51 protein-coding genes are annotated in these 57,671 nt (G+C 40.1%); 34 read left to right on the forward strand and 17 right to left on the reverse strand.

Annotated features, from left to right (window positions below):
* Nucleotides 1–54: 54 nt before the first annotated feature.
* The 4 genes from CSC79_RS02330 (at nucleotide 55) to CSC79_RS02350 (ending at nucleotide 4,109) form a co-directional block, all read left to right on the forward strand.
* Nucleotides 55–1,077 (forward strand): hypothetical protein, encoded by a 1,023-nt coding sequence (locus tag CSC79_RS02330; protein WP_201796675.1) that lies wholly within the window; start codon nucleotides 55–57, stop codon nucleotides 1,075–1,077.
* Nucleotides 1,078–1,177: 100 nt separating this feature from the next.
* On the forward strand, nucleotides 1,178–1,462 hold the full coding sequence (locus CSC79_RS20045) for a hypothetical protein (RefSeq protein WP_180270375.1): 285 nt from the start codon (nucleotides 1,178–1,180) through the stop codon (nucleotides 1,460–1,462).
* Nucleotides 1,463–1,582: 120 nt separating this feature from the next.
* Complete coding sequence (gene gdhA / locus CSC79_RS02340; protein WP_099293590.1) at nucleotides 1,583–2,932, forward strand: NADP-specific glutamate dehydrogenase; 1,350 nt, start codon at nucleotides 1,583–1,585, stop codon at nucleotides 2,930–2,932.
* A gap of 643 nt (nucleotides 2,933–3,575) precedes the next feature.
* Entirely contained in the window at nucleotides 3,576–4,109 is a 534-nt protein-coding gene (locus CSC79_RS02350) for a dihydrofolate reductase family protein (RefSeq protein WP_099293594.1), read from the forward strand.
* Nucleotides 4,110–4,208: 99 nt separating this feature from the next.
* Here CSC79_RS02350 and CSC79_RS02355 read toward each other — a convergent pair whose 3' ends face one another.
* The 3 genes from CSC79_RS02355 to CSC79_RS02365 form a co-directional block, all read right to left on the reverse strand.
* A complete protein-coding gene (locus tag CSC79_RS02355; RefSeq protein ID WP_099293606.1) occupies nucleotides 4,209–5,945 on the reverse strand; it encodes an AMP-binding protein in 1,737 nt (578 codons plus the stop codon).
* Nucleotides 5,946–6,140: 195 nt separating this feature from the next.
* Nucleotides 6,141–6,587, reverse strand: coding sequence for a DUF3010 family protein (locus CSC79_RS02360; protein ID WP_099293608.1), 447 nt, complete (start codon nucleotides 6,585–6,587; stop codon nucleotides 6,141–6,143).
* A 66-nt stretch (nucleotides 6,588–6,653) separates the two neighbouring features.
* Nucleotides 6,654–7,667, reverse strand: a complete 1,014-nt coding sequence (locus CSC79_RS02365; protein ID WP_099293610.1) for an endonuclease/exonuclease/phosphatase family protein — start codon at nucleotides 7,665–7,667, stop codon at nucleotides 6,654–6,656.
* A gap of 256 nt (nucleotides 7,668–7,923) precedes the next feature.
* Here CSC79_RS02365 and thrS point away from each other — a divergent pair, with 256 nt between their 5' ends.
* The 6 genes from thrS (at nucleotide 7,924) to CSC79_RS02395 (ending at nucleotide 13,298) form a co-directional block, all read left to right on the forward strand.
* Nucleotides 7,924–9,834 (forward strand): threonine--tRNA ligase, encoded by a 1,911-nt coding sequence (gene thrS / locus CSC79_RS02370; protein ID WP_099293612.1) that lies wholly within the window; start codon nucleotides 7,924–7,926, stop codon nucleotides 9,832–9,834.
* A 59-nt stretch (nucleotides 9,835–9,893) separates the two neighbouring features.
* The gene (gene infC, locus CSC79_RS02375) at nucleotides 9,894–10,454 is read left to right on the forward strand and encodes a translation initiation factor IF-3 (RefSeq protein WP_082665370.1); all 561 of its coding nucleotides are present in this window, start codon (nucleotides 9,894–9,896) and stop codon (nucleotides 10,452–10,454) included.
* Between the two features lie 211 nt (nucleotides 10,455–10,665).
* A complete protein-coding gene (gene rpmI, locus CSC79_RS02380) occupies nucleotides 10,666–10,866 on the forward strand; it encodes a 50S ribosomal protein L35 (RefSeq protein ID WP_004587840.1) in 201 nt (66 codons plus the stop codon).
* A gap of 15 nt (nucleotides 10,867–10,881) precedes the next feature.
* The gene (gene rplT, locus CSC79_RS02385; RefSeq protein ID WP_004587841.1) at nucleotides 10,882–11,244 is read left to right on the forward strand and encodes a 50S ribosomal protein L20; all 363 of its coding nucleotides are present in this window, start codon (nucleotides 10,882–10,884) and stop codon (nucleotides 11,242–11,244) included.
* Nucleotides 11,245–11,403: 159 nt separating this feature from the next.
* Nucleotides 11,404–12,477, forward strand: coding sequence for a histidine kinase (locus tag CSC79_RS02390; protein ID WP_099293614.1), 1,074 nt, complete (start codon nucleotides 11,404–11,406; stop codon nucleotides 12,475–12,477).
* The gene (locus CSC79_RS02395; protein ID WP_099293615.1) at nucleotides 12,474–13,298 is read left to right on the forward strand and encodes a LytTR family DNA-binding domain-containing protein; all 825 of its coding nucleotides are present in this window, start codon (nucleotides 12,474–12,476) and stop codon (nucleotides 13,296–13,298) included. The genes CSC79_RS02390 and CSC79_RS02395 overlap by 4 nt, the downstream gene beginning before the upstream one ends.
* 78 nt (nucleotides 13,299–13,376) lie before the next feature.
* Here the strand turns inward: CSC79_RS02395 and pyk are convergent, their stop codons facing one another.
* The gene (gene pyk / locus CSC79_RS02400) at nucleotides 13,377–14,813 is read right to left on the reverse strand and encodes a pyruvate kinase (protein WP_099293616.1); all 1,437 of its coding nucleotides are present in this window, start codon (nucleotides 14,811–14,813) and stop codon (nucleotides 13,377–13,379) included.
* Nucleotides 14,814–15,179: 366 nt separating this feature from the next.
* Between pyk and gndA the strand changes: the two genes are divergently transcribed.
* Nucleotides 15,180–16,553: an NADP-dependent phosphogluconate dehydrogenase gene (gene gndA, locus CSC79_RS02405; RefSeq protein ID WP_099293617.1), complete on the forward strand. Its 1,374-nt coding sequence runs from the start codon at nucleotides 15,180–15,182 to the stop codon at nucleotides 16,551–16,553.
* 107 nt (nucleotides 16,554–16,660) lie between these two features.
* Here the strand turns inward: gndA and CSC79_RS02410 are convergent, their stop codons facing one another.
* A complete protein-coding gene (locus CSC79_RS02410; protein WP_099293618.1) occupies nucleotides 16,661–17,173 on the reverse strand; it encodes a DUF2062 domain-containing protein in 513 nt (170 codons plus the stop codon).
* Here CSC79_RS02410 and CSC79_RS02415 point away from each other — a divergent pair.
* The 7 genes from CSC79_RS02415 to tcdA are packed head-to-tail and all read left to right on the forward strand — an operon-like array spanning nucleotide 17,153 to nucleotide 24,614.
* On the forward strand, nucleotides 17,153–19,417 hold the full coding sequence (locus CSC79_RS02415) for a DNA internalization-related competence protein ComEC/Rec2 (protein WP_099293619.1): 2,265 nt from the start codon (nucleotides 17,153–17,155) through the stop codon (nucleotides 19,415–19,417). The genes CSC79_RS02410 and CSC79_RS02415 overlap by 21 nt on opposite strands.
* Before the next feature lie 58 nt (nucleotides 19,418–19,475).
* Nucleotides 19,476–21,221, forward strand: coding sequence for a lipid A export permease/ATP-binding protein MsbA (gene msbA, locus CSC79_RS02420; RefSeq protein WP_099294349.1), 1,746 nt, complete (start codon nucleotides 19,476–19,478; stop codon nucleotides 21,219–21,221).
* Nucleotides 21,218–22,198: a tetraacyldisaccharide 4'-kinase gene (gene lpxK, locus CSC79_RS02425; protein ID WP_099293620.1), complete on the forward strand. Its 981-nt coding sequence runs from the start codon at nucleotides 21,218–21,220 to the stop codon at nucleotides 22,196–22,198. Before msbA ends, lpxK begins: the two co-directional genes overlap by 4 nt.
* Nucleotides 22,188–22,385, forward strand: a complete 198-nt coding sequence (locus CSC79_RS02430; RefSeq protein ID WP_099293621.1) for a Trm112 family protein — start codon at nucleotides 22,188–22,190, stop codon at nucleotides 22,383–22,385. The genes lpxK and CSC79_RS02430 overlap by 11 nt, the downstream gene beginning before the upstream one ends.
* A complete protein-coding gene (kdsB, locus tag CSC79_RS02435; protein ID WP_099293622.1) occupies nucleotides 22,373–23,146 on the forward strand; it encodes a 3-deoxy-manno-octulosonate cytidylyltransferase in 774 nt (257 codons plus the stop codon). The genes CSC79_RS02430 and kdsB overlap by 13 nt, the downstream gene beginning before the upstream one ends.
* Nucleotides 23,139–23,813, forward strand: a complete 675-nt coding sequence (locus CSC79_RS02440; RefSeq protein WP_099293623.1) for a TIGR01621 family pseudouridine synthase — start codon at nucleotides 23,139–23,141, stop codon at nucleotides 23,811–23,813. Before kdsB ends, CSC79_RS02440 begins: the two co-directional genes overlap by 8 nt.
* Nucleotides 23,814–24,614, forward strand: coding sequence for a tRNA cyclic N6-threonylcarbamoyladenosine(37) synthase TcdA (gene tcdA / locus CSC79_RS02445; RefSeq protein WP_099293624.1), 801 nt, complete (start codon nucleotides 23,814–23,816; stop codon nucleotides 24,612–24,614).
* On the opposite strand, the gene CSC79_RS02450 is transcribed toward tcdA, so the two are convergent.
* The 3 genes from CSC79_RS02450 to CSC79_RS02460 all read right to left on the reverse strand — a co-directional run bounded on the left by CSC79_RS02450 (nucleotide 24,611) and on the right by CSC79_RS02460 (nucleotide 27,652).
* The gene (locus CSC79_RS02450) at nucleotides 24,611–25,027 is read right to left on the reverse strand and encodes a SufE family protein (protein ID WP_099293625.1); all 417 of its coding nucleotides are present in this window, start codon (nucleotides 25,025–25,027) and stop codon (nucleotides 24,611–24,613) included. The genes tcdA and CSC79_RS02450 overlap by 4 nt on opposite strands.
* 13 nt (nucleotides 25,028–25,040) lie before the next feature.
* Complete coding sequence (locus CSC79_RS02455; RefSeq protein WP_099293627.1) at nucleotides 25,041–26,255, reverse strand: SufS family cysteine desulfurase; 1,215 nt, start codon at nucleotides 26,253–26,255, stop codon at nucleotides 25,041–25,043.
* A gap of 110 nt (nucleotides 26,256–26,365) precedes the next feature.
* A complete protein-coding gene (locus CSC79_RS02460; RefSeq protein ID WP_099293629.1) occupies nucleotides 26,366–27,652 on the reverse strand; it encodes a citrate synthase in 1,287 nt (428 codons plus the stop codon).
* A 414-nt stretch (nucleotides 27,653–28,066) separates the two neighbouring features.
* Between CSC79_RS02460 and sdhC the strand changes: the two genes are divergently transcribed.
* The 9 genes from sdhC (at nucleotide 28,067) to CSC79_RS02505 (ending at nucleotide 39,908) form a co-directional block, all read left to right on the forward strand.
* A complete protein-coding gene (gene sdhC / locus CSC79_RS02465; protein WP_099293631.1) occupies nucleotides 28,067–28,444 on the forward strand; it encodes a succinate dehydrogenase, cytochrome b556 subunit in 378 nt (125 codons plus the stop codon).
* Nucleotides 28,435–28,782 carry a succinate dehydrogenase, hydrophobic membrane anchor protein gene (gene sdhD / locus CSC79_RS02470; protein ID WP_099293633.1) on the forward strand — a complete coding sequence of 116 codons (348 nt, stop codon included), beginning with the start codon at nucleotides 28,435–28,437 and terminating at the stop codon, nucleotides 28,780–28,782. Before sdhC ends, sdhD begins: the two co-directional genes overlap by 10 nt.
* Nucleotides 28,783–30,555 carry a succinate dehydrogenase flavoprotein subunit gene (gene sdhA / locus CSC79_RS02475; RefSeq protein ID WP_099293634.1) on the forward strand — a complete coding sequence of 591 codons (1,773 nt, stop codon included), beginning with the start codon at nucleotides 28,783–28,785 and terminating at the stop codon, nucleotides 30,553–30,555.
* 10 nt (nucleotides 30,556–30,565) lie between these two features.
* On the forward strand, nucleotides 30,566–31,282 hold the full coding sequence (locus tag CSC79_RS02480; RefSeq protein WP_058558735.1) for a succinate dehydrogenase iron-sulfur subunit: 717 nt from the start codon (nucleotides 30,566–30,568) through the stop codon (nucleotides 31,280–31,282).
* An 88-nt stretch (nucleotides 31,283–31,370) separates the two neighbouring features.
* Entirely contained in the window at nucleotides 31,371–34,190 is a 2,820-nt protein-coding gene (gene sucA / locus CSC79_RS02485) for a 2-oxoglutarate dehydrogenase E1 component (protein ID WP_099293636.1), read from the forward strand.
* Nucleotides 34,191–34,193: 3 nt separating this feature from the next.
* Nucleotides 34,194–35,708: a 2-oxoglutarate dehydrogenase complex dihydrolipoyllysine-residue succinyltransferase gene (odhB, locus tag CSC79_RS02490; RefSeq protein ID WP_099293638.1), complete on the forward strand. Its 1,515-nt coding sequence runs from the start codon at nucleotides 34,194–34,196 to the stop codon at nucleotides 35,706–35,708.
* A gap of 177 nt (nucleotides 35,709–35,885) precedes the next feature.
* On the forward strand, nucleotides 35,886–37,052 hold the full coding sequence (gene sucC / locus CSC79_RS02495) for an ADP-forming succinate--CoA ligase subunit beta (protein ID WP_099293640.1): 1,167 nt from the start codon (nucleotides 35,886–35,888) through the stop codon (nucleotides 37,050–37,052).
* Nucleotides 37,052–37,924, forward strand: coding sequence for a succinate--CoA ligase subunit alpha (gene sucD / locus CSC79_RS02500; protein ID WP_087534150.1), 873 nt, complete (start codon nucleotides 37,052–37,054; stop codon nucleotides 37,922–37,924). The genes sucC and sucD overlap by 1 nt, the downstream gene beginning before the upstream one ends.
* Before the next feature lie 184 nt (nucleotides 37,925–38,108).
* Complete coding sequence (locus CSC79_RS02505) at nucleotides 38,109–39,908, forward strand: GGDEF domain-containing protein (protein WP_180270376.1); 1,800 nt, start codon at nucleotides 38,109–38,111, stop codon at nucleotides 39,906–39,908.
* Nucleotides 39,909–39,973: 65 nt separating this feature from the next.
* On the opposite strand, the gene CSC79_RS02510 is transcribed toward CSC79_RS02505, so the two are convergent.
* The 5 genes from CSC79_RS02510 to CSC79_RS02530 all read right to left on the reverse strand — a co-directional run bounded on the left by CSC79_RS02510 (nucleotide 39,974) and on the right by CSC79_RS02530 (nucleotide 45,580).
* Nucleotides 39,974–41,698 (reverse strand): proline--tRNA ligase, encoded by a 1,725-nt coding sequence (locus CSC79_RS02510; RefSeq protein ID WP_099294351.1) that lies wholly within the window; start codon nucleotides 41,696–41,698, stop codon nucleotides 39,974–39,976.
* A gap of 81 nt (nucleotides 41,699–41,779) precedes the next feature.
* Complete coding sequence (gene tsaA / locus CSC79_RS02515; protein ID WP_099293645.1) at nucleotides 41,780–42,484, reverse strand: tRNA (N6-threonylcarbamoyladenosine(37)-N6)-methyltransferase TrmO; 705 nt, start codon at nucleotides 42,482–42,484, stop codon at nucleotides 41,780–41,782.
* A 96-nt stretch (nucleotides 42,485–42,580) separates the two neighbouring features.
* Nucleotides 42,581–43,153 carry an outer membrane beta-barrel protein gene (locus tag CSC79_RS02520; RefSeq protein ID WP_099293648.1) on the reverse strand — a complete coding sequence of 191 codons (573 nt, stop codon included), beginning with the start codon at nucleotides 43,151–43,153 and terminating at the stop codon, nucleotides 42,581–42,583.
* Between the two features lie 219 nt (nucleotides 43,154–43,372).
* Nucleotides 43,373–43,843: an acyl-CoA thioesterase gene (locus tag CSC79_RS02525; protein ID WP_099293651.1), complete on the reverse strand. Its 471-nt coding sequence runs from the start codon at nucleotides 43,841–43,843 to the stop codon at nucleotides 43,373–43,375.
* 90 nt (nucleotides 43,844–43,933) lie between these two features.
* Nucleotides 43,934–45,580, reverse strand: coding sequence for an electron transfer flavoprotein-ubiquinone oxidoreductase (locus CSC79_RS02530; protein WP_099293653.1), 1,647 nt, complete (start codon nucleotides 45,578–45,580; stop codon nucleotides 43,934–43,936).
* A 196-nt stretch (nucleotides 45,581–45,776) separates the two neighbouring features.
* Here CSC79_RS02530 and CSC79_RS02535 point away from each other — a divergent pair, with 196 nt between their 5' ends.
* A complete protein-coding gene (locus CSC79_RS02535; RefSeq protein ID WP_099293655.1) occupies nucleotides 45,777–46,526 on the forward strand; it encodes an electron transfer flavoprotein subunit beta/FixA family protein in 750 nt (249 codons plus the stop codon).
* Nucleotides 46,527–47,453 (forward strand): FAD-binding protein, encoded by a 927-nt coding sequence (locus CSC79_RS02540; protein ID WP_099293657.1) that lies wholly within the window; start codon nucleotides 46,527–46,529, stop codon nucleotides 47,451–47,453.
* A 64-nt stretch (nucleotides 47,454–47,517) separates the two neighbouring features.
* On the opposite strand, the gene CSC79_RS02545 is transcribed toward CSC79_RS02540, so the two are convergent.
* Nucleotides 47,518–48,432: a substrate-binding domain-containing protein gene (locus CSC79_RS02545; protein WP_099293659.1), complete on the reverse strand. Its 915-nt coding sequence runs from the start codon at nucleotides 48,430–48,432 to the stop codon at nucleotides 47,518–47,520.
* 126 nt (nucleotides 48,433–48,558) lie between these two features.
* Nucleotides 48,559–49,956 carry an asparagine--tRNA ligase gene (gene asnS, locus CSC79_RS02550; protein WP_099293662.1) on the reverse strand — a complete coding sequence of 466 codons (1,398 nt, stop codon included), beginning with the start codon at nucleotides 49,954–49,956 and terminating at the stop codon, nucleotides 48,559–48,561.
* Between the two features lie 283 nt (nucleotides 49,957–50,239).
* On the opposite strand from asnS, the gene CSC79_RS02555 reads away from it, so the two are divergent.
* Nucleotides 50,240–50,674 (forward strand): AAA family ATPase, encoded by a 435-nt coding sequence (locus tag CSC79_RS02555; RefSeq protein WP_099293666.1) that lies wholly within the window; start codon nucleotides 50,240–50,242, stop codon nucleotides 50,672–50,674.
* Between the two features lie 24 nt (nucleotides 50,675–50,698).
* On the opposite strand, the gene bioA is transcribed toward CSC79_RS02555, so the two are convergent.
* Nucleotides 50,699–51,988 (reverse strand): adenosylmethionine--8-amino-7-oxononanoate transaminase, encoded by a 1,290-nt coding sequence (gene bioA, locus CSC79_RS02560; RefSeq protein ID WP_099293670.1) that lies wholly within the window; start codon nucleotides 51,986–51,988, stop codon nucleotides 50,699–50,701.
* A 97-nt stretch (nucleotides 51,989–52,085) separates the two neighbouring features.
* Between bioA and bioB the strand changes: the two genes are divergently transcribed.
* From bioB to bioD, 4 genes are read left to right on the forward strand one after another with little or no spacing between them, the layout of a single operon-like run.
* A complete protein-coding gene (bioB, locus tag CSC79_RS02565; RefSeq protein WP_099293674.1) occupies nucleotides 52,086–53,126 on the forward strand; it encodes a biotin synthase BioB in 1,041 nt (346 codons plus the stop codon).
* Nucleotides 53,127–53,140: 14 nt separating this feature from the next.
* On the forward strand, nucleotides 53,141–54,295 hold the full coding sequence (locus tag CSC79_RS02570; protein ID WP_099293676.1) for an 8-amino-7-oxononanoate synthase: 1,155 nt from the start codon (nucleotides 53,141–53,143) through the stop codon (nucleotides 54,293–54,295).
* Complete coding sequence (locus tag CSC79_RS02575; RefSeq protein ID WP_099293678.1) at nucleotides 54,292–55,125, forward strand: methyltransferase domain-containing protein; 834 nt, start codon at nucleotides 54,292–54,294, stop codon at nucleotides 55,123–55,125. Before CSC79_RS02570 ends, CSC79_RS02575 begins: the two co-directional genes overlap by 4 nt.
* A 10-nt stretch (nucleotides 55,126–55,135) precedes the next feature.
* Nucleotides 55,136–55,819 carry a dethiobiotin synthase gene (bioD, locus tag CSC79_RS02580; RefSeq protein ID WP_099293680.1) on the forward strand — a complete coding sequence of 228 codons (684 nt, stop codon included), beginning with the start codon at nucleotides 55,136–55,138 and terminating at the stop codon, nucleotides 55,817–55,819.
* A 56-nt stretch (nucleotides 55,820–55,875) separates the two neighbouring features.
* Here bioD and CSC79_RS02585 read toward each other — a convergent pair whose 3' ends face one another.
* Nucleotides 55,876–57,399, reverse strand: coding sequence for a Calx-beta domain-containing protein (locus tag CSC79_RS02585; protein ID WP_099294353.1), 1,524 nt, complete (start codon nucleotides 57,397–57,399; stop codon nucleotides 55,876–55,878).
* Nucleotides 57,400–57,671 lie beyond the last annotated feature (272 nt).

The raw sequence follows: 57,671 nt of genomic DNA on the forward strand, positions 1-57,671 counted from the left end.
AAATTTTATTGACCACTACATACAGATGTAGACGAAGAGGAAGACGCTCCTGTAATGGGGCCCGAAACAAACGAAAATACTGATTATGAAAAGTCTGAAGGAAACAAGTCCGGTTATGATGGTGTACGGGTGGAAGGAGAATTTTGGCGGGATGAATGGATTGAACACCAAGGCATTAGCAAACGCGTTAGAGGGGACGCTGATACAAATCTACCTCAATTCATAGTCGAAACAGATAGTACTCGCATCGCATCATCTGAGCTAAACAATGAAGACGTTGGAAGGTGGCTATGGTTTCGTTCAAGTATTGTAAATGAGCTATTGGGGCTTCGAGGCTTCTCACTTGAATGGTATACAGCCGAAACAGGTTCTATTCACTCAACGTCCGGTTATCGAATTCACTTTGGAGTAAACTCAGCGGATTTCATTACAGTATATGCTTATGACATCGCCCGTCTCCCTTCATGGGAACAGCACTTATGGGCTGCACATAATGCAGTTCCAGAGGGCAAGGTTTCCAGTGAGTTGTTAGATTCTCAAGTTAAGGCTCAACCCGCATCCACACATGCAGTAGAGGAGTTACTTTTCGAAGTAATGAGCATGCTGGAGAATGGGTTTAAGCAAGAGTTTAATGTTTCTCTTTTCTCACATGATATAGACCGTAAAGAAGCCTTAAAGAAAATATCCAGATTCGAAAGTAAAGATCAGGCGTCATTGCTAAGGCTAGCAAAAGAAATTGTGCGCGTTTTCTCTGACCGGCTTAATGTCAAAGAGTTGCGGGCGTTATCGGTACATGCGAATAAGGATAAACTTGGCTCAAACAAACTACTGCAAGACATACTATCCCAGAAAGTTGGAGATGATACTGCTCGTAAAGTCTTCGGTCCAATTGTAGGTGCTTATGATATGCGAGTAGGTGATGCACACCCGACAAGTTCAAAAATCGGAGAAGCCTTAGAGCTTGCCGGAATTGACACTGAAAATTCGTATTTAAGGCAAGGGCAACAATTGATTTCCAATGTTGGGCAGTCAATTTGGTGGATTGGTAAGATGATGTTTGAAGATCCTAAAAAATGATGAGGCTCTCAAGATGGCATAACAAAGCGCTGCTGTCGGACAAATTTTCCGCTGCGCTCCAAATTTGCCGCAGAGCGCGGCGTTAGCCTTTAGGATTTCGATGAAACTTTTCGAGTTCTTAGCTCAAATGAGAAAAGAAAAATTTCCACTTCGCATAGATTATCCTGAACATATCGGGTGCGTTGATGTTGAAGTTGAAACATTTTCAGAGCGCTGGATTTTCTCCTTCGATGAAGATGGTTTCGTTGATTTTGTCATTTATAAAGATATAAATGCACCAGACAAAAGAAAATATGCGCCTGTCCCTTTTATTTCTTTCCTTTTATTTCTTTCCTTTTATTTCTTTTTTTATTTCTTTTTGTGTGTCCCATTTTTTACGATATGAAAACTGCGATTGAGTAATACTTTACAGTGGTATGAAAAACCAAAGACCCACTGTATAGGTGATCGATTATTGTTTTTTGCACTATAAATTATATAAGTATTTATTAAATTAGGATTTACGATGCAGTATCTGGATCGGATATTAACTAAATTAAAAGATAAAAACTCAGGCGAGGATGAGTTCATTCAAGCAGTAGAAGAAGTGCTTGTATCTTTAACATCGGTTTTCAATGAAGATAAGGCATATCAGCAGCACGCTGTGATGGAAAATTTACTCGAACCGCAGAGGCAAATCATGTTTCGGGTACCTTGGCAGGATGATAATGGTCAAGTTCATGTTAATCGTGGGTATCGTATTGAATTTAACTCAGCCTTAGGGCCTTTTAAAGGAGGTTTGAGATTTCACCCCACTGTAAACGCCAGCGTAGTTAAGTTTTTGGGATTTGAACAAACACTTAAAAATGCTTTAACAGGTTTGCCGTTAGGTGGTGCCAAAGGGGGCGCTGATTTTGATCCTAAAGGAAAAAGTGATAGTGAGATTATGCGCTTTTGCCAATCGTTTATGACTGAAATGAGTCGTCATTTAGGCCCAACTACTGATGTGCCTGCGGGTGATATTGGGGTTGGTGCAAAAGAAATAGGCTATCTTTTTGGCCAATATAAACGATTAACTAATCGCTTTGAAGGAGTTATTACTGGCAAAAGCTTAACAATGAACGGCTCTGAATTACGTAATGAGTCAACAGGCATGGGTATCGCTTATTTTATTGAAAACATGCTCCAAGCTAAAAATGACACTGTTAAAGATAAATGTGTGTTGGTGTCGGGGGCTGGCAATGTGGCAATTCATTTAATGAAAAAACTCGATACCATGGGCGCTAAAGTACTTAGTTGCAGTGATTCTAAAGGCTGTATTTATGCTCCCGAGGGTCTAGATGTTGGTTATATTGAATCTCTTAAAGCTCAAGGTAAGTCGCTTTATAGTTACCTTGATGCATTTTCAGGAGCGTCATTTACTTCGGTTGATGATTACCCAGCAGATGGACACGCTGTATGGCGCTACGAGTGCGATATTGCAGTACCATGTGCAACTCAAAATGAATTATCCCACGCTGATGCCCAAGCTTTAACCAACAATGGCTGTATGTTAGTTTGTGAAGGCGCCAACATGCCTTGCTCTGCCGATGCAATCAACCACTTTAAACAAAGCAACACGTATTTTGGCCCAGGCAAGGCTGCGAATGCAGGTGGGGTGGCGGTAAGTCAATTCGAAATGGCACAAAACGCGAGTATGCAAAGCTGGCCTAAATCTGACGTTGATGAAAAGCTGCAAAACGTAATGACGCATATATTTACCACAGTCAGTGATACTGCCAATGAATATGGCTGTGAAAATGATTTAGCCACAGGTGCTAATATCGCGGGGTTTAAACGTGTGGCAGCGGCAATGATTGCTCAAGGCGTTGTATAACACGTGTAAACCAAGTTTGCAGAAATACAACGCAAGTGTATTACCTAGTTGTTTTAAACTGTTACAACAAGAAGCAAATCATGTTTGGGATTTAGTTTACTATAACTGCTGTATTTATTTTGTGAGATAACCAGTTGCGCCTGTAACTTTTTAGGTTTTAAAGGGAGGTGGCTTATCCCCTAACACTTGAAATTAATTATAAAGGATTGTGATGCGCGCTTTTATTTGTACAGTGCATTTTTCTTGTGCTCAATGGATGAAAAAGGTAGATAAAAAGAACCAAGCTACAAGTTTTAAAGCGAGCACCTTATTGATAATGGTGTTGTTTATTCAAGTTTTGTTTATTATTTTAATATATGACTATACGTTACTTACTCCTATGGCTAAGGCATTCAAGGGTGCCCCTTTAGTATATGGGGGGATTTTTTACGCGCTTACATTAGGGGGAATGTTGTTAGTATTGGGTGACCGTCAAAGTTATATTCGCAGAGTGAGATCGCGTATGGCAAAAGGGAGTCTGAATAAGTACATTTTAGGAATTAAATTAAATTTATTGGGCTGCCTGTTGTTATTTATATTAAACATCATCGTTAATTTTAGGTAGTTTTATCTTTATGCAGCAAAGTCAGTTTCAGGGAAAAATATGACTAATAAAGTGTTTATAGCGACAAGTCTTGATGGTTACATTGCGGGAAAAAATAACGAACTAGATTGGTTAGAAGTCGACCCAGCACCTGAAAGTATGGATATGGGTTACCAAGCTCATGTTGATAGTATAGATGCATTAGTGATGGGGAAAAATACCATGGAACTTATAGCCGCAATGGATATAGATTGGCCATACGATAAACCTGTATTTGTTTTAAGTCGTACGCTTAAGGCGCTACCGAAAAAACTGAGCGGCAAAGTTTTTTTAGTTAATGACGACATCAAAAGTATTGAACAAGCGATAAATAAACAAGGGTATAAAAACCTTTATATCGATGGGGGGTTAACAATCCAAAGTTTTCTAAATGAAGATCTAATTGATGAAATGGTCATTACCACTATCCCCATTTTATTAGGTGGTGGGCTCTCTTTATTTGGCGCTTTAGCCAGTTCATTAGACTTTCGTTGTATTGAAGCAAAAACTTTTACCAATGGTGTTAGCCAAAATCACTACAAAAGGTGTAGATAATAAACTGGGACAATGCGATTTACTTTTAGTGCCAATCGATAGCAAGGTTGTAGCCTCAAATCTAACCTTTGGGAGATTAGATTTGATGCTTTGCGCTAACTAGGCAAATGCCGTTTCTTTAATTTCATCTTGCATTTGCTCACGCATTTTAAATTTTTGTAGTTTCCCAGTGACCGTCATTGGATACTCATCAACAAAACGAATATGTTTGGGGATTTTGAAGTAGGCGAGTTTGTCTTTTAAAAACAACCTAATTGCATCTTCATTAAGTACAGCACCTTCACTTGGCTGTATCCAAGCACACACTTCTTCTCCATACTTTTCATCTGTTATGCCAAAGATGGCAGCATCTTGAACACCAGGGTAGGTATACAACACTTCTTCGATTTCTCGTGGAGAAATATTTTCACCGCCACGGATGATCATGTCTTTAATACGGCCAACAATGGATACAAATCCCTCATTATCCATAACACCTAAGTCACCCGAATGAAGCCAACCGTCATTATCAATAGTGGCAGCTGTTTTTTCAGGATCATTCCAATAGCAGCGCATTATGCCTGCACCTCGGCTACATACTTCACCGGGAAGGCCGATTTTTTGTAGATTACCGACTTCATCAATAATTTTAACTTCAGTATGCGCTAAGGCACGGCCAACAGTACTGACTTGTTTTTCTATCGGGGAGTCCGTTTCTGTTACATTATTAATTGGGCTGCACTCTGTTTGACCGTAACCAATCACTACTTCTTTCATATGCATTAATGTGTGCACTTTACGCATGACTTGTTCAGGACATGTAGAGCCAGCCATAACGCCAGTACGTAAACTAGATAGGTCATATTTAGCAAAATCTTTATGTTCAAGCTCTGCGATAAACATGGTCGGCACACCATGTAGGGCGGTACAACGCTCTTTTTCAACTATATCCAGAGTTATTTTGGGGTCAAACGAGTCACTCGGAAAAACGGCCGTCGCGCCTTGACTAATACATACTAAATTACCTAGCACCATCCCAAAGCAATGATATAAGGGGACTGGGATACAAAGTTTGTCGTCTTTGGTTAGCTTCATTGCTTGAGCCATTAAAAAACCATTGTTAAGAATGTTTTTATGAGTAAGTGTTGCGCCTTTAGGGTTGCCTGTAGTGCCAGAGGTAAATTGTATATTGATATCTTGGTCTGCATTTAAGGTTGCGGCTATCTCAGCGAGTTTGCTTTGGTGTTTCTCTGTAGGCATCGCTATTACATCGCTAAAGCTGAACATGCCAGGGCTTGACTCGTTACCAATGCGTATTATGTTTTTTAAATGGGGTAGCTTCTCACTGCAAATGTTTCCAGACTCTGTGGTTGCAAGTTCTGGGATTAATTCGTTAAGCATTGCAAAGTAATTGCTTGCTTTAAAGTTGGACGCAGTAATAAGTGTTGAGCACTCGACTGTATTAAGTGCATATTGTAATTCGCTAGGTCTAAATGCAGGATTTATACATACCATAATGGCACCAATTTTTGCGGTTGCAAATTGAGTTAAAGACCACTCAAGGTTATTCGGCGACCAAATCCCAACTCTATCCCCAGGTTTTACACCTAACGCAAGTAATCCCATAGCCAATTGATTAATTTGTTGCTGATATTGTTTATACGTGAGGCGAATATTTTGATGACTAACGACAATAGCGGGGTGATCCGGGTTATTGTCGACAATAGCGTCAAAGTAACTACCAATTGTCTGGTTGATTAAAGAGCAAGATGTAGCGCCTTTAAAATAGCTTTTCTCAAGAGGAATTTTATTGCCATGTATTTTATCTGTTTGACTAGCGTAGTGAGTAGCTTGCATATATGTGCTCCGTGTCATTGTTGTGAGAGTATACAATGTTAGAAAAGCACAAATTGTCGACAAAAGAAAGTGAGGTAAGACCAATGTCTTAATTTAATTTAGCGGAAAATAAAAAACGCGAGGAACATGTAACACTTAAAGTGAGTTGCTCTCGCGTTTTTAACTAATTAATAAAATAGCAGTTGCTATCGTTAATTACGCCTCGTCGTGGCGGTAGGTTTTTCGCATTATGTATACATATGCGTTAATAAAAGCGGTTTCTTGATACTTTTTTAGACCTGTTTCTTCAAAATCGATAGGAACAGGGTTACGCTTTAATTGCTCTTTAATTAGTGTAGGGCTTAGTATTTGAACATCTAAATTTTCAATTAGCTGGATGGCTGTTTCCATTTTAAACCCTTTAGCACTACCAGCGAATTTTCCTTTTGGTTGGCGCTCACGGATAGCAACGGAATCAATTTGGTAATCTTGCATTAATTTTGCAAAATCAAATTGAAATTTACGCATTACTTCAGTGTCGTTACCATTACCCAGTGTGAACCGAGTTTGGCGTACATCACGTATATCAAATACATCATTATCTTTGCTTAAAATACACAGTAATACATCACTACCTGTAATTTCAACACCGCACGTTCTCATTGCTAACTCTCTTACTTGCTAATTTATTGACAGTATATCAATTAATAATATTAAAAGCAGTGGATTTTAAAAACCGATTTCGATTCCAATTCCACCATGATCGCTGCTACAGATGTCTTCATCATGTTGTTCAGAATTTAAGTGAGCGTTAAAGTTTAGGTAGTCTAAAGATTTAATTTTGCCAAGTTCACAGTCAGCATTGAAGTGACCTGACACTAAAATGTAATCTAATACATTCGCGCGCCCTTTATAGTAGTGACTAGCAGGTTTGCTTATTCCTTTTTGATATTGTGTGCTAAGTGAAAAAGCATCACTTAATCCCACAACTGGCTGCGAAAATTCTTTACACGGTTCACAGCGGGTAGGGTGAAACCCTTGCGTCATAAATGCCAGTGCTGGGCTTTGGAGATTATCATTAAAGTCGCCCATCACGACTGTTGCACAATTGTTTTCACGTTGTGTTTTTAAAGCATCGTAATAAACAATGGATGCTTCCAACGAGCGTGAAATTTGAGATTGCATCATGCCAACGGTCTGTTGTAGTAATACTAGTAATGGATCTTCTTGGTTATGAATATTAAGCATGTGCGACATTGAGTGAACGCGTTGAGATTTAAAATGAACTACGTAAAAATATACTGCCCCCAAACCATCCAGTTCCAAACGACATTTTATAGGTGTGCGATTAAACTTAAACTCATTTTGGTTATTTAGGTACTCTAATAATTCTGGGCATGGACTGAGTGCTTGCGCATCATGAATAGGTATTTTTGAGGCAATAGCAACGACTGGGTTAAATAATACTTGTGGGTAAAGATTGTCACTTTTTGGTGTTGTCACAGTTTCAAAGTAGTCATAGCCTTGTTCTTTACACAGAGTTTGCAATGATTTGATGCTAAACACTTCTTGAAAGGCAACAACGTCAGCACGGCTTTGGATTAAAAAGTCTTCAATGAATGTTTGTTTTTTCTGCCATTGTGTCGCGTTATAACGCTCATGTAATTGATAAAATGAAAAAGGTGGAGCTGCGTAATTAAGTAAGTTTAGGCTGGCGAATCTGAATGATTTACTCACGGACATAATTGTTTCTCACAGCTGAAATTAGCTTAAGTATGAAATGAAGCGCTTATTTGTCAATTTGTGGTTGTAAATACTTGTATTTCACTGTTTCAGGCGCGACAATATAGCCGCACTTAGCAAGACTCAACAGGTGCATTAACCGTAAATGGTTAACCATAACAATGCTTATTCGTAAAAGCGTTGTGGAGTTATTTTTTTTAATTTATTAAATACATGTGATGCATTGTAGGCGTCACCACTGTACAAAGGATTTATAATGCCAGTTATTACCCTCCCTGACGGCAGTCAGCGTAGTTTTGAAAACCCAGTTAGTACTCTTGATGTAGCCAACGATATCGGCCCTGGTCTTGCAAAAGCGACCATTGCTGGCCGTGTTAATGGAGACAGTGTTGATGCATGCGATTTAATTTCTGAAGATTCACGCTTAGAAATTATCACCGCGAAAGATGATGATGGGTTAGAGATCATTCGTCACTCATGTGCTCACTTAATCGGTCATGCTGTTAAACAACTGTTCCCTGAAGCAAAAATGGCTATAGGTCCAACTATTGATAACGGATTTTATTACGATATCGATATGGAACACTCACTGAGTCAAGAAGACTTAGATGCCATTGAAAAGCGTATGTTACAACTTGCAAAAACAAACTACGACGTAGTGAAAAAAACCGTCAGCTGGCAAGAAGCGCGCGATGCATTTGAAGCGCGTGGCGAATCATACAAGATTGAGATCTTAGACGAGAACATCGCTAAAGATGACCGTCCAGGTCTGTATCATCATGAAGAATACGTTGATATGTGCCGTGGTCCTCACGTACCAAATATGAAGTTCTGCCAACACTTCAAAATTATGAAAGTAGCGGGTGCTTATTGGCGTGGTGATTCAGAAAACAAAATGCTGCAACGTATTTATGGCACCGCTTGGGGCGATAAAAAGCAACTTAAAGCGTACTTAAAACGCTTAGAAGAAGCTGAAAAACGCGACCACCGCCGTATTGGTAAAGCGCTTGATTTATGGCACTGGCAAGAAGAAGCGCCAGGCATGGTATTTTGGCACAACGATGGTTGGAGCATTTACCGTGAACTTGAAGAGTTTGTTCGTGAAAAACTACGTGAGTACCAATACGAAGAAGTGAAAGGTCCAATGATGATGGACCGTTCGTTGTGGGAAAAATCGGGTCACTGGGATAAATATTCAGATGCAATGTTTACCACTGAGTCTGAAAAGCGTGAGTATGCAATCAAGCCAATGAATTGCCCAGGTCACGTACAGATTTTTAATCAAGGTTTAAAATCTTACCGCGATTTACCACTTCGTATGGCAGAGTTTGGCTGTTGTCACCGTAATGAACCTTCAGGTGCTTTACACGGATTAATGCGTGTTCGTGGGTTTACCCAAGATGATGCTCACGTTTTCTGTACAGAAGACCAAGTGATGGATGAAGTATCATCATGTATTAAAATGGTTTACGACACATACGAGACTTTCGGTTTTGAAAAAATAGTTGTTAAGCTTTCTACACGCCCTGAAAAGCGTATCGGCGAAGACGATGTTTGGGATAAAGCCGAGCAAGCATTGGCCGACGCACTTAAAGCAAATAACATCGAATTTGATTATTTACCGGGTGAAGGTGCCTTCTACGGTCCTAAAATTGAATTTACTTTGTACGATTGCTTAGACAGAGCGTGGCAGTGTGGTACAGTGCAACTAGATTTTGCTTTACCGGGTCGTTTAGGTGCTACGTATGTTGCTGAAAACAACGAGCGTCGTACACCAGTAATGATTCACCGTGCTATACTTGGTTCAATTGAACGTTTTATCGGTATTTTGACCGAAGAGTATGCCGGTTTATTCCCGACGTGGCTTGCGCCTAAGCAAGTGGTGATTATGAATATCACCGATAAACAAGCGGATTATGTGCACGAAATTGTACAAAAATTAAATAAACTTGGAATTAGAGCCGCTGCTGACTTGAGAAATGAGAAGATTGGCTTTAAAATCCGAGAACATACATTAAAACGTATTCCTTACTTACTTGTTGTTGGCGACAAAGAAGTTGAGCAACAGGAAGTGGCAGTACGTACTCGCACAGGTGAAGACCTGGGCAAATTTAGTGTTGATGACTTCGTCGCTAAAATTAGCGAAGAAATTAAAAATCGACAATAAAAATCTGGTGTGCAGGGCATTAACACAACTGCTAACTGCACACTTATTATTTGATATTCTTGGAGGAACGTACCATTAGAGGCGGCAAGAAAGGGCAACAAACAGCTCAAAAAAATCGTATCAACGATGAAATTACAGCTAAAGAAGTTCGTTTAATCGACATTGAAGGCGAGCAAGCTGGCATTCAAACATTAAGAGATGCGCAAGCTATGGCTGATGAAGCAGGTGTTGATCTAGTAGAGATCAGCCCAAATGCTGAGCCGCCTGTGTGTAAGGTCATGGACTACGGTAAGTTCATCTTTGAAAAAAGCAAAGAACTAAAAGAGCAGAAGAAGAAGCAAAAGCAAATCCAGATAAAAGAAATCAAATTCCGTCCAGGTACGGATGAAGGTGACTATCAGGTTAAGCTTCGTAACTTACGTAAGTTCTTAGAAGCGGGTGATAAAGCTAAAATCACTATTCGTTTCCGTGGCCGTGAAATGGCGCACCAAGAAATTGGTATTGAACTACTAAACCGTATTAAAGCTGATTTAGAAGAACTTGCACAAGTTGAGTCTTTCCCAAATCGTGTTGAGGGACGTCAGATGGTTATGATGATGTCTCCTATTGCTAAAAAGTAATAAACGAGCTAGAATACGCACCGAATTTAGCTCAGGTCTGCAAGTAATATGCGAATATTCACCTGAGTTAACCGGTTTTAAAGTAAAACTGCAGCATTTATGTTGAGTTTTCACCGGAATATGGCAGTAAGTTAGGCCTAAAAGTGGAGCTATAGCAATATATCTCACGCCTGCTTACTAATTTTAAAGCAATACATTTGGAGTTATTGCAATGGCTTATAAGCTAAAAAGTCACAGAGGCGCAGCTAAGCGTTTCAAGAAAACTGCTTCTGGCGGTTTCAAGCGTAAACAAGCGCATCTTCGTCACATTCTGACTAAGAAAACTTCTAAGCGTAAGTTACACCTACGTCCTAAGATGATGGTTCATAAGAATGACCATGGTCTAGTTTCACGTATGTTACCATTCGCTTAATAGGGGTTTTTAGAAATGGCAAGAGTTAAACGCGGCGTTGTCGCACGTGCACGTCACAAAAAAGTTTTAAAACAAGCAAAAGGTTACTACGGAGCACGTTCACGTGTTTACCGCGTAGCTTTCCAGGCTGTTACTAAAGCGGGTCAATACGCTTACCGTGACCGTCGTGCTAAGAAACGTACATTCCGTCAATTATGGATTGCACGTATCAATGCTGCATCACGTCAAAATGGTCTGTCTTACAGCCGTTTTATCAATGGTCTTAAAAAGACATCTGTAGAAATCGATCGTAAGATCCTTGCAGATATCGCTGTTTATGACCAAGTTGCATTCGCAGCGCTTGTTGAAAAAGCAAAAGAAGGCCTAGCGGCAGCTTAAGCTTTTACATATAAGTATTGAAAAGGAGCCTTAGGCTCCTTTTTTTGTGGAAAAAATAAAATTTTGCGGTAAGCCTCTTAAAAAGCAAGATAGGAAGTAGTGATTTAACTTCTACTAAGCCGATATAATAATTACAAATAAATGAGGTAAAAATATATTTTGAATTGGCAATCTCTAGTCGATGACCGCCAACGCTTCTTCTGGGTCCTACAAGTTGCAGGTTGGATAGGTTACGCTCTCGTAAATTACATTGGCTCAAAAGTCTTCGAAATGCGTGATATTTACGTATTTGTCATTGTGCTTAACGCTTATGCCGGATGTTTAATGACGGTGCCACTTCGTTATATGTATCGAAAAGCATGGAATGCATCTCCTTGGATTCTTATGTTAGTGGTTTTTAGTGCTTCGTATGTTACCGGAACATTATGGGCTGTGGTGCAAAAGTTTAACTTGTGGGAAATATACCGCCATGGTTATAGACCTAATGAATGGTTTTATTATTTTCAACAAGGGCTTGATTCGGTATATATAATTTTATGTTGGAGCGGCCTGTATTTTGGTATTAAGTATTACCAGCTACTTCAAAGCGAACGCCAAAAAGCACTAAAAGCCACCACAATGGCTCATGAAGCACAGCTTAAAATGCTGCGCTATCAGCTTAACCCTCACTTTTTATTTAATACGCTTAATGCAATTTCGACCTTAGTTTTGGTTAAAGAAAACAAAGATGCTAATTTGATGGTGTCAAAACTAAGTGACTTTCTAAGGTATACGCTTAATACTGATCCAATAAAAAAAGTGCCATTAGAGCAAGAACTACATGCGTTAATGTTATACCTAGAAATTGAACGAGTGCGATTTGATGAACGTTTGAAAGTAAATGTTGAGGTTAGTGATGAAGCAAAAAATGCACTGGTACCGAGTTTAATCTTACAACCCATCATTGAAAATGCGATTAAATACGCAATTGCTCATCTAGCAGAAGGTGGCCAGATTGACATAAAAGCACAAGTATTTGCTAATGAACTATTATTGGAAGTAGGCGATAATGGCCCGGGTACTGAGTTACTCAATGGTCAACTAGTCAATGCACAAGGTGTAGGTATTGCGAATACTAAAGATCGTTTAAAAACTTTGTATGAAAACAACTATTCGTTTGTATTGTCACATAATACGCCAAGTGGATTAAAAGTTAATTTGCGCGTTCCATTTGAGAAGGCTATGAAAAAATGAGCAAGATTAAAACCCTAATTGTCGATGACGAACCTTTAGCACGTAGAGGCTTAGCAGTAAGGTTGGAAGAGTTCGATGAGATTGAGGTTATAAAACTGTGTAATTCAGGTCAAGAGGCTATAGATGCTTGTCATGCAGAGCAGATAGATTTAGTTTTTTTAGATATTCAAATGCCAGGAATGAACGGTTTTGAGGTGGCACGTGCACTAAGTGAAAGTGTTAGAGCATTACCCGCTATTGTATTCGTAACGGCGTTTGATCAGTTCGCGGTCAAAGCGTTTGAAATACATGCTTTAGATTATATTCTTAAACCAGTCGATGACAACAGACTAAAACAGGCGGTAGAAAAAGTGCATACTTATTTAAAAACTCAACAAGACAACGCCCATAAAAAGAAATTAGCTAGTTTTGTAGCAGGTATTACAGGAAATAATTGTGAAGAGATTTTAAAGAAGTTAGCCACTGGCGATACTTTATCAGATAAACGTTACCCCGAATCTCTAGCGGTAAAAGAGCAGGGTGAAATTATCAGAGTGCCTGTTGCGACAATTCAGTGGGTTGATGCCGCTGGTGATTATATGTGTTTGCATTGCCAAGATGGCCAAACTCATATTTTACGTAAAACAATGAAAGAGCTCGAGCAAGAATTAGACCCTAAATTATTTGTCAGAGTACACAGAAGTGCGATTGTGAATACAAAACAAATAAGTAAGCTTGTAACACAAGTCAGTGGTGAATATTTACTAGTTCTAGACAATGGTCAAGAACTAAAGGTAAGCCGTAGCTATCGAGATAAAGTCAAAGCTGCACTGGCGAGTTAAGTCAAATGTAGGGCATATAACAAGCTACCAATTAAAAACGCGAGCCATTATGCTCGCGTTTTAAGTTTAGCAATATTATTAGGCAACAGTTACAATTTTCATTGTGTTGGTTGCGCCGATAGTTTCCATTGCATCACCGTGAGTAATGATTACAGTATCGCCTGAACTGAGTGAACCGGCAGCAACAAGCGTACCAAGTGCATCTTTAACCATATTGTCTTTTTCACATTGTGTTGAGTCAAAGAAAACAGGGTAAACACCGCGATAGAGCGCTGTTTGACCTAGAGTACTTGCATGACGTGAAAGAGAGAAAATAGGTAAACCTGAACTAATACGTGACATTAACTTAGCAGTACTACCTGATTCAGTAAGCGTTACGATGGCTTTGATTGAATCTAAGTGATTCGCTGCATACATTGCAGACAAGGCAATTGATTCAGCGTTTGAAGAAAAGCGGCTATCTAAGCGGTGCTTAGAAACATGGGTTTCTTTTTGTGATTCTGCCCCAAGACAAACACGCGCCATTGTAGCAACGGTTTCTTCAGGGTAATCACCCGCAGCAGTTTCTGCTGACAACATCACAGCATCTGTACCATCTAGAACAGCGTTTGCAACATCCATAACTTCTGCTCGCGTTGGCATAGGGTTATCGATCATCGATTCCATCATTTGTGTAGCGGTAACAACAGTACGATTAAGAGAGCGGGCACGGCTTATAATGAGTTTTTGTTTTCCCATTAAAGCTGCATCACCTATTTCAACACCTAAATCACCACGGGCAACCATAACTGAATCTGATGCAAGCACGATGTCATCAATTGCCTCAACAGTTTCAACGGCTTCAGCACGTTCAATTTTAGCGAGTAATTGCGCCTTAGAACCTGCAGCTTCTGCAAGTGAGCGCACATAGCGCATGTCATCGCCACTACGCGGGAATGATACAGCAATATAATCAACATCGATTTCAGCAGCTGTGATTAAATCTTCTTTATCTTTTTCTGTGAATGCTGGGGCTGTTAAACCACCACCTAAACGGTTAATCCCTTTATTATTCGATAGAACACCACCTACTGTAACGGTAGTATGAACAAGATGACCCTCAACACTCTGTACTGTTAATTGAATTAAGCCATCATTTAATAAAAGTAGGTCACCAGGAGAAACATCTTGTGGTAATTCTTTATAATCAATACCTACCGCACTAATGTCGCCTTCGCCTTTTTCCATTTGTGCATCAAGTATAAACTTAGCGCCAACATCTAAAGTTACTTTGCCTTCTTTAAATGTAGAAACACGAATTTTAGGTCCTTGCAAATCAGCCAAGATAGCAACGTGCTTGCCTAAGTTATTTGCGATATCACGAACAGCTTGTGCGCGGTCTTTATGGTCTTGTGCTACGCCATGTGAGAAGTTCAAACGCACTACGTTAGCACCAGCACGGATTATTTTTTCTAGGTTGTTATCACGATCGGTTGCAGGTCCAAGGGTAGCGACTATTTTTGTGCGTCTAAGCATCAAATTCTCCTGTGGGCTTACTGAGTAAGCAGGTTGACGGTTATATTCGTTTTTACATATTTATGTTTATACACAAATATAGACTTTAAGGCAGTGAGAACACATTATATAAACAAAGTGTTATTTAATTGCTGCCAATATTTATACAAAATTAATATTACGACATTATGACACCGGTGTCAGTCTCAGTCAATGTCCTAATTGATGTTAAATAATCCCTGTGGTGCTCGTTGTTTGATATAATGAACGAACGTGCATAAAGGTAGTTGCTTCAACTCAAGCTCGCAATTTTAAGTGGCTTGGGTATAATGCGCGCGGTATTATTTTCATTTACTAACCAATAGTTGTTACCGAGGAGGACACTAAATGCAAGTTGCATTAGTAGGGTTAGGCGTTATGGGTAAAAATCTGGCTCTAAACCTGATAGAAAAAGGGCTGACACTCGTAGCTTATGATAAAAACCCCGATGCGGGCGAAGAATTATTAAGTTGTGCTAAATCCCAAGGCATGGCGGATCGTCTGCATATTGTGTCTGATTTAAATGACATGGTTAAAAGGTTAACAGCACCTCGTTCAATTTTACTGTTAGTCCCTGCTGGTGAACTGGTTGATAAAGTGTGTACTGAACTAGTAGAAGCTGGCGTTGAATGTGACGATATTATTGTTGATTGTGGTAACAGTAATTACAAAGATGGTATTACTCGCAAATTAAAGTATCAAAACAAGTTTGAGTTTGCCACCATGGGTATTTCTGGCGGTGCCGAAGGTGCACGTCACGGGCCAGCAATGATGGCGAGTGGTTCAGAGGGCGGTTGGGAGCGTGTCGAGCCGTGGTTTGAAAAGGTTGCAGCAAGCTACAAAGGTGATTCATGTTTCGCCCGAGTGGGTCAATCAGCAAGCGGTCACTTTGTAAAAATGGTCCATAATGGTATTGAATATGCCTTGATGCAACTTATTGCCGAGATGTATCAGTTACTTCGTTTAGGAACAAAGCGTTCACCAAAAGAAGTAGCTGCTATTTTTGAACAATGGTCAGAAGGTGACTTAAACAGCTACTTATTATCTATTTCTAGCCATATCTTATCTTTAGAAACGGATAGTGATGAGTCATTAGTTGATTTAATTGACAACAAAGTAGGCGCCAAAGGCACTGGTCTTTGGACAGCACAAAATGCTTTAGAGCTTGGTATTGCAGTTCCATCGTTAGTTGCGGCTGTACAAGCTCGCCATTTAACAAATACATGCGATACTCACGCTGCAAAGGAAATGACTTATGCGGCAAAGTCTACCACTGAAGTTGAACTTGATTTAGAAGAGCTTAAAGAAGCATTTTTACTTGCTAGTTTACTTGCTTATCGTCAAGGTCTTGCATTAATCAAAGGGGCATCACGAGCGCATCAGTGGAAAGTTGATTTGTCTAAAACGCTACAAACATGGCGTGCTGGCTGTATTATTCGTGCCGATTACTTAGATAATATTGCTCAAGGTGTTGAGTTTATTGACACGCTAGGAAAAGAAGCTATTTCATTACGTAAGATCACAGGTCAAGCAATGATGACAGGCTTAGCATTTCCAGTGTTAAGTTCAACACAGACCTATTTTGCAACGCTCACAACACCAAGTAATGGTCATTTAGTCCAAGCCCAACGCGACTATTTTGGTGAGCATGGAATTAAAACTCATAGTGGTGAAGTGTGTCATTTAACTGATTTAGTCGAGATAGACGCTAAAGTACGTTAATACCCTTTACATTAAAGAGTGCACTAAAAAGCCAGCTAAATTAGCTGGCTTTTTTGATCGTGTTCTATATTTGGTACAAATGACTTGTTTGACTATAGTTATGTAACCTAGTCTTTTGTGTGACGGTTAAGCCACGCCTTTCGGACTGAACGGCGCCAAAGTAAGTCGATCCCAAAGTAGCCTATCAGTGAAGCAGCTGTTGCACATATCAAAGAACCTAGTAAAAACGCGGGACCAATTGTAGTTAGGCTTTCGATGAACCATTGCCAACTTGGCTCAAAAGCAAAGTGCTGCTCTGATTGGCCAAGTGCAATAGTGCCTACAATATATGAGCAATAAAAAATAGGTGGCATAGTTAAAGGATTTGTTATCCAAACTACAGCGACAGAGATGGGTAAATTAACTCGTAACGGAATGGCTAATGCGGCGGCCAAAACCATTTGAAATGGAACAGGGATGAAGGCAAAGAACAAACCAACAGAAAAAGCCCCCCGTGCTGAACGGCGATTTAGATGCCATAAATTTGCATCATGGAGTAAACGGCCAAAAATTTGTAAAAATTTATGCTGTTTAATCGTATTGTGATCGGGTAAAAACCGTTGGATCGTTTTTTTAGCCATTTAAAGCAACCATTTACATCAGTGTGGTTAAGCATTGGGTTTGTTATTGGTTGTGTTATAACCGTATTTTATTATCAGACCCTTGTATTTACTCTTTTCACATTATTAATTGTGATAGCAAGTGCCTATTTTAAGCCGTTTTTACCCGTAATGTTAGGTTTTATTTGCGGGATTTTAGCTGTTTGGTTACATTTTTTATGTTTTTATTCTATCTCTTCACAAAAGTTGAGTGTAAATCAACCAGAACTTGTGACGTTTGTCGTGCAAGAGATCATTTCTCAACGGGATAGTACGTATTTAAAAGCAGCTATCACTTATCCTAAAAACCTTACACGAATTAAATCTCCTAAAGTATTAGTTACTTTAAAAACTGAGTATCCAATAAAGGTAGGTAGTACCGTCACAACTTGGCTAAAGTTAACCAAATACCGCAGTCAAAAAAATGTTGCTGGGTTTGATAAAGAGCGTGCTGCATTTAGTCATCGTATCTTGTTTAAAGCAAAACAAGTAAGTACAGCAATACAAATATCAAATGCTGTAGCACCAAATTTAATTAATAAATATCGGCGAAATATTCAAAATATTTATGATGGTACTCATATGAGCTGGCTATATTATGCACTTATGACGGGTGATAAAAGCGTAATGTCCTATGATCATAAACAAACACTTCAAGCTTTTGGAATTAGTCATTTATTAGCTATTTCTGGCTTACACATAGGGCTTGTGTTTAGCATTGGTTATTTTGCTTTTAAGTATGCCCTTTGGTTTTTTATTCGCACTATCAAACAGACTGTTAATTTATCAATTTACTACAGTGCTGCAGGTTTTTGCTTAGCGTTTTGTTATGTCTATCTAAGTGACTTTTTAGTTTCTGCAAGTCGGGCGTTAATCATGTTAGCCTGTATTTTGATAGTCTATTATTCATCTAAGCAGGCACTTAGGTGGCGCGCCTTATTGTTTGCACTCGTCCTAATTTTAGCTATTGACCCATTCAGTTTACTAAACCCAGGGCTGTATCTGTCATTTGTTGCTGTGGGTGTGATTTTTGTTTTAGTTGATCGAAGGCCATTTGGCAAATTCACATTTTTTACATTCTTTAAAGGCTTAGTAGTGCTGCAATGTGCACTTTTTGTAGGTTTACTTCCATTAACCCTATTTTTCTTTCATGGGGTTAGTTTGATTGGCCTTTTAGTAAACCTAATTGCTGTCCCGCTCATAAGCTTTATTGTTATGCCGACTTTACTATTTATTAGTCTGCTCAGTCCGACTATTGATATGACCTTAATATTATCTTTATTAGATAGTTTAATCAGGTTTTGTTTCGAAGGCCTGCTTTTAATTCCAGTCGAAGTACGTTGGATTAACGCTCCGTCAATTGCTTTACCAGTCATTCTCGCAACCTATTTAAGTGCAATCGTATTTTATATGTTGCCCTATGGAAAAGTTATTAGTTTATTGCCACTTAGTATTATTATTATTGATTATTACCTGACGCCAAAGGCAATTTGGCAAGTAAATGTTTTTGATGTAGGCCATGGCACTATGATCTTGGTAACGAAAGACAATGAAGGCTTTGTATATGATCTAGGCCCGATATACTTTAATCGCTTCACACGAATTTACTCTACCTTAAAACCTTACCTAGAAATCAATCAAATTGAAGTAATACATACAGTAATTAGTCATGATGACAAAGACCACTCTGGTGGCTTGGATGAATGGCTCAAACTCGGTTATGAGCGGACATTTAAAACTACACAGCCAGAAGGTGTTGACTCTTCATGTTTTACACAAACATTAAATTTTAACAATTTACACATCACAATGAGTCATAAAGTAGGAAAACATTATTCTGATAACGATAACTCGTGCATTGTTCACATATCTGATGGCATCAACAGTGTACTTTTACCGGGAGATATTACACAACTTCGTGAGCAAGAATTGATAACAGAAAAGACTCTATTAAAGAGCACTGTGCTTGTAAGTCCGCACCATGGAAGTAAAACATCATCAAGTAATATGTTTATTAAAGCGGTTTCTCCAGAAGTTGTTATTCACTCGACAGCTTTTAAAGGCCAGTGGAATTTGCCACATGAAGAAGTACTAAAACGCTATGACGCTATTAATGCACAGCAATACACAACAGCTGAGCATGGTCAAATCATCGTCAAATTTTACAAAAGTGGCTATGAAATAAGCTCTGCGAGGGCACAAAGTGATTGGTTTCTAAAAGATTGAGTTTAGTTTTATGTTGCTGGAGGCTACAATACCCGAAGACTTAGAATTAGAGAGTGTTATGGATCAAACAACATCGCAAATTTACAAGCGTTTGTTATCTTACGTTGGTAATTATAAAAGCATAGCAATTTTAGCTGTTATTGGCATGATCGGTTATTCAGCCATGGATGCATTGTTTATTCAATTGATGAAACCTTTTATCGATCAGGGCCTTAATGAACGTAATAGTGACGTTCTAAAATACGCACCCTTTGTTGTAGTTGCACTTGTGTTTGGTCGTGGTTTTTTTAATTATATGTCATCGTATTGTTTAAGTTACGTCGGCTCGCAAGTGGTGCGGTCTTTACGTCAGCAATTATTCGAGCATATCCTGCATTTACCAGTCTCTTTTCATGATAAAAACTCCTCAGGTGATTTAATATCTAAAATAACCTTTGATACTGAGCAAGTACAACAAGCGATTACCAAGGCTATGCTAATCGTGGTACGTGAAGGCGCTTTTGTGGTGTTTTTGCTTACGGTTATGTTCTACACCAGCTGGAAATTGTCTTTAATATTTTTAATCATCATTCCGTTAGTAGCTGTTATTGTCAGCATTGTGTCAAAGCGTTTTCGTCATATCTCCAAAAACATTCAGTCAGCGATGGGTCAAGTGACGCGTAGCTCAGAGCAAATGCTCAGTGGGCACAAAGTCATTCATGGTTTTGGCGGGCAAAAGCAAGAAATTGATCAATTCGCGACTATTAATAATCACAACCGTCAGCAACGTATTAAAATGGATGCGACAAAAGCGCTGAGTGTTTCAGTGATTCAAATATTGGCGGCCAGTGCTATGGCAGTTATTTTATTTGTAGTATCGATGCCATCAATGATCGACACAATTAGCTCTGGTGATTTTGTTGTACTTATTTCATCGATGATGATGTTGTTACGTCCGTTAAAGCAACTTGCTAACGTCAATAGCGATTTACAACGCGGTATTTCTGCTGCACAAAGTATTTTTTTAGTACTAGATGAAGAAGTAGAAAAAGATACCGGCACAATAAGCGTTGATAAAGTAAAAGGGTTAATCGAAGTTAAAAATGTAACCTTTAATTACCCAACAAAAGAAGAGCCTGTATTACGTGATTTATCACTGACCATTAAAGCCGGAGAAAGTATTGCTTTAGTGGGCCGTTCTGGCTCTGGTAAGTCCACTATTTCAAATTTATTACCTCGTTATTATGACTTACAAGCACCTAGTGAAATCTTATTAGACGGCATTGCACTGAGCGACTATAAACTTGCTGATTTACGAAAACAGTTTGCGTTAGTGTCGCAACAAGTGGTGCTATTTAACGACACCATTGCAAATAATATCAGCTATGGCATTACACGTACATTGAGTGATGATGAGCTGTTAGCCGTCGCTAAACAAGCCCATGTATGGGAATTTGTAAAAGATTTACCTGCAGGTCTAAATACAATGGTGGGTGAAAACGGGGTGATGCTCTCAGGTGGCCAACGCCAACGTATTGCTATTGCTCGCGCTATATTGAAAGACGCCCCTATTTTGATATTAGATGAAGCTACATCAGCACTTGATACTGAATCTGAAAAGTTGATCCAGCAAGCACTCGATCAATTAATGAAAGAAAAAACATCGATAGTTATTGCGCATCGGCTATCAACAATCGAAAAAAGCGACCGAATCTACGTGATTGATAATGGCAAAGTTATTGAAAGTGGAGACCATAAGGCGCTACTTGAAAACAACGGTACTTATGCTGCTTTATGCAAAATGCAGTTTGGTGAGCAAGGGTGAACAAAATAGAACAAAGCTGGTACAAAAGCTTTAGCTTTTTAACCTTATTACTTTTGCCATTGAGCGGGCTTTTTTGGCTTATTTCAACGTTACGTAGTGTAGGTTACAAATTAGGGCTGTTTGAGCAATTTAAAGGCAAAGTGCCGGTCATTGTAGTGGGTAATATTAGTGTCGGCGGCAATGGTAAAACACCGTTTGTTATTTGGCTTGCGCAATATTTACAGCAACACGATTTAAACGTGGCAGTTATTAGCCGCGGTTACGGTGGCTCTTCTGATGTGTACCCTTTGATTGTTGATAGTGCAACCACACCAACGCAAGCAGGGGATGAACCTGTACTTATTCAGCGCCGATTAGGGTGTCCTGTTGTTGTAGGCCCTGATAGAAAAGCCAATATAAAGCGATTAATTGCACACTACGATGTAGACATCATTATTTCAGACGACGGCATGCAGCATTATAAAATGGCTCGTGACATAGAGTGTTGTATTGTCGACAGCGAGCGGCGCTTTGGTAATGGCTTTTTGATGCCAGCGGGGCCACTACGTGAAACTACAAAACGTTTAAAATCAGTTGATTTAGTCATAGAAAATGGAGGTGCTGATAAATTTAGTTATCAATTACAGGCATCTACTTTATTAAATGTGGCTACTGGTGAAAAAACTAAAGATCAATTACATAGTGCGCATGCAGTAAGTGCAATTGGTAATCCTGTACGGTTTGAAAATACACTACAAGCTTGTGGTGTTAAGCTGCTTTCTACGGCTCACTATCGTGATCATTATGCTTATTCACCCGCTGATTTTGAAAAATATAACGATGACATTGTCATTATGACAGAGAAAGATGCGGTAAAATGCCGTGCTTTTGCTAAACCAAATTGGTACTTTTTACCTGTTGATGCTAAACCATCAACTGCGGTAATCAATAAACTCAATCTTTTACTCAAAGAAAAAGGGATCCTCGATGGCCTTTGATACAAAACTACTTGAAATTATCGCTTGCCCAGTATGTAAGGGTAAATTACGCCTAGACAAAGATAATAACGAACTAATCAGCACGGCAGCAAAATTAGCTTACCCGATTGTTGATGACATTCCAGTATTACTTGAAAACGAAGCGAGAGAGTTAAGCCAAGAAGAGGTAGACAAGTGGAATTCGTAGTCGTCATTCCTGCGCGTTACGCATCAACACGACTGCCAGGTAAACCCCTTGCCGATATTTGTGGTAAGCCGATGATTCAACACGTGTATGAGAAAGCACTTGCTTCTGGTGCAAGTAAGGTTGTTATTGCAACCGATCATCAAAAAGTCTTCGAGGCGGTCAATACGTTTACAAGTGATGTACTAATGACACGTGAAGACCATCAATCTGGTACTGAGCGCTTAGCAGAAGTAATGGATTTACTTAATCTCAGTGATGACACCATCGTTGTTAATGTGCAAGGTGATGAGCCATTACTTGCTAGCGAAAATGTGAGTCAAGTAGCTGAACTGTTGGCTAATTCAGTTGCACCAATGGCCACTCTGAGTGTTGCCATTGAAAACATTGAGGAAGTATTTAATCCAAATGCAGTAAAAGTCGTGAGCGATGTTCATAAAAATGCGCTTTACTTTTCTCGTGCGAGCATTCCATTTGATCGCGCCAACATGATGAATTCAGCTAATAACGCGTTTGTTGATAAAGCAAACTACCAACGTCATGTGGGTATTTATGCTTATCGTGCAGGGTTTATTAAACAATACATTGAACTTAGTCCTTCACCGCTGGAACAATTAGAGTCTTTAGAGCAGTTACGTGTGCTTTATCATGGCCACCAGATAAAGATTGAGCAAGCTCAAGTTACACCTCATGCAGGTGTTGATACCCCTGAAGATTTAGCGCGTGTAGTGCATTATTTAAAAAGTAATTCGTTGAGTGAATAAGCCGTTACCTTTAACAGTTATTGCTGAACACAAAGACTTTTATGTCATCGAAAAACCAGCAGGGCTAAACTTCCATAGTGAAGAGGGCCCTGGTTTTGTGGTTTTAGCTGAGCAACAATTGAATGAAAAATTATTTTCTGTTCATCGGCTAGATAAAGTCACCTCAGGATTAATTATACTTGCGCGAAGCAGCCAATCTGCAGCCCAGTTTACACGGCTTTTTACTGCGCATGAGGTTGATAAGTTTTATTTGGCTTTGTCAGACGCTAAGCCAAAGAAAAAACAAGGCTGGGTAAAAGGAGACATGACTAAGTCTCGTCGAAGTAGCTTTAAGCTTTTAAAGACTCAAACTAACCCAGCTATTACACGGTTTTATTCATTCAGTGTAGCTGCCAATTTACGCGGATATATATTAAAACCGTACTCGGGTAAAACGCACCAATTGCGTGTAGCATTAAAAAGCATAGCTGCCCCGATTTTAGGTGATGCACTGTATGGTGGCACTGATTGCCAACGTACCTATTTACATGCTTATGCCCTGTGCTTTACCTGGCAAAATGAGCGGTTTGAGTTTATTTGCAAACCAAATAGCGATGCACTTTATGAGCAATTAATTAAACATGATAACTTTTACACATGGCAACAGCCATGGAACTTGGATTGGTAAATGACAGACTCAGTAACAGATATTCGTTTTGGTGGTATAAAGCGCTTATATGGTCATGAGCATTTTGCTTGGCTTCAAAGTGCACATTTTTGTGTTATTGGTATCGGTGGCGTAGGTAGTTGGACTGCAGAAGCGTTAGCCCGAACAGGTGTTGGTAAACTCACACTTATTGACCTTGATGATATATGCGCGACCAACGTGAACCGCCAAATTCATGCACTAACAGGCACTGTTGGTGAGGCTAAAGTTGATGCCATGAAAGCGCGGTGCCAGCTAATTAATCCAGAGTGTGAAATTGATGTCATCGATGATTTTATTACTTTAGATAACATACGTGAGCATATTCAAGGTTTTGATTATGTCATTGATTGTATCGATGCAGTAAAAGAAAAAGCAGCACTTATTGCTCATTGTAAGCGCAATAAGCTGCCTATTATTACAACGGGTGGTGCAGGCGGTCAAACTGATCCGAGCCAAATAACATTTGGTGATGTCGCAAAATCAACACAAGATCCACTACTTGCGAAAGTTCGCTATATTTTACGAAAACAGTACAACTTTAGTAGCAATCCTAAGCGTAAATTTAATATCGATTGTGTTTATTCAACTGAGCAACTCGTATACCCTGGTTCAGATGGAAGCGTGTGTCATGCAAAACAAAACGCAGATGGTTCTATGAATATGGATTGTAATAATGGTTTTGGCTCAGTGACTATGATCACTGGCAGCTTTGGCTTTTTTGTAGCAGCCAAAGCGGTTCGTAAATATTTAGATAGAAAACAACGGTTAGCTAAGGCTTAAAGCGACTTTTGTTCAGCCATTGCTTGAATACGTTCGACAATGGCTTTGATACCATTACCTCGAGAAGGGCTTAAGTGGCTTATTAAACCCAGCTTTTCAAATTCCTCAAATGCATTTATAGCTAATACTTGACTCGGTGTTAAACCATTATACAAAGATAAAATTAGGGCAAGCAGGCCTTTAACAATACGTGTGTCCGAATCCCCAATAATGACTAAACAGTTTTCTTGCAGGTCAAACTCTAAATACAACCAAACTTTACTCTCACAACCTGGTACAAGTGCATCTGGTGTTTTTAAAACGTCAGGCATTGTCGGTAATTGCTTACCAAGGAGCATGATTTCGCGGTATTTTTGTTGCCATGCGGGAGAATTATTTAGTGTGTCAGCGAGTTCTTTAAACGTTTTATTCATTGCTTATCTACTTTTAATCTAATAAGGCGATGCATTCGTGCAGAGCATTAATGAAAATATCTATATCTTGGTGAGTATTATAAAAACAAAAACTTGCTCGTACACTGCCGTTGATACCCAGATGTGTCATTAAAGGTTGGGTACAATGGTGGCCGCTACGAACGGCAACACCAAATCCATCAAGTAATGTCGCAATATCGAATGGATGTTCGTCTTTGTAATTAAAACAAATGGTCCCAATATTATGTTCTAAATTACTGTAAATTGTGATGCCATCGATGTCATTTAATTTATTAACCGCATAATTAAATAGCCCTTGTTCGTAGTCGTAGGCTGCATTTTTATCAAGTGCAAAAAGATAATCTAATGCGGCAGAAAACCCGATTACACCTGCAATATTAGGTGTGCCTGCTTCAAATTTGGCAGGAGCATCGCGAAACGTGCTGTTGAAAAGGCTTACCGTTTCAATCATTTCTCCACCCGTTTGATAAGGCTGTAAGGCGTTTAAACGCTCATACTTACCATACAGACCACCAACGCCAGTTGGGCCAAGCATTTTGTGTGCAGAGAACACATAAAAGTCACAATCGAGTATATTTAAATCAGGCTGTAGGTGCATCGCGCCTTGAGCACCATCAACGACAGTGATTGTGTTAAAACCTTTTACAGTACTAAGCAATGGGCTTAGGTTTGTTATATTTCCCAATGCATTTGATGCATGGGTGAGCGCAAGCACGGTTGGTTTTACTTGTTTTAAAAATTCAATACAGGCTGACATATTGAATGTTGCATCTGCTTCAAGCGGTAATATATGTAATTTAGCACCAGTTTTAAGTGCTAATTGTTGCCAAGGGACGATGTTTGCATGATGTTCAAGTGGGGTAATAACGATACTTGAATTTTTATCAAGTTGTTCAGTTAATCCACAAGCAATTAGGTTTAATGCCTCAGTAGCACCTTTAGTCCAAACAATTTCACGGCTTTGCACATTAAAATATTGGGCAACTTTATCACGCGCTTTTTCGTAAGCTGTTGTTGCTTGTTCACTGAGTGAATGACGACCCCTATGAACATTTGCATTCTGCTGTGTGTAAAAAAGCTCTGTCGCAGCAATAACTGATTGGGGCTTTTGTGACGTTGCAGCAGAGTCTAAATAAACTAATGGTTGATTGTTTATCTGCTGCGTTAAAATGGGAAAATCAGCACGAATTTTTTTAACAGCAAACATAGAAAAACCAAACAATAAAAAGTAGCAGGGATTGTAATAGCTTTAATATAATTCTCAACTATTAAACACAAAAAAGGCCGCAAAAGCGGCCTTTTTGGCATTAATAAAAATTAACGCTTGTCTGTAGATACGTAATCACGATGTGTGTGACCAGTATAAAGCTGACGTGGACGGCTGATCTTATGACCAGGTTGAGAAAGCATCTCATCCCAGTGTGTGATCCAACCTACAGTACGTGCCATTGCGAAGATCACAGTGAACATGCTTGTAGGAATACCAATTGCTTTTAAGATGATACCTGAGTAGAAATCTACGTTAGGGTAAAGTTTCTTCTCAACAAAGTATGGGTCTTCAAGTGCAATTTGTTCAAGCTTCATTGCAATATCAAGCAATGGATCTTGAATGTTTAGCTCTTCTAATACTTCGTGACATGTTTGACGCATTACTGTTGCACGTGGATCGAAGTTTTTATAAACACGGTGACCAAAGCCCATTAGACGGAACGGGTCCGCTTTATCTTTTGCTTTAGCTACGTATTCGTCGATGCGGTCTACTGAACCAATTTCTTCTAACATGTTTAAGCATGCTTCGTTAGCACCGCCGTGAGCAGGGCCCCATAAAGATGCAATACCTGCTGCGATACAAGCATACGGGTTAGCACCAGAAGAACCAGCAAGACGAACAGTCGATGTTGAAGCATTTTGTTCGTGGTCAGCGTGAAGCATAAAGATTTTATCCATTGCTTTAGCTGTTACTGGGTTAACTTTATACTCTTCAGCAGGTACAGAGAACATCATGTGTAAGAAGTTTTCTGCGTAGCTTAGGTCGTTACGTGGGTAAACGAATGGTTGACCGATGTTTGTTTTGTAAGCCATAGCTGCAATAGTAGGTAGCTTTGCTACTAACTTGATTGCGCTTGTTTTACGCTGGTTTGCATCTGTGATATCAAGGTCTTCATGGTAAAAAGAAGATAAAGCACCAACCACACCACATAGCATTGCCATAGGGTGTGCATCAAAACGGAAACCTTGGAAGAAGTTAGCGATTTTCTCATCAAGCATGGTACTACGAGTGACTTGCTCTGCAAACTCAGTGTACTGCTCTTTAGTTGGTAATTCACCATTCAACAATAAGTAACAAAGTTCAACATAATCTGAACCTTCAGCTAATTGTTCGATTGGGTAGCCACGGTGAAGTAGGATGCCTTTGCCGCCATCAATATATGTGATTGAAGACTCGCAAGAACCAGTCGACATGAAACCCGGGTCATAAGTAAAATGACCATGAGAGCCAAGTGTACGAACGTCAATTACATCTTGTCCTGCAGTACCCTGGTAAATCGGAAGTTCGATTGGATCTAGACCATCAATATGGACTGTGGCTTTCTTATCCGCCATCTATTTATCTCCTATTAAGATAACAACTCTGATTGTTATGTTCTGAATCTGTTTAAGCACATCCTTTCCATTTTAACGTGAAAGAGGGGGTTAAAGTCAATTTTTATAAATATTATGCATAAATGTATAATAAATATTCTGTCAGGATTAAATATTATACCATTGGCTAATTCGCAAACGTCTCTAACTAAACAAGAATTGTAAAAAGACCTTTGGCTATATATACTATCGAAGGTTTTATACCGTATTGTCTGTAGGTAAATATTATTTTTACATCTAATTTTTGCATTAATGTGAACTTTATTCGTAACCAATAAGTTTACTTAGATAGTTCCATCAAAAAAATTTCTTTTTTGGTGGGTTTTAGAAAAACAAGTAGATGAGCCCCTATGTGGGCAAGATGGGCAAGTAACTGTGAAAAAGCAAAGACCTGTAAATCTAGATCTAACAACTATATCTATGCCGGCAACGGCTAAAGCATCAATATTTCACCGCGTCACCGGTGTTGCATTATTTTTTGCTTTAACGTTTGTCATTTGGGCTTGGTCTGAGTCTCTCTCTTCTGCCGAAGGTTTTGAATTCGTCAAGGGTCTGTTTAGCGGATTCATTGCCAAATTTATAGCTTGGGGCACCATTTCTGTATTGGCGTATCACCTTATCGGTGGTATCCGTCATATCATTATGGATATGGGACATTGGGAAGAACTTGAATCAGGTAACTTCAGCGCTAAAATTGCGATGGCTCTTGGCGTTGTAGCTTCTGTATTATCAGGGGTGTGGATATGGTTTTAAATCAAGCAACTCTTAAACGTGATGGTGTACAAGATTTTGTATCATTACGTACCACGGCACTAGTGATTACCGCTTACGCGATTTTTATTATTGGCTATTTCTTAGCGACGCCTGAAGTCACTTTCGAAGCATGGCAAGGCCTGTTTTCAAACCTAGCAATGAAAGGGTTTACTCTAATTACCCTTGTTTGCATTATGGTTCACACCCGTATTGGCCTTTGGCAAGTACTAACAGACTATGTTAAATGCGCAAAGTTGCGCGCAGTTTTAGGGTTTGTATTAAACCTTATGGCAGCGGCATACGTAGCTATTGGTCTAATCGTTTTATGGGGTGTTTAAGTGAAATATTCTGTTCGTGAATTTGATGCCGTAGTGATTGGCGCAGGTGGTGCGGGTATGCGTGCTGCTCTTGCAATCACTGAATCAGGTAAAACCTGTGCACTAATCTCTAAAGTTTTCCCAACGCGTTCTCACACTGTGTCAGCACAGGGTGGTATTACGGTTGCGCTGGGTAACTCACATGAAGATAACTGGGAATGGCACATGTACGATACTGTCAAGGGTTCCGATTTTATCGGCGACCAAGATGCTATCGAATACATGTGTAATACAGGCCCAGAAGCTATTACTGAACTTGAAAATATGGGTTTACCATTTTCTCGTTTTGAAAATGGCCGTGTTTACCAACGTCCTTTCGGTGGTCAATCGAAAAACTTTGGTGGTGAACAAGCTGCACGTACAGCAGCTGCTGCTGACCGTACAGGTCATGCATTGTTACACCTTCTTTACCAGCAAAATGTTAAAAACAAAACTAACGTATTCTCTGAGTGGTATGCGCTAGATTTAGTAAAAAATGATGATGGTAATGTAGTTGGTTGTACTGCAATCGATATCGAGACGGGCGAAGTTGTTTACTTCAAGTCTAAAGCGGTTGTATTAGCTACTGGTGGTGCAGGTCGTATCTTCGCATCAACAACTAATGCACACATCAACACTGGTGACGGTGTTGGTATGGCTACTCGTGCTGGTATTTCTATGCAAGACATGGAAATGTGGCAGTTCCACCCAACGGGTATTGCTGGTGCAGGTACACTTGTAACTGAAGGTTGTCGTGGTGAAGGTGGTTATCTTTTAAATAAAGATGGCGAACGTTTCATGGAACGTTATGCACCTAACGCAAAAGATTTAGCGTCACGTGATGTTGTTGCCCGTTCAATGATGACAGAGATTCGTGAAGGTCGTGGTTGTGATGGTCCTTGGGGTCCACACATCAAGCTAAAACTTGACCATCTAGGTGAAGAAACGCTTAATCTACGTCTTCCAGGCGTTTGTGACTTAGCTAAAACATTTGCACATGTTGATCCAGCTAAAGAGCCAATTCCAGTAATTCCAACATGTCACTATATGATGGGTGGCGTGCCAACGAATGTAAATGGACAAGCACTGCAAATCGATGCTAATGGTAACGAGAAAGTAGTTGAAGGTTTATTTGCAGTGGGTGAAATTGCGTGTGTATCTGTACACGGTGCAAACCGCTTAGGTGGTAACTCACTACTTGATTTAGTTGTATTTGGTCGTGCTGCAGGTAACTTCCTTGGTACTTACCTAAATGATGTTGAAGTATCTAAGAATGCTTCTGATTCAGACCTAGAGGCGTCACTTGCACGCTTTAATCGTTGGGAAAACTCAACAGTTGGTCAAGGTGAAGACCCAGTACAAATTAAGAAAGACCTACAGCAATGTATGCAATTGAATTTCTCGGTTTTCCGTGAAGGTGATTCAATGGCATCAGGTCTACAAGAGCTTAAAGAAATTCGTGAACGTTTACAGCATGCACGTCTTGATGACAAGTCATCAGATTTCAATACTGCACGTATCGAATGTCTAGAGCTAGACAACTTAATGGAAACAGCATACTCAACAGCAGTAGCTGCAAACTTCCGTACTGAAAGCCGTGGTGCACACTCTCGCTTTGACTTCCCAGATCGTGATGATACGAACTGGTTATGTCACTCAATTTTCAATCCAACTACGGATGAAATGAGCAAGCGTGATGTAAACTATGCGCCTAAGATGCGTGAAGCATTTCCACCTAAAGCACGTACATACTAGGAGCGAGACGATGGCACAAGTACAATTTTCTGTATATCGTTACAATCCAGATGTTGATAATGCCCCACGTATGCAAGAGTATACTTTGCAAACGGAAGAAGGCCACGACATGATGGTTTTGGATGCACTTTTACTGTTAAAAGAGCAAGATCCAACATTATCTTTCCGTCGTTCATGCCGTGAAGGTGTGTGTGGTTCTGACGGTGTCAACATGAATGGTAAAAATGGTTTGGCATGTATAACACCTCTATCTACGCTACAAAAAAATGGCAAAGGTAAAATTGTTGTACGTCCACTACCGGGCTTACCAGTGGTACGTGACCTTGTTATTGACATGAGTCAGTTCTACACTCAATACGAGAAAGTAAAACCTTACCTAATTAATGACACGCCTGCGGCGGGTGAACGTCTTCAGTCAATCGAAGAACGTGATAAGTTAGATGGTCTTTACGAATGTATTTTGTGTGCATGTTGTTCAACATCGTGTCCTTCGTTCTGGTGGAATCCAGACAAGTTCATAGGTCCTGCTGGTCTTCTTCATGCTTACCGTTTCTTGGCTGATAGCCGAGACACTGCAACAGAAGAACGTTTAGCTGACTTAGACGATGCGTTCAGCGTGTTCCGTTGTCACAGTATCATGAACTGTGTTAGCGTTTGTCCTAAGGGTCTTAATCCGACTAAAGCAATTGGACAAATCAAATCAATGTTATTAAACCGCTCGGTTTAATTGTGTTGTAAAAAGTAAGGTGGCTACTCAATGTTAGCCACCTTGTTATATAACAATTAATTTCTGCGCTAAAGAAAAGGGCTTATAAATGCACGAAGGTGTGATGAAGGCATGGCTAGAATCTTCACATTTAAACGGCGGTAACGTTGCTTATGTTGAAGAGCTTTATGAAGCGTATTTAGACGATGCGACTTCTGTGCCAGAAGAATGGCGAGAAGTGTTCGAACAATTACCAAAAGTAGATGGTGTGGATGTTGATGTAAAACATTCAGAAGTTCGTTCACAGTTTGCGGCGCTTGCTAAAAACAAGCATAGAGAAGTAGTGGTAGCAGAGGGTGGAAGCGGTGACCTTAAACAGGTTAAAGTTCTCCAGCTTATAAATGCTTTCCGTTTCCGTGGTCATCAAAATGCTAATCTAGATCCATTAGATATATGGAAACGCGAGCGCGTTCGCGATTTAGAATTAGAATACCACGACTTATCTGAAGCTGATTTTGACCGTGAATTTAACGTGGGATCGTTTGCCGTTGGCCGCGATACCATGCCTTTAGGTGAATTATATAAGGCTCTTAAGACTACGTATTGTGGCTCTGTGGGTGCCGAGTATATGCACATCACATCGACTGAAGAAAAGCGTTGGTTGCAACAACGTTTAGAGTCAGTGCAATCACGTCCAAATTTCAGTAAAGATGAAAAGTTACGCATCCTTAAGGGGCTAACAGCAGCAGACGGTCTTGAAAAGTACTTAGGTGCTAAATTTCCAGGTGCTAAACGTTTCTCACTAGAAGGTGGTGATGCGCTTGTACCAATGCTTAAAGAGCTAATACACCGTGCTGGCGAAAGTGGTCAAAAAGAAGCTGTAATAGGCATGGCCCACCGCGGGCGCTTAAATGTCTTGGTGAATGTGCTTGGTAAAAATCCATCCGAATTATTTGATGAATTCGCCGGTAAACATAAAGACACAAACAGTTCGGGTGATGTTAAATATCACATGGGTTATTCGTCAGACTTTGCGACCAGTGGTGGCAAAGTGCATATGGCACTTGCATTCAACCCATCTCACCTTGAAATTGTAAACCCAGTTGTAATGGGATCTGTACGTGCTCGTTTAGACCGTTTAAATGATTCTACGGGTTCAAAAGCACTTCCGATCACTATCCATGGTGATTCAGCTATTGCAGGACAGGGCGTAGTTCAAGAAACATTTAACCTGTCACAGACTAATGCATTTAGTTGTGGTGGTAGTATCCGTATTGTTGTAAACAACCAAGTTGGTTTTACAACAAGCAAACAAGACGATGTTCGCTCAACAGATTACTGTACAGACATTGCAAAAATGGTACAGTCTCCGATTTTCCACGTTAATTCTGATGACCCTGAAGCAGTTGCGTTTGTTACGCAAATCGCGCTTGATTTCAGAAATAAATTTAAACGTGATGTAGTAATCGACCTAGTCTGCTACCGTCGCCACGGTCACAATGAAGCTGATGAGCCTAATGCAACTCAGCCAATTATGTACCAAAAAATTAAAAAGCACCCAGTTCCACGTTTAATATACGCCAATCAACTAGTTGATGAAGGCACATTAACTGAATCTGATGTAAAAGCCTTAGCTGACACATACAGAAACGGTTTAGACGACGGAAACTGTGTTGTTGAAGAAGTTCAGCCAGAAACATCACATTCATCTGATTGGGCCAAATATGTTGGTCATGATTGGAATGTCGAATACGATGCATCTGTCTCAGTAGAAAAGTTAAAAGAGTTAGGTAACATTGTTGCTAACTACCCAGACGATCATAAAGCGCAGTCACGTGTTAAAAAGATTTATGACGACCGTAAGCTGATGGCCGCGGGTGAAAAGCCACTTGACTGGGGTATGGCTGAAACTTTAGCTTACGCAACAATTGCAAATGAAGGCACTGATATTCGCTTAACAGGCCAAGATTCTGGCCGTGGTACTTTCTTCCACCGCCATGCGGTTGTCCATAATCAAGCAGATGGTTCTACTTATTTACCTCTTCAGCACATCAGTGAAGAGCAAGGTACGTTTGAAGTATTTGACTCTGTTTTATCAGAAGAAGCAGTACTTGCATTTGAATATGGTTATGCAACAGCAGAGCCTACGTCATTAGTACTTTGGGAAGCACAGTTTGGTGATTTTGCGAATGGTGCTCAAGTAGTATTTGACCAATTCTTAAGTTCTGGTGAGCAAAAATGGGGCCGTTTATGTGGCCTAACAATTTTGCTTCCACATGGTTATGAAGGCCAAGGCCCAGAGCACAGCTCAGCACGTCTTGAGCGTTTTTTACAATTGTGTGCTGACCATAACATGCAAGTGTGTGTGCCTTCTACACCAGCGCAAGTATATGCAATGCTTCGTCGTCAATCAGTTAGGCCACTTCGCCGTCCATTGATTGTAATGACGCCTAAGTCTTTATTGCGCCACCCATTAGCGACATCTTCATTAGAAGAGCTATCGGAAGGTGTTTTCCATAATATGATTGATGAAATCGATGATATTAATGCTGATAAAGTTGAACGCGTTGTATTTTGTAGCGGTAAAGTATACTTCGAACTACTGCAAGAGCGCCGTAAGCTTGAATTAGATAATGTAGCTATTGTACGTGTTGAGCAGTTATACCCGTTCCCGCATGATGAAATGGAGGCAATTATGTCTCGCTATCAACATGTTAAAGATTTTGTTTGGTGTCAAGAAGAGCCACAAAACCAAGGCGCATGGTATTGTTCACAGCACCACTTTGTCGAAGCAATTCCTCAAGGTGCGAAGCTCAAATACGCAGGCCGTAAGGCATCAGCTTCACCGGCATGTGGTTATATGTCAGTGCATACTAAAGAACAACAAGCGCTCGTTGCAGATGCGCTTACAATAGAAAATAAAGGATAAGCAATGAGCACAGAAATTAAAGTTCCTGTTCTTCCTGAGTCGGTTGCTGATGCTTCCGTTGCTACATGGCACGTAAGTGTTGGCGACAAAGTAAGCCGTGACCAAAACTTAGTAGATATTGAAACAGATAAAGTAGTGTTAGAAGTGGTTGCACAAAATGATGGTGTTATCACTGAAATTTCACAAGAAGAAGGTGCAACGGTTCTTGGTGATCAAGTAATCGGTTTAATTGGCGACGCTGACAGTGCTGCGCCAACAGAAGAGTCTAAAGAAGACTCAGCGCCAGCAAAATCAGAAGACGCGCCTGCGGCGCAATCAGCTCCAGCATCAGAAGGTAAAGAAGTGGACATTAAAGTACCTGTACTTCCAGAATCAGTTGCAGACGCAACAGTAGCTACTTGGCACGTTCAACCAGGTGACGCGGTTTCTCGCGACCAAAACTTAGTTGACATTGAAACTGACAAAGTTGTTCTTGAAGTTGTTGCTCAAGAAGACGGTGTTATGGGTGATATCATCCACGCTGAAGGCGATACAGTACTTGGTGAACAAGTTATTGGTAAAGTTAAAGCCGGCGGCGCACCAGCTGCACCTGCAGCAAAAGAAGAAGCAGCACCTGCTGCAGACTCTAGTGACAGTTCAGATGTATTAACGCCATCTGTTCGTCGTTTAATCGCTGAAAAAGGCCTAGACGCTTCTAAAATTAAAGGCACTGGCAAAAACGGTCGTGTAACTAAAGAAGATGTTGATACCTTCTTAAAAGCACCTGCACCAGCGGCTAAAAAAGCAGAAGCGTCTGTACCAGCAGCGCCAATGGGTGACCGTTCACAAAAACGTGTACCAATGACACGCTTACGTAAAACGATTGCTAACCGCCTTCTTGAAGCGAAAAACTCAACGGCTATGTTAACGACGTTTAACGAAGTAAACATGAAGCCAATTATGGACCTTCGTAAACAGTACCAAGAAGTGTTTGAAAAGCGCCACGGTATTCGTCTAGGTTTCATGTCTTTTTACGTTAAAGCGGTAACTGAAGCTCTTAAGCGCTTCCCAGAAGTAAACGCATCAATTGATGGCGATGATATCGTTTACCACAATTACTTTGATATCAGCATTGCTGTTTCTACGCCACGTGGCTTAGTAACGCCAGTACTTAAAGATTGCGATAAGCTGTCTGTTGCTGAAATCGAAAAAGGTATTCGTGAACTTGCACTTAAAGGTCGTGACGGCAAGCTTTCGCTTGATGATATGACTGGCGGTAACTTCACAATTACTAACGGTGGTGTGTTTGGTTCATTATTATCTACACCTATTATCAACTTACCGCAGTCGTCTATTTTGGGTATGCACAAAATCCAAGATCGTCCAATGGCTGTAAATGGCAAAGTTGAAATTCTACCAATGATGTATTTGGCGCTTTCTTATGATCACCGCCAAATCGATGGTAAAGAATCTGTTGGCTTCTTAGTGACTATTAAAGAGTTACTTGAAGATCCAACTCGCTTATTGCTAGATGTTTAATCTAGTTGTATGAAATATAAGCTGTGAATGAACATTCACAGCTTTTTTTTTGCGCCTTTGGTGTAACTGGGGTTTTCATGTTAAGCCTTGGGATCTATACTAAGTGCGCAATTTGGGATAGCTGTTTATTTGCATAAATATTCAGCTCTTTTAGTATAAAAAATTGGATAAAGCATCATGAATTTGCATGAGTATCAGGCAAAACAACTTTTTGCCGAATATGGTTTACCAGTTTCTCAAGGTTTCGCTTGCGATACACCTGAAGAAGCTGCAGCAGCTGCCGAAAAAATTGGCGGCGATATGTGGGTTGTTAAAACTCAGGTTCACGCAGGTGGACGTGGTAAAGCTGGCGGTGTAAAGCTAGTTAAAACTATCGACGAAGTAAAAGAATTTGCTGCAAACTGGTTAGGTAAAAACTTAGTTACTTACCAAACAGACGAGAATGGTCAGCCTGTTGCTAAAATTTTAGTAGAAAGCTGCACAGATATCGCCAACGAATTGTACTTAGGTGCAGTAGTTGACCGTGCTTCTCGCAAAGTTGTTTTCATGGCGTCTACAGAAGGCGGTGTTGAAATTGAAACTGTTGCAGAAGAAACACCAGAGCTTATCCACAAAGCTGAGATCGATCCATTAGTGGGTCCTCAAGCTTACCAAGCACGTGAACTAGGCTTCAAATTGGGTCTTAACCCAACGCAAATGAAGCAGTTCGTTAAGATCTTCATGGGTCTTGGCAACATGTTCAACGATTTCGATTTCGCACTTCTAGAAATCAACCCGTTAGTAGTTACAGATGAAGGTAACCTTCACTGTCTTGACGGCAAAATCGGTATTGATGGTAATGCACTTTATCGTCAGCCTAAAATGCGTGATTTCCACGATCCATCTCAAGAAGATGCACGTGAAGCACACGCAGCAAGCTTTGAGCTTAACTACGTAGCCCTAGATGGTAATGTAGGTTGTATGGTTAACGGTGCAGGCCTTGCGATGGGTACTATGGACATCGTAAACCTACACGGCGGCAAGCCAGCTAACTTCCTGGATGTTGGTGGCGGCGCGACTAAAGAGCGTGTCTCTGAAGCATTCAAAATCATTCTTTCTGACGACAATGTTAAAGCTGTTTTAGTTAACATCTTTGGCGGTATCGTACGTTGTGACATGATTGCTGAAGGTATCATTGGCGCAGTTAAAGAAGTAGGCGTAAACGTTCCTGTAGTTGTACGCTTAGAAGGTACTAACGCTGAACTTGGTCGTGACGTTCTTAAGAACTCAGGTCTTGATATCATCGCTGCTGAATCACTAACAGATGCTGCTGAGAAAGTTGTAGCTGCTGCGGAGGGCAAATAATGTCTGTATTAATCAATAAAGATACAAAAGTTATCTGTCAAGGTTTCACTGGTGGCCAAGGTACTTTCCACTCAGAGCAAGCGCTTGAGTATGGTACACAAATGGTTGGTGGTGTTAGCCCAGGTAAAGGCGGTCAAACGCACCTAGGTCTTCCAGTATTCAATACAGTACGTGATGCAGTACAAGAAACTGGCGCAACTGCTTCAGTTATCTATGTACCAGCACCTTTCTGTAAAGATGCAATCTTAGAAGCTATCGATGCAGGCATCGAGCTAATTGTTTGTATCACTGAAGGTATCCCAACGCTTGATATGGTTGACGTTAAAGTTAAACTTGACGCAACTGGTACGCGTATGATCGGTCCTAACTGCCCAGGTGTTATCACTCCGGGTGAGACTAAGATTGGTATCATGCCTGGTCATATCCACAAGCCTGGTAAAGTAGGTATTGTTTCTCGCTCTGGTACTTTAACGTACGAAGCGGTTAAGCAAACTACCGATGCTGGTTTTGGTCAATCTACATGTGTAGGTATTGGTGGCGACCCAATTCCTGGTACTAACTTTATCGACGTTTTAGAAATGTTCGAAAAAGATCCACAAACTGAAGCAATCGTAATGATTGGTGAAATCGGTGGTACTGCAGAAGAAGAAGCTGCAGAGTACATCAAAGCAAACGTAACTAAACCTGTTGTTTCTTACATTGCTGGTGTTACTGCACCAGAAGGTAAGCGTATGGGTCACGCTGGCGCAATCATCGCCGGTGGTAAAGGTACTGCTGATGAGAAATTTGCTGCATTAGAAGCTGCTGGCGTACAAACTGTACGTTCACTTGCTGATATCGGTAAAGCACTTAAAGAAAAAACTGGCTGGTAATAGCTTGTTTATTCTTAAAAAGGCTCACTTTTAAAGTGAGCCTTTTTTGTTTTCATAAATAATTTAGGTATTCATTAGTAAAATATTTTACTGTCGTTATAATAGCTTCGGTCATAATTAGTTAAAGTTCATTATAATGCGGTTAATCAAATTCTTAGTAATATGTGTATGTTGGTTTAACCCTATGTATACCTATGGATCAACAGATCTCTATGAAGAATTAATCCGTGTTGAACAACAAGCACTCGTAGAACCAATACAGTATATTACTATCTTGTCCTCAGAACAGTCAGTTGATAAATCCCCAACAAGTAAAAATTTATTCTATAAAGTATTATTGGCACGCTTATATTCATTTCATGGTGACGTAACACTTGCTAAATTAACGTTTGACTCAGTTTTTCCTCAGCTGCCAGAGACTGATACATGGTTGCGTGGTTATTGGATGTTATATCGCAGTAATTTATCGTTAGGAGAGGGCAAACTTCCCCAAGCGTTAAAACAAATAGATCAAGCTATTGCTTTATTTGTTAGATCTAATGATTTAAAAATGCAAATCAGGGCCAGAACCACTAAAGCTATATTACTGCTTTGGCAAGAAGATTATAAATTATCTATTGAGTTGCTAGAAGCTGCATATTTGGCTTCTAAGACTTCGCAAATACCTAATTCAACCATGAATTATGTTTATACAGGCTTTGCAGCGTATTACACATCGATGTCGATTTTTGACCAAGCAATTAAATTTGCTGAGCTTGCCAAAGATAATGTTGTAAATAATGGTGATGTTGTAAATGGCTTACCCATTATATCAGTTCTATGTTCAACCTACGAAAGAGCACAGCAACTTGACTTAGCTAATGCATGCTATGAACAAATGATAGATTTATCAGTTACTGTAAAAGTGCCTCGTTATTTGTTTTGGGGCCCAGCTGGAAAAGCATCTGTCGCAATTAAACAGCAAGATTATTCAACAGCGCTTAAACTATTATATTTAGCTAAAAGCTATCTGCCCGATTTAGCAATTAACCCTGCTCATGTTGTTGCTTTATATAATAATTTTGCTAAATCATTTATAGCACTAAATCAGCCAGCACAAGCACTCGAATATTTGGCACGCTCTGAAGAACTATTGAATCAATACCAGCGTCCATTGAATAACAGATATAAGAGAAATACACTGTTATTGAAGGCAAAAAGCCAAGAGATACAAAAAGATTTTGTAGCGGCTAATGAGTCGCTTTGGCTTTTTATTGATTTAGTCGAAGAGGCAAAACTCAGCACGCAACAAAAACTTGAACAGGAAGCACGTTCAAAATTTGAATCCACCCAACAAGAAATAAAACTACAGCTTGCAGAAGAGAAACTCAAAAATCAGCAAATTGAGCTCGAGCGATTAGAGAAAGACGCGCAATTACAAACTGCGTATTCAATTATCGGTTTTTTGGCATTTGTTTCTATTTCGATTTTTACCTTTAACCAACATAAAGCGTTTCGCAAAAGCCAGTACCGGGCCAATACCGACGTACTGACTGGTGCACCAAATCGCAGGTATATTCTTGACTTTGTCTTGAAGAAATTACTTGAGAGGGAGAAACTGTTTGCCGTCGCTATTCTAGATATTGACCACTTCAAGCATGTAAATGATAAATATGGTCATGACATAGGCGATCAGGCATTAATTGGCTTTACCCAAACGCTTAATGAATATCTTAGTGACACTGACTGTAAGTTTGCACGTTTCGGGGGAGAAGAGTTTCTAGTGGTAATGCCGGGTTATGATATTACAAAAGCAAAAGCATTTATAACTGGATTATGTGATTTGATCAGAGCAACCTCCTACACTGAGGAAACAATCTCTTTAACCAGTAGTGCAGGTGTTTCACAATACATAAAAGGGATACAGTTGAACGCTATTTTAAAACAAGCCGATGAGAAGCTTTACGAAGCGAAAAATACAGGTAGAGATAAAGTCTGTAGCTAAGCTTAAGCTTGACCACGAAAAAAGCCGCATAGTGCGGCTTTTTATTTGCTCGTTAGTACGAGCTACTAGCTAGATACTGCTGCTTTTATAGTTTCTACTGCAGTGTCTAAATCAAGCATTAGTTTTTCACCTGTGTGGCGATTTTTCAGTTCAACCTTGTTCTCATCTAAGTTGCGCTCACCGATCACAAGGGTATAAGGTACACCCAATAATTCCATATCGTTAAACATAACACCAGGGCGTTCTTTACGGTCATCAAATAACACATCAAGGCCCGCTGCTTTTAAGCCGTCGTAAAGATTATTTGCAATATCAGGAATACGATGAGACTTGTGCATATTCATTGGTACAATAGCTAAATCGAATGGTGCAATTGGCTTTGGCCATTTAATACCATATTGATCGTTATTTTGTTCGATGGCAGCAGCAACAATCCTTGAAACACCAATACCATAACAACCCATTGTCATTACTTGGTTTTTACCTGACTCACTCAGTACGCCTGCTTTCATTGCTTCAGAGTATTTAGTACCAAGCTGAAAAATATGACCAACTTCAACACCACGTTTGATCTGTAATGTGCCTTGACCACATGGGCTTGGATCGCCTTCAACAATGTTGCGTAAGTCTGAAACCTGGTATTGAGCTACATCACGCTCCCAATTGATACCACTATAATGTTCATCGTCTTTGTTCGCACCAGCAACAAAATCAGCCATTATATTGGCTGTACGGTCTACAATTATTGGCATAGATAAACCAACAGGGCCAATAGAGCCTGGCTTTGCGCCAATTGCAGCAACAATTTCAGATTCAGGCGCCATTTCGAGTGGCGAATGTACAAGCGGGTGGTTCTGTGCTTTTAATTCGTTTAGCTCATGATCACCACGAATTACTAAGGCAACTAAACCTCGTTCACCGTTTTCATCTGCAGTGCCATATACAATAAGTGTTTTAACACCACGATGAGGTTTAACACCGTAATGCTTTTTAAGTTCACTGATTGTTTTAGCATCAGGTGTTGGAAATGCCTTCAATTCCTTACTTGGAGCAGGACGCTCTTCGTTAGGGGCAAGGGCCTCTGCTTTTTCAATATTCGCTGCATAATCACTGGCATCGCTAAATGCGATAGCATCTTCACCTGACTCAGCAAGCACGTGGAATTCATGAGATAAGCTACCACCGATTGAGCCTGTGTCAGCTAAAACAGGTCGATAATCTAAGTTTAAACGTTCAAAAATATTGCAATAGGCTTTGTGCATTATTTCGTAGGTATTGTTAAGGCAATCATCACTTAAATGGAATGAATACGCATCTTTCATAGTGAACTCACGTGCTCGCATAACACCAAAACGTGGACGGCGTTCATCACGTACTTTTGTTTGTACTTGATACAGTGTTAACGGTAATTGCTTGTATGAGTTAATTTCTTTACGAACAAAGTCGGTGATCACTTCTTCATGGGTAGGACCAAGAGCAAAAGGGCGGTTGTGGCGATCATTAAAGCGTACAAGTTCATCACCAAACTGGTCCCAACGGCCAGACTCTTGCCATAAATCGGCAGGTTGAATAACAGGCATTAGCATTTCAATCGCGCCTGCTTTATCCATTTCTTCACGAACAATGGCTTCAACTTTGCGTAACACACGTAAACCAGAGGGTAGCCAAGTATATAAACCCGACGCAACGCGGCGGATCATGCCTGCTCTTAACATTAATTGATGTGAGATGATTTCAGCATCTGCTGGCGTTTCTTTAAGTGTTGCGAGTATATATTGACTGGTACGCATGTTTTTTCCGATAGTTATAAAATTATTCAGCGTTAAGTTTAACAGCGCTAGCATTTACACTAAAGCGCTAAGTTTAGTTTTCTACAGTTTTTCTATGTGGCTAACATAGTTATGTTCACCATTGACTTGCCAACGAATATTAAAGTTATATAAAGTCATACCATAACTTTGTTCGCCATCTTTTTGCTTTTTATAAGCAGGGCGAGGGTCTTGCTTTAGCACATTAACAATAAAGTCTTTTAGCTCAGGGTACTGGTTTTGAGCCGTAATAAATTGCTCAGCGGTTTCGCTAAATTCAACACTCATTTGGGTCTGCGGCCGCACATCAGCAAAGCCTGCACTGGCATCATGCATTGCATCGGAGTAGGGTAAGTACGGTTTAATATCTAAGATAGGCGTTCCATCGAGTAAATCAATCCCCGATAGTAATAGGCTTAATTGGCCATTGCGGTATTCAATACCTTCGAGCTTAACGGCACTCATGCCAATGGCGTTAGGTCTAAAAGTGGCTCGCGTTGCAAATACACCTTTGCGATCATTGCCACCTAAACGAGGTGGCCTAACCATCGCTGAGTATCCTTTGTCTGCTGTTTCATGAAAACGGAATAAAAGCCAAATATGGCTAAACTCATCAAGCCCTCGAACAAACTCTTCGCGATTGAAATCAGCACAGAATACAAGTTTAGCTTTAGCTTGTGGCACCAATCTAGGTTGGCGAGGAATTGCAAACTTTTGTTTATAGGGAGATTCAATATGACCTACGGCCGTTAACTGATAGTCGCTCATAAAACCAATCTTGTTATTTATTTTGCGCTATTCTAACCGTTAAAAACAGAAAAAGGCAGCCGAGGCTGCCTTTTTAAATTAAACCATTCGGTCTAATTAAAACATGTATTGCACAGATACCGATGCAACGTCCATATCTGGGTCAATATCGTCTTCTAATTTATAACGTTCGTATTCTAAACGCATTTGAACATTTTGAGTAAACGCATACTCAATACCTGCACCATAAAACACGTCACCACCATCTTGGTCTGCTGACACACTGCCAACCGCAGGGATATCTGTAGTTACTTCTGCATCCCATTCAAGCCAGCCACCTTTAGCGTAGACAGAAAAGCGTTCTGTTAATGGGGCTGAAAGACGTGCAGCAAGAGACACACCATCAACTTCAGCATAGCTATCGATGTCACTTACTTCATCAAAGTTTTGGTAAGCGAGTTCGACACTAACGTATTTATTGAATTGAGCACCCACGTAACCTTTAAGCATTTGTGAGTCGTCATCGAAATCTGTATCGTTTTCTGAGTCTTCAAACTCAAAAGAATATTGTCCATAGCCGATACCTGTATATATGCTCGGCATATCCATATCAGTTACTTCTGCCTGGGCAGTATTATTAAAACCAAATAGCGCTAATGCGACAGCAGAAATTGAAAGTGATTTAATCATTTAATAGCTCCTTTACAAAATAAAAAATAAATAACTCTTTGTTATTTTCCATTTATATAGGTGCAGTCATTGTGCCAAAGTTTTATCGAGTAATTAATGTTCTATTTGGCTATTTAATATATTAAAAAGTCACGTTTTGCTTTGTTTTCAGTCACCTATTCAGTTTCACAAAGGACAATTTTGCAATTTAAATGTAACTTTTACAGAGCGCTTAAATGATTACGGGGTTGTTTTATGTAACAAGGTCTCCGTTTCTATTGCAATTTGTTTCATCTTAATTGCATAGTTTTCTAGCTGCTTTTCATCATTAGTGACCGCTGTGTAAGTTGGGACCTGCACGGGGTAACCCGTTTCATCCATCGCAATGAAGCTGATGATACAGTGATTAGTTTCAACTAAGTTTTGTGTTTTAGGATCACCGCAGCGCACTTGTATAAAAATTTGCATACTGGTTTTTCCCGTATGCGCTATTTGAGCTTTTACTTCAACTATTTGGCCAACCAAGATTGGCCGCCTAAACTTAACACCTGCAACAGAAACAGTAACGCAATAATGACCACTCCAGCCTGCTGCACATGCATAGCCTGCTTGATCAATCCACTTCATAACAATTCCACCATGGACTTTGCCGCCAAAGTTAACATCGGTCGGCTCTGCTAAAAAACGAAACACCACATTATCTGAAGGCATAAATAAACTCTTAATTTTACTGACGGTATTATTCAGCATAGCGCAAAAAAGGGGCCGAAGCCCCCTGCAATTTAGGATTTATTAAGGTTGTTACATATTTGGATAGTTTGGTCCACCAGCACCTTCAGGTGTCACCCATGTTATGTTCTGACTCGGATCTTTAATGTCGCATGTTTTACAATGAACACAATTTTGTGAATTTATAACAAATTCATCTTTCCCTTCTATCTGCTGAACTTCATATACGCCTGCAGGGCAGTAACGTTGTGCAGGTTCATCAAATTTAACAAGATTCACATCAATTGGAATTGCACTATTTTTTAGCTGTAAGTGACAAGGCTGCGACTCTTCATGATTGGTATTCGATAAAAACACTGACGATAGCTTGTCAAAACTCAGTTTACTATCAGGTTTTGGGTAATTAATTTTATCTGCAGCGTTTTTATCAACTAAGGTTTCGTGATCTGGCGTATTATCTTTGAATGTAAATGGTAACGCACCTGCAAAAATATTTTGGTCAATTGTATTGTATGCACCACCAATAAATTTACCTAACTTGTGCATAACAGGACCAAAATTACGTGATTGATGCAACTCTTTATAAGCCCAGCTTTGTTTAAAAGCATTGGTATATTGCGTAAGGTCTGTATTAGCTTGACCATTTGTAATGGCGTCTAAAATAACATCCGCAGCTATCATGCCTGACTTCATCGCCGTATGATTACCTTTAATTTTGGCAAAATTAAGCGTGCCCGCATCACAACCGACAAGTAAACCGCCCGGGAAATGCATTTTTGGTAAAGAATGCAAACCACCTTTTGCAATGGCACGTGCGCCATAAGCAATCCGTTCGCCACCATCAAGCACATCTTTGAAAGTATGGTGGTGCTTCATGCGTTGAAATTCATCAAACGGACTTAAGTGCGGGTTTGTGTAATTTAAATCAACAATTAAACCAACCACAACTTGATTATTGTCAGCGTGATACATAAATGCACCGCCATTTGTGTCACCTGATAATGGCCAACCTGTGCCATGTACAACCGTGCCTTCTTTATGTTTACTTGGGTCTATTTGCCAAATCTCTTTAAAACCCAAACCATAGTGCTGTGGTGATGCGTCTTTATCTAATGCAAATTGATTTATAAGTTGTTTACCTAAATGCCCACGGCAGCCTTCTGCAAATACAGTGTACTTTGCACGAAGTTCCATACCTGGCATGTAGCCATCTTTTTCGTTGCCTTCTTTATCAAGGCCCATGTCACCGGTAATAATGCCCTTTACCGAATCGTCTTCTATTATCACAGAGTGAGCACTGAAGCCTGGAAATATTTCAACCCCAAGGTTTTCAGCTTGTTCTGCCAACCAACGACATACGTTACCCATAGAAACAATGTAGTTTCCTTCGTTATGAAACGTTTTAGGCGTCGCAAAATGAGGGATGGATGTTGCTTTTGTTTCATTGTTGAACCAATAAATTTCATCATTGGTGACTTTAGTAGTCACGGGGGCACCTAATTCTTGCCAATTAGGGAGCAATTCGTCTAATGCGGTAGTTTCAAATACAGCGCCAGATAAAATATGAGCGCCCACCTCAGAGCCTTTCTCAACAACACAGATCATGCATTCTTGTTCTTTTTGTTGTGCTTGCTGCGCTAGTCTAATCGCTGTTGATAGCCCAGCAGGGCCAGCGCCAACAATGACTACATCAAATTCCATGGTTTCGCGTTCGACCATAATAACCTCTTGTGTGTGACGGACCTGCACCTTTTACAAAGGGGATTTCATACTTGCAAATGAAACGTTACAGGCTGTGAATAGTTTAAGGTTATTTTAGGTTGACGTTTACGTCAACAGGAAGTAGTCTGAATTCATAAAATAAATAGGTTGACGTACACGTTAGCTTGTAGGTTTAAATAATCAGGGAGTTCCTATGAAAGTTCTCGTTCCAATAAAAAGAGTCATCGATTACAACGTAAAAGCACGCGTTAAATCTGATAACAGTGACGTTGATCTTACCAATGTAAAAATGGCGATGAATCCATTTTGTGAAATAGCTATTGAAGAAGCTATTCGTTTAAAAGAAGCGGGCACTGCGACCGAAGTTGTTGCGGTGACGATTGGTGCAAAGGCTTCGCAAGAGCAGCTTCGTACAGCACTTGCGCTTGGCGCTGATAAAGCCATTCATATCGAAACAGAAGAAAAACTTGAATCGCTTCATGTTGCTAAATTGCTGGCTAAAATCGTAGAGCAAGAATCACCTGAACTTGTTATTTTAGGTAAACAGTCAATCGATTCAGACAATAACCAAACAGGTCAAATGCTAGCTGCACTAACAAACCGTGGGCAAGGTACGTTTGCATCTAAAGTTGATGTGGACAGCGGTACCGTAAAAGTAACGCGTGAAGTGGATGGTGGTTTACAAACAGTAGAATTAAAATTACCTGCTATTGTAACGACGGATTTACGTTTGAATGAACCGCGTTATGCTTCGTTGCCAAATATTATGAAAGCAAAACGTAAGCCATTGGAAGTTATTGCAGCAGACAGCTTAGGCGTTGATTTAGCACCCCGTATACAGTTGGTATCTGTGAATGAGCCAGCAAAGCGCACTGGTGGTATTGTTGTTGAAGATGTTGCCCAATTAGTTGAAAAACTAAAAACAGAAGCAAAGGTGATTTAAATGAAAACATTAGTAATAGCAGATCATGATAATGGCCAACTCAAGCCAGAAACATCTAAAACTATTAATGCTGCGGTTAAATTAGGTTTTGCTGTTGATGTACTTGTTCAAGGTGCCGATATTAGCGGTATGGCAAATGATGTTGCTCTCATGGACGGGGTTAGCAATGTGTTAGTTGCAGATGATGCAGCATACGCCCACCAACTAGCAGAAAACACGGCCGATTTAGTGTTGTCGTTGGCATCTGATTATTCCCATATAGTCGCAAGTGCAACGACCACAGGTAAGAACTTTATGCCGCGTGTGGCAGCATTATTAGATGTTGCACAAGTTTCTGAAATCATTGATGTAGTGGATGCCGAAACTTTTAAGCGTCCAATCTATGCGGGTAACGCGATTGCGACAGTAAAATCATTAGACACCAAAAAAGTGATTACAGTGCGCGCTAGTAGCTTTGATTTACAAAATGAGCAAACGGCAGCACCTATAACCACCATTAGCTCAAGCCTAGAAAATGCATTAAGTAGTTTTGTCAGTGTTGAGCAAACAGAATCTGAACGCCCTGAGTTAACCGCCGCTGAGGTGGTTATATCTGGTGGTCGTGGTATGCAAAATGGTGAAAATTTTGCTCTGCTAAATGGTATTGCCGACAAGCTTGGTGCAGCAATTGGCGCTTCACGTGCGGCAGTAGATGCCGGGTTTGTACCCAATGATATGCAAGTAGGGCAGACGGGTAAAATTGTTGCGCCTAACTTATATATTGCTGTGGGTATTAGCGGTGCAATACAGCACTTAGCCGGTATGAAAGACTCTAAAGTGATCGTTGCAATTAACAAAGACCCTGATGCACCAATTTTCCAAGTTGCTGACTATGGTTTAGTTGCAGATTTATTTGATGTACTACCAGAGCTTGAATCAGCACTGTAAATTATAAACGATTCTGGTTGTTAAAAGCTGTTGTTCCTTAGGTTCGCAGCTTTTTTTAATGCCATCAATTAACCATGACATAATGTAACTCAGACAGTTTCTTTTTGACGGTTTCGGCCTCGAGAAATCGCAATAGTTGTTTTCCCTTCTTCATTGATTTATCCGACTGAGTGTTAATAATAATTACCAGCGGCCTTACAAAGCTGTACTCCCCACTTTTAATGGTTTCAAAACTAGGCTGGACACCATCAATAGATAACACCCTAATTTTATTTATTCTTTTTAACTCTGAAAATTGTGAAACAGCGCCAAAAGAGTCATAGGCAATAGCAGTTGGAATACGCTGTACAATACCGAGTGCTTGATTAAATTCATTGTATAGAAGTACATCATTTTTAGAAAATAGCCCTCTGTTACCTTCTTTTTTAAGTTTTATTGAATCAGATTGCGGTGATTTCATGTAATCGAGTGATAAGAACTCTAAAAATACGTCAAATGTGCCGTGTTGAACTCCTTTGCTAAATAAATCAATTTGGTTGTCTTTTCTAGATTTTTTTTCCTCAAAGCTTGCCAGCTGTGACCACTGATTAATTTGACCAGAATAGATCGCTGTTAGTTGGTCAACAGAAAGATTGGATATTTCATTATCGGTATTAGCAAAAAATACTAAAGCATCTTGGGCAAGTACAAATTGTTTAAGGTGGGGCCATTTCTCTTGTTCGAGTTTTGTCATGTAGCGTGATGATGCGCCAATATCTACAAGGTTTTGTGCAATAGCAGTAATGCCTTTATCACTCCCCATGCCACGCAGCTGCATAACTGTTTTGTTTTGTTGATTAAAATCCTCTTGGACAAGTCCGAGCATTTGAGTGACAGACGTAGAGCCTGCGACTAATAATGTCTCTAAAGTGGGTTTTTCTTGGGCGTTAATGACTGGTGCGCACAATAAAACTATAAATAATATCAGTTGTTTAAACATAGAAATCGTTTTGTAGAATATTTTTAATAAGTATAGTTCAAACTCTCTAGAACAATAAATAGGAACAAAAAAACCAACCCTAGGGTTGGTTTTTATTACTAAATATACTAATTAATTGGTATATATTTAGTATGTAGCGCTGCCTTTTGTACGTGGGAAGGCAATAACATCACGTACATTACCCATGCCTGTTACGTAAGCAACTAGGCGTTCAAAACCTAAGCCAAAACCAGAATGTGGTACTGAACCATATTTACGTAGGTCGCGGTACCAGCTGTAGTCTTCTTTGTTTAAGCCCATTTCTTCTAAACGCGCATCAAGAACGTCAAGGCGCTCTTCACGTTGTGAACCACCAATGATTTCACCAATACCTGGTGCAACTACGTCCATTGCAGCAACGGTTTTGCCGTCTTCATTTTGGCGCATGTAAAATGCTTTAATATCACGTGGGTAGTTTTTAATTACTACTGGTGCTTTAAAGTGTTCTTCTGCAAGGTATCGCTCATGCTCAGACTGTAAATCTACACCCCATTCAACTGTGTATTCAAACTTTTTGCCACATGCTTTTAGTATTTCAACAGCGTCAGTGTAATCAACTTGAGCAAAGTCTTTTTCTACAAATTCTTCTAACCGCGAGATAGCTGTTTTCTCTACACGTTGTGCAAAAAATTCCATGTCATCACGGCGCTCTTCAAGTACGGCTTTGAATACATACTTCAACATGTTCTCAGCCAATTTTGCGATGTCTTCAAGATCTGCAAACGCAACCTCAGGTTCAACCATCCAAAATTCAGCAAGGTGGCGAGAGGTATTTGAGTTCTCTGCACGGAAAGTCGGGCCAAAGGTGTAAATTTTTGACATAGCAGAGGCGTATGTTTCACCATTTAACTGGCCAGATACAGTAAGAAACGCTTCTTTACCAAAGAAGTCTTCACTGTAATCAACGTCGCCTTTATCTGTGCGTGGTAAGTTTTGCATATCTAGCGTAGATACACGGAACATCTCACCGGCACCTTCACAGTCACTTGCAGTGATGATCGGTGTGCTGATCCAATAATAACCCTGCTCGTGATAAAAACGATGAATCGCTTGCGCTAAGCAGTTACGAACACGTGTTACTGCACCAATAATGTTTGTACGAGGGCGAAGGTGCGCATGTTCGCGTAAGTATTCAATACTGTGACGCTTAGCTGCCATAGGATACGAGTCTGGATTTTCTACCCAGCCTAATACTTCAACCTTATTCGCTTGGATTTCGAATGACTGGCCTTTGCCTTCAGATTTAACCAAAACACCTGTTACTGATACAGAGCAGCTAGCTGTTAAACGCGTTACTTCTTCATAATTGGTCAGTGAATTAGGCACTACCGCTTGAATTGCGTCAAAACATGAACCGTCATGAACGGCTAAAAATGAAATTCCTGCTTTTGAATCGCGGCGAGTACGGATCCAGCCTTTTACTGTTACTTGGCTGTCTACCGCAACCTTGCCTTTTAATAGCTCTGAAATCGCTAAGTGGCTCATCTTCACTCCAATGATATAAGTTGCCTACATTAATAAATGTGTGCATTGTTGCACTTGAACCCCGTATCTTACCTTTGAACGGAAAATAAAAAAACATGTGCATGCAACTCTTTGCAATTTCTTTATAGTTTTTTTATACAATTACGGCTTTTATTAATAAAGCGCGTGAATAATAAACACCGATTTAAATAAATCTGCCTTAAGTGTGCGATAAATCCCGCTTTTATGGCATTATAGGTTTAACTTTGTATTTTTAACTAATTAACTAACAATTACAGGTTCCATGAAACAAGTCTTTATTTTACGCGGCCTGCCAGGCTCAGGTAAGTCATACTACGCACAAACGCTTGCTGACGAACTCGTCACAGGTGATCAAAGCCAATACTTGATTTGCTCAACGGATGACTACTTTTATGACGAGCAAGGTGAATATAAGTTTGATAAATTTAAGCTATCGCAGTTTCATAACTTAAATCTAGCTCGCTTCATCAATGCTTTATCACAATCAATCCCTTTGGTAATCGTTGATAACACCAATATTAAAAAGTGGGAATTTATTGCTTATAGTCAAGCAGCGTTAGCACTTGGCTACCAAGTAAAAGAAGTGATTGTTGGTGAAGTCAAAGATAAATCAATGCAACACTTATATGCCAAACGTAATAGTCACAAAGTGCCGTTAAAGATGATCAGTAAAATGGCTTACATGTTTGAATGGTAAAATCAAACATGTAAGCAGCGCTTTTTAATACTGGTTATTAGCAATTGCCTTGTATATGGCATCACAGAGTATTTTGATATCCTCAGCTGTGCTTATGTACGGTGGCATTAAATAGATTAATTTGCCAAAAGGGCGTATCCAAACATTTTGGCTGATGAAATACGCTTGAATTTTCGCAACGTCAACCTCACAAGCCAGCTCAACCACACCAATACCACCCAGTATTCTTACATCTTTTACCTGTTCAAGCTCCGCACATTTATTTAATGATGCCAATGATTGATTAAGTTGTGTAATTTGAACCGACCAGTTTTGTTTTAATAACACATCAATACTTGCAAATGCCACAGCGCAGGCTAGAGGGTTACCCATAAATGTAGGGCCATGCATTAGCACACCAGCTTCACCTTCACTGATACCAATAGCAATTTTGTCTGTGGTTAGTGTGGCTGATAACGTCATTGTACCGCCGGTGAGTGCCTTACCGATGCACATGATGTCGGGCTCAATATCACTGTGTTCAACGGCAAACATTTTACCTGTTCTACCAAAACCTGTGGCTATTTCGTCGCAAATAAGTAAAACATTGTACTCATCACATAACCGTCTAACGGTCTTTAAGTAGTCAGGGTGGTAAAAGTTCATACCTCCGGCATTTTGAACAATTGGCTCAATGATAAATGCGGCCACCTGTTTATGGTGCAGTTTAAAATAGTGTTCAAGTTGTTCGGCTTCGTTGGTATCAAACCGCTCGCCAAACTGACTGACAGGAGCAGGAACGAATACATGTTCAGGTAAAAAACCACTGTACAAGGAATGCATTGAATTAACGGGGTCGCAAACACTCATGGCTGCAAATGTATCACCATGATAGCCCTTTAATGGCGTCATTAATTTTTGTTTCGTGGTGATACCTTGGCTTAACCAATATTGCAGTGCCATTTTTATTGCCACTTCAACAGAGACCGAACCGCTGTCTGCTAAAAATACTTTTTGTAAGCTTTCAGGGGTGATAGCCACAAGTTTTTTGCATAACTCGATTGCAGGCTGGTGGGTAATGCCACCAAACATAATATGGCTCATTGTGTCTATTTGTTGATGCATAGCAGCTTTTAATGCAGGGTGGCCATAACCATGAATAGCACTCCACCACGAGGCCATGCCATCAATCAAACATTCACCCGTCGCTAAGTAAATTTTATTACCTTGGGTATGCGTAACAGGGTAGACCTCAAGCGGCTGTGTCATTGATGTGTAAGGGTGCCAAATGTGTTGACGATCAAAATCGAGGTCGATTGTGTGTTTTTTAATCATTAGTAAACTTTAATCTGCTGCGTTTCGTTGACAATGTTACGCCAAGTCTTAGACTAAACCAATATCCACCGTCATTAAAAAATAAAAAGAGAGAGTTATGGAGTTTGCAGCCGTTCGTCACGATTGGACACACAAAGAAGTGAAAGCATTATTTGAAATGCCGTTCAACGATTTACTATTCAAAGCCGCCTCTGTTCACCGTGAAAACTTTAATCCCAACGAAGTGCAAATTTCTACGTTACTATCTATCAAAACCGGTGCTTGTCCAGAAGATTGTAAATACTGCCCACAGTCTGGCCACTATAAAACAGACTTAGAGCGTGAACGTTTATTAGAAGTTGAAAAAGTCGTTGAGCAAGCACGTGCTGCGAAAGAAAAAGGCGCAACCCGTTTTTGCATGGGCGCTGCATGGTCAGATCCCAAAGATCGTGACATGCCTTACATTTCACAAATGGTAAAAGAAGTAAAAGAGCTAGGTTTAGAAACTTGCATGACACTTGGTATGTTAGATAACGATAAAGCACACGCACTGCGCGACGCTGGGCTTGATTACTATAACCATAACCTTGATACATCGCCTGAGTATTACGAGCAAATTATTTCAACACGCACATACCAAGACCGCCTAGACACCATTGGCAATGTGCGTGATGCCGGCATGAAAGTATGCTCTGGTGGCATTGTGGGCATGGGTGAAGAAGCATCTGACAGGTTTGGTTTACTGATGGGGCTTGCAAACTTGCCACAGCAACCAGAGAGTGTACCAATCAACATGTTGGTTAAAGTTAAAGGTACGCCCCTTGAAAATGTGGATGATTTAGACCATTTTGATTTCATTCGTACTATTGCAACAGCGCGTATTATGATGCCTAAAAGTTACGTTCGCTTATCTGCAGGCCGTAATGCTATGAACGAACAAATGCAATCAATGTGCTTTTTTGCCGGTGCTAACTCTATATTTTACGGTGATAAATTGCTTACAACCGAAAACCCTGAGGCTGATGCGGATATGAACCTGATTAAAAAATTAGGTATGAACCCTGAAAAGCATCAAGATTACTCAGACGAAGCCGTCGCCGCATCTTTGTCATCTAAAGTAGCCGATAAAGCGACCTCTGAACTGTTTTACCCTGCATAACGCAGCGCACAACTATGCAATTTGACTATATACACACCCATTTGGATGCGCGCGAGCAAAGCGCACTAAAACGCAAGCGCCATATTGTTAACCCAATCAGCGCACGGGAAATTGAGGTAGAGAATAAACGCTACCTCAACTTCGCGAGTAATGATTACTTAGGCTTTGGTGACGAGGTCATCGCGTGCCATGCAACGCGTACACTAGGGAGTCACAGTTCAGCGTTAGTCACAGGTTACCAACTAGCCCAGCAGCAGTTAGAGCATTATTTGTGTGCTGAATTTGGTTATGAAAATGCGATGCTGTTTAACTCGGGTTTTAGTGCCAATAGCAGCGTAATTAAAGCGTTGTTTCAAGATAAAGCCATTGCTCAACACAGTGCTGTTTTTCAAGATAAGTTAAATCACGCCAGCTTAATCGATGGCGCATTGCATGCAAACGCGGCAATGGTGCGCTTTAACCATAATGACATGAATCATTTACGATCTCGCCTTGAGAAGTCCAACGCCAAGCATAAATTAATTATCAGCGAAGGGGTATTTTCGATGGATGGCGATCAAGCCCCATTGAACGAATTGATCTGTTTAGCTAAACAGCACAATGCGTGGCTGATGATTGATGATGCACATGGGTTTGGCGCTTTAGGTGATACTGGTCTAGGTAGTTGTGAACCCTTGATTGCAGCGGGTAATCTCCCTGAAGTTTTAGTGATCACATTTGGTAAAGCCGTAGCAAGCAGTGGCGCGTGTGTATTAGGCACAGATGCGTTTATCGATTATATGGTACAGTTTAACCGCGATTACACTTACTCAACAGCCATGTCGCCTTTAAATGCATCGCATACTTTAGCGCGTATCAAAACGCTTCGAGATGCAAATGAGAAACGAGCGACATTAAAAGCAAATATTGCGTTATTTAAACGCTTAGCCAATGAGCACCGTATTGCGTTAATGGATTCTAACACCGCCATTCAACCTATTGTTTTAGGATGTGCCCAGCAAACATTAGCCGCATGTGAGCACCTTAAACAGCAAGGTATATGGTTAAGCGCGATCCGCCCGCCAACCGTGCAGCATAACACCTCGCGTTTACGCGTTACGTTAACCGCCGCACATACACAGCAAGACATTCAGACTCTTATAACGTGTTTACAAAAGGCCATTGCATGATAAGTTCACTCGCCGCTGTTGCTGATAAACCAAGTTACGCCCAAGCAAAGTGCTTATCTAGCAATAGTTTAAAACACACGACACAACGTAAGTTTTCAACAGCTGCAAACAGTTATGCAGCGCACGCTAATGTACAAAAGCAAGCAGCCAATGACTTGTTTAAATTAATGACGGCATCTGACAACGCTAAAAAAGACTACTGCATTGATTTAGGGGCAGGCCCTTTAGTCAATACACATGCTTTGCAAGAGTTGTGTCGTCATGTTTTGGCGATAGATCTAAGCCATACTATGCTCAAAAGTAGCAATGTGGATGCGCCGCGTATTTGCGCAGATATGGATAACTTACCGTTACAAGAAAACAGTGTTGACGTAGTGTTTAGTAATTTTGCTGTACAATGGTCAGCTAATTTTGAAACATTAATGCACGCATTGTATAAAACGTTAAAACCAGGGGGAAGGGCGTATATAAGCGCAGTGGTTGAAGGCTCTTTGCATGAAATAAAAACGGCGTTTTCGGTGCTTGATTCACACAGCCGAATAAACCGCTTTCAAACTCAGAGCAATATAAACCAATCGGTCATAAATGCGGGGTTTATAGTCAATAGTGCCACAAAGGTGATTTACACCGACCAATTTACAAACCCTCTCAGCGCTATACATTCAATAAAAGCCATTGGCGCGACGTCACAAAACCATTCAACCCAACGCGCTGGTTTACTAACTAAATCGGCTTTAAAAAAAGTGTGTGCCGCGTACCCATTGATAAACAACCAAGCCCATGTATCTTATCATGTGGTATTGTTATCATTAGAAAAAGTAAAAACATAAAGGCAAGGTTATGAACGAATTTTTTATTACGGGTACTGATACTGATGCCGGTAAAACCCATATAACCAGTTTGCTGTTAAAGTTGCTCGCCCAACATAAAAAACGCGCTATTGGCTTTAAACCCATAGCTTCTGGCTGTGAAATGGCGTTTGACCAACTGGTTAATGCGGATGCCTTAATGCTAATGGAAAGCGCAACAGTGAGCGCTAAATACGACATAGTTAATCCGTTTTCCTTTAAACCTGCCATCGCACCGCATATCGCTGCACAAAAAGCAGGGGTAAACTTAAATGTTGAAAAGCTGTCTTTGGCTTATCAAAACATTAAAAGCCAAGACGCTGACTACCTGTTAACAGAAGGGGCTGGTGGCTGGGCATTACCGATTAATGAAAATCAATATTTATATGATTGGGTGAGTGCAGAGCAACTACCCGTTATCTTGGTTGTAGGCATGAAACTAGGCTGCATTAATCACGCGTTATTAACCACAGCACATATGCAAAGTATGGGTGTTAATTGCATTGGCTGGATAGCCAATCAAGTTGATGCCACAATGGATGAATACCAAGCAAACCTAGATTCACTCAAGGCGCGCTTACCCATGCCACTGCTTGCAATAAGCCCTTATACTGAGCAAACACCTAAACTACAAATTTATAAAACCCTGCTCGAAGTCTTATCAATTAATAACTAAAAGTTAGTCATCAAAAAAGCCAGCAATGCTGGCTTTTCAATCATAATATTAACTCACTAATTACATTCAGATTGTATTGGTTTAGTCGTTACTCTGACAACAAAATCATTGTAGTCGTGGTCGTTTTGATCTTCCCAATACTGTTTATTCCAGAACATTTTAAATGCGGCTTTTAGTTTGCTCGCATTACCATTAACCGCTAACACATAGCTGATTGAGTCACTTGCTTTAACATCGTAATAGCCATCTGTGCCATGTTCATCAAGTAGTTTTATATATTGACCATTTACTTTTATACCCCAATCATTGTTATTTGAAGAGCTCTCAGAAACGAATGAGTAATTAATGCGAGTATAGTTTTCTGGTACACATTGCGTGTCATCATTTAAAATATACGCAGGTGCTGTTGCTGAACCTACAGAATTACTTTGTGCAGTTGCGTTGAGTGTAAATGCTTTATCCTCGCTGTAATCATTATTATCAATAGTTGCAATATTGATAACGTAGGATGTTTCCCCTGCAGGCACGGTTACTACCTGATTGATAAATCTATAATCGTTAGTATTTGCCGTACCTTGTGTCGTTGATACAAAAATTTCTACGTCTTGTTCAAATACGTTACTCAACTGCAGTTCATAGCTTAAAGTATCACCTTCAGTCACTGAGTCTGAAATAGCTGAAAGAGTGATTGTTGGAATATCAGATACACTACAAATAGGCGCTGAGTAACATGTCGTCGACTCGTTAAAGTTAGCCGCTAAATCGTTAATGCGAACAGGGAAATCTGCAACATGACATGTATTACCGGTGCTTGTATTCACTTTGTAAAGCTGCGACTTATTTGAATGCCCAAGATCTGTAAGGCTAGTACGGCTCAGTAATATATCACCCTGTTGATTAAGAGCAGCACCTGTTACGGAAGATAAATTATGGTCAGCTAGTTTAGTCGCTCTGAGTGAATCTATATCGACTGTATAAAGTGAAGAGCTTGTCACTAACACTAACTCAGAGTTTTTAAAAACCATATCACCGCGCCAAATCCCTGAATCGCTATCTAATCCTGAAATTTCACCAAGCAACGAAGTTTCAGCTGTCTCTGGTGATATTGTGTAAAGTTTATTTTTATATGAACCCAACAAACGATTATTTGTTTCATCATAAGTTAAACGATACATATTTTTAGTGCGACCCACTTCAACATGTTCGTTAGTGTTTAAATCGACATAGGCTAATTTAATGTATTTAAATTTGCTGCCACTGATAGGTAACGATTTCAACTGCGTACTATTAAAATCTAAATGCGCCACATCGACCTTATAATCAATTGGGCGTGGCGCAGATATATAATAGAGGCGGTTTGACTCTTTAACATGAGCAAGTGCGGATGAACTAAACTTGGCACGTGAATGAGCTTCAGCTGATTGTGTATATTCATCAAGCTTAAAGACAATGCCTGTATCGCCACGGCCTGCATTGATACCGTATAACTGACCATCACATTGATTGGCGTGAGCAAGTTGAAGAGATGAAAGTAGCGCTGTTGATGTTATTGCTAGTAATGATAAAGGAAATTTCTTCATGATTGATGTTAACCCCGTTAAGTTGAACACTTTTATAAACATTAAAGTCAATTTATCAAGACTAATCTTTTTGCAGTATCAGAAGTTACTTAAATGTTATGTGAATTTAAGTAACTAATTATTTACTCCTTCTTTTATTTTAATACCTGCTTGGAAATTATATGTATTTAACTAAAAAACTAAATACAGATAATTTTATCAATGGTCTATCTAGTAGGATAGAGTGCTTGCTTTATGACATAGTTTGTCACAGAATAGCGCTAACGTTATGA

The organism is Pseudoalteromonas sp. 3D05 (assembly GCF_002723455.1).
Taxonomy (GTDB): Bacteria; Pseudomonadota; Gammaproteobacteria; order Enterobacterales; family Alteromonadaceae; genus Pseudoalteromonas.

Excerpts from the sequence above, each read along its gene's own strand:
- tcdA (WP_099293624.1), top strand. The coding sequence starts at position 23,814 with ATGACAGACTCAGTAACAGATATTCGTTTTGGTGGTATAAAGCGCTTA.
- CSC79_RS02525 (WP_099293651.1), bottom strand. The coding sequence starts at position 43,843 with ATGCCTTCAGATAATGTGGTGTTTCGTTTTTTAGCAGAGCCGACCGAT.
- CSC79_RS02410 (WP_099293618.1), bottom strand. The coding sequence starts at position 17,173 with ATGGCTAAAAAAACGATCCAACGGTTTTTACCCGATCACAATACGATT.
- CSC79_RS02530 (WP_099293653.1), bottom strand. The coding sequence starts at position 45,580 with ATGGTCGAACGCGAAACCATGGAATTTGATGTAGTCATTGTTGGCGCT.
- bioA (WP_099293670.1), bottom strand. The coding sequence starts at position 51,988 with ATGATTAAAAAACACACAATCGACCTCGATTTTGATCGTCAACACATT.
- sucA (WP_099293636.1), top strand. The coding sequence starts at position 31,371 with ATGCACGAAGGTGTGATGAAGGCATGGCTAGAATCTTCACATTTAAAC.
- rpmI (WP_004587840.1), top strand. The coding sequence starts at position 10,666 with ATGGCTTATAAGCTAAAAAGTCACAGAGGCGCAGCTAAGCGTTTCAAG.
- CSC79_RS02520 (WP_099293648.1), bottom strand. The coding sequence starts at position 43,153 with ATGATTAAATCACTTTCAATTTCTGCTGTCGCATTAGCGCTATTTGGT.
- sucC (WP_099293640.1), top strand. The coding sequence starts at position 35,886 with ATGAATTTGCATGAGTATCAGGCAAAACAACTTTTTGCCGAATATGGT.
- CSC79_RS02540 (WP_099293657.1), top strand. The coding sequence starts at position 46,527 with ATGAAAACATTAGTAATAGCAGATCATGATAATGGCCAACTCAAGCCA.
- pyk (WP_099293616.1), bottom strand. The coding sequence starts at position 14,813 with ATGCTTAGACGCACAAAAATAGTCGCTACCCTTGGACCTGCAACCGAT.
- CSC79_RS02505 (WP_180270376.1), top strand. The coding sequence starts at position 38,109 with ATGTATACCTATGGATCAACAGATCTCTATGAAGAATTAATCCGTGTT.
- CSC79_RS02455 (WP_099293627.1), bottom strand. The coding sequence starts at position 26,255 with ATGTTTGCTGTTAAAAAAATTCGTGCTGATTTTCCCATTTTAACGCAG.
- odhB (WP_099293638.1), top strand. The coding sequence starts at position 34,194 with ATGAGCACAGAAATTAAAGTTCCTGTTCTTCCTGAGTCGGTTGCTGAT.
- gndA (WP_099293617.1), top strand. The coding sequence starts at position 15,180 with ATGCAAGTTGCATTAGTAGGGTTAGGCGTTATGGGTAAAAATCTGGCT.
- CSC79_RS02395 (WP_099293615.1), top strand. The coding sequence starts at position 12,474 with ATGAGCAAGATTAAAACCCTAATTGTCGATGACGAACCTTTAGCACGT.
- bioB (WP_099293674.1), top strand. The coding sequence starts at position 52,086 with ATGGAGTTTGCAGCCGTTCGTCACGATTGGACACACAAAGAAGTGAAA.
- sucD (WP_087534150.1), top strand. The coding sequence starts at position 37,052 with ATGTCTGTATTAATCAATAAAGATACAAAAGTTATCTGTCAAGGTTTC.
- CSC79_RS02460 (WP_099293629.1), bottom strand. The coding sequence starts at position 27,652 with ATGGCGGATAAGAAAGCCACAGTCCATATTGATGGTCTAGATCCAATC.
- thrS (WP_099293612.1), top strand. The coding sequence starts at position 7,924 with ATGCCAGTTATTACCCTCCCTGACGGCAGTCAGCGTAGTTTTGAAAAC.
- CSC79_RS02585 (WP_099294353.1), bottom strand. The coding sequence starts at position 57,399 with ATGAAGAAATTTCCTTTATCATTACTAGCAATAACATCAACAGCGCTA.
- CSC79_RS02480 (WP_058558735.1), top strand. The coding sequence starts at position 30,566 with ATGGCACAAGTACAATTTTCTGTATATCGTTACAATCCAGATGTTGAT.
- CSC79_RS20045 (WP_180270375.1), top strand. The coding sequence starts at position 1,178 with ATGAAACTTTTCGAGTTCTTAGCTCAAATGAGAAAAGAAAAATTTCCA.
- CSC79_RS02570 (WP_099293676.1), top strand. The coding sequence starts at position 53,141 with ATGCAATTTGACTATATACACACCCATTTGGATGCGCGCGAGCAAAGC.
- asnS (WP_099293662.1), bottom strand. The coding sequence starts at position 49,956 with ATGAGCCACTTAGCGATTTCAGAGCTATTAAAAGGCAAGGTTGCGGTA.
- CSC79_RS02555 (WP_099293666.1), top strand. The coding sequence starts at position 50,240 with ATGAAACAAGTCTTTATTTTACGCGGCCTGCCAGGCTCAGGTAAGTCA.
- tsaA (WP_099293645.1), bottom strand. The coding sequence starts at position 42,484 with ATGAGCGACTATCAGTTAACGGCCGTAGGTCATATTGAATCTCCCTAT.
- CSC79_RS02450 (WP_099293625.1), bottom strand. The coding sequence starts at position 25,027 with ATGAATAAAACGTTTAAAGAACTCGCTGACACACTAAATAATTCTCCC.
- CSC79_RS02330 (WP_201796675.1), top strand. The coding sequence starts at position 55 with ATGGGGCCCGAAACAAACGAAAATACTGATTATGAAAAGTCTGAAGGA.
- bioD (WP_099293680.1), top strand. The coding sequence starts at position 55,136 with ATGAACGAATTTTTTATTACGGGTACTGATACTGATGCCGGTAAAACC.
- CSC79_RS02365 (WP_099293610.1), bottom strand. The coding sequence starts at position 7,667 with ATGTCCGTGAGTAAATCATTCAGATTCGCCAGCCTAAACTTACTTAAT.
- rplT (WP_004587841.1), top strand. The coding sequence starts at position 10,882 with ATGGCAAGAGTTAAACGCGGCGTTGTCGCACGTGCACGTCACAAAAAA.
- CSC79_RS02545 (WP_099293659.1), bottom strand. The coding sequence starts at position 48,432 with ATGTTTAAACAACTGATATTATTTATAGTTTTATTGTGCGCACCAGTC.
- gdhA (WP_099293590.1), top strand. The coding sequence starts at position 1,583 with ATGCAGTATCTGGATCGGATATTAACTAAATTAAAAGATAAAAACTCA.
- CSC79_RS02575 (WP_099293678.1), top strand. The coding sequence starts at position 54,292 with ATGATAAGTTCACTCGCCGCTGTTGCTGATAAACCAAGTTACGCCCAA.
- sdhD (WP_099293633.1), top strand. The coding sequence starts at position 28,435 with ATGGTTTTAAATCAAGCAACTCTTAAACGTGATGGTGTACAAGATTTT.
- CSC79_RS02350 (WP_099293594.1), top strand. The coding sequence starts at position 3,576 with ATGACTAATAAAGTGTTTATAGCGACAAGTCTTGATGGTTACATTGCG.
- CSC79_RS02535 (WP_099293655.1), top strand. The coding sequence starts at position 45,777 with ATGAAAGTTCTCGTTCCAATAAAAAGAGTCATCGATTACAACGTAAAA.
- CSC79_RS02355 (WP_099293606.1), bottom strand. The coding sequence starts at position 5,945 with ATGCAAGCTACTCACTACGCTAGTCAAACAGATAAAATACATGGCAAT.
- CSC79_RS02430 (WP_099293621.1), top strand. The coding sequence starts at position 22,188 with ATGGCCTTTGATACAAAACTACTTGAAATTATCGCTTGCCCAGTATGT.
- CSC79_RS02360 (WP_099293608.1), bottom strand. The coding sequence starts at position 6,587 with ATGAGAACGTGCGGTGTTGAAATTACAGGTAGTGATGTATTACTGTGT.
- msbA (WP_099294349.1), top strand. The coding sequence starts at position 19,476 with ATGGATCAAACAACATCGCAAATTTACAAGCGTTTGTTATCTTACGTT.
- CSC79_RS02510 (WP_099294351.1), bottom strand. The coding sequence starts at position 41,698 with ATGCGTACCAGTCAATATATACTCGCAACACTTAAAGAAACGCCAGCA.